A 40716-nucleotide genomic window follows, 5' to 3' on the forward strand; every position below is an offset into this window, starting at 1 on the left:
GGTTGCGATACGAGGACGCTAGGAAGGTCGCCTCCAGCCTCGCTCAACGCGCGATCAAGGGCACCCACGCGCGACTCGACGGGCAGACCCGGGCTCGCCGGACACGCTCGGACCGCCGTCCTGGCCCGGGTCAGTCGTCGAAGACGGACCAGCAGATCGCGCTGCGCCGGGCCTGGTCGTCGAGCACCAGCGCCCGCACCGGCTCCGGGAGCCGCTCGCGCTGCCGGTCGCGCTCGCGCCGGCCGGCCAGGGGATCGGACGGGCACGCCGCCCGAGCCGCCTTGACGGCATAGGCAGCAGCACCGAGGTCGTGCTCCGCCACGTGCGGGACGCACGCCGCCTGACCGGCGGCGTACGCGGCGAACCGGGCGGCGCCCCGCAGCAGGCGGGCCGCGCCCATCGCGTGCCCGCCGAGCGCACGGGACCGCATCATCTGCAGGTCGCCGGTGGCCCAGGCGCGTGCCGCCTCGACGGCGTCGCGCGGCCGGGTGTCCGACGGCTGATCCGTCTCGAACAGGTGCAGCACGTGCTCGGCACAGTCGGCGGCCCAGAGCGCGAGAAGCCGGTGGTTCGCGTCGGTGAGCTCTCCGCCGCGCCGGATCGTCACCAGCCTCGGGTCACGCACCGGGGGAGGATCACCCCGTCAGCCTGCCACCGCCCGGGAGCGCTCCGGTCGTGCTGTCCTCATGCAATCTGACATAATGTCGATTATCGGCGTTTGCTGACGTGCAGGCCCAGGGTCGACGCGCGCCGCTCAGCCGGTGACGACCGGTGCGCACTCCAGCGTGCGGTCGCTGAGCCGCATGCGGAGGCCGCGGGGTGCCAGCGACGCCTTGGCTGCCGGGCGCACCGAGCGCTCGTCGGCGACGGTGAGCCGCCAGCGGGACGCGATGTCGACGACGGTGAGCACGGCGAGCGACATGGCGAACCGCTCGCCGACGCACTTGCGGGCGCCCTCGCCGAACGGCACGAACGAACCGCGCGGCGGCTTGGTGTCCTCCCAGCGGTCGGGGTCGAACACGTCGGGCCGGTCGAACACGGACGGGTCGCGGTGCAGCAGGTACGGGCTGAAGGCGATGGTGGTGCCGGCCGGCAGGTGCTGGCCGCCGAGCTCGGCGTCCTCGGTGACCTCGCGGGTCAGCAGCCAGACCGGCGGGTACAGCCGCAGCGCCTCGGTGACGACGGCGTCGGCGAGGCCCAGGGCGTCGAGGTGCTCGTAGGTCACCTGCTCGCCGTCGAGCACCCGGTCGATCTCCTCGTGCAGGCGGGCCTCGATCTCGGGGTGCTGCGCGATGAGCAGCATGGTCCACGCGACGGCGCTGGCGACGGTCTCGGTGCCGGCCAGGAAGAAGCTGAAGACGTCGTCGACCATCTCGGCGTCGGTCGACGTGCGCGGGCCGGACGGGCCGTCGGTCGCCTCGAGCGCCGACAGCAGGTCGCCGAAGTCCGTGGTCGAGTCGTGTCGCGCGGCGATGATCTCCGTCACCGTGCGGCGGGCGCGGACACCGGCCGCGTCGTAGCGCCGCTGCAGCGGCAGGCGGGACAGCGCCGCCGGCATGAGCATCCGGCGGAACATCCCGGGCACCAGGACGTCGAAGTCCTCGACCACGTGCTCGGCCGCCTCGGGTGCGATCTCGCCACCGAGCACCGAGCGCACGGTGACCGCGTTGCTCATGGTCATCAGCTCGGCGGTGACGTCGAGCTCCTGCCCGTGCTGCCACCGGCTGGTCCCCCGCGCCAGCACCTCGGCGACGCCGCGGGAGTAGACGGCGACCCGCTCGGCGGTGAAGGCGGGCTGCACGGCCCGGCGCCGCTTGCGGTGGCCCTCGTGCGGGCAGGTCACCAGCCCGTTGCCCATCGACTCGCGAGCCCGGTCGTAGAGCGGACCGCCCTTGTCGAACACGCGGTCGTTCACCAGCATCGCGTGCACCAGCTCGTGGTCGCACACCAGCACGGCCTCGCGCGGCCCGATGCGGATGCGCGCCAGCGGTCCGGAGCGTGCGGCGCGGACGACGAACCCGAGCGGGTCGCGCAGCAGCTGCACCGCGTGGCCGAGCACGGGGGCGGAGCCCCGCACGAGGGGGATGCTGGACAGACCGGTCACGGGGGCTCCTCCCCCGGCCGCGCGGGCCGGGTGCGGTGGATGGCGCCGCGTCACGAGCGCGGCAGCAGGTCGGGGGTGAACGAGGGGGCGACGCCGTCCGGGAAGGCGTTCATGTGCTCGAGCCGGCTGCCGACCGCGAGGTAGAACCGCGGGACGTTGAGGGAGAACCCCCACCACCCGCGGCAGGCGCGCTCGACCGCGTCGGCGGACGCCGGACCGGTGAGCTGGGCCGCGACGGCCCGCGCCTCTGCCAGCAACCCCGGCAGCTCGCCCACGAGCGCCGCGACGTCGGCGGTCGCCTGCACCACGGCCTCGTCGCGGTCGAGCCCGCGGGCCCGCTGGATCACGGTGACGTAGTTGTTGGGGTCGCCGTTGTCGGTGTCGCGGTCGACGCCGAAGACGTCGTTCGTCATGGTGGTGAAGTCGCTGAGCGCGTCGGCCAGCCGCCGGCACGCGAAGGAGTAGCGGAACGCGTTGGGCACCTCGGCGTCCTCGCACGCCTCGACCAGGTCGTAGCAGACGTCGGTCGTGCTGGCCTCGCGACGCACCACCTTGAACTCCGCGAGCGACGAGGGCGCGGCCTCGCGGCGTCGCAGGTTCTCGACGCGCTGCGCGGAGAACGTGTGCTCGAGGTGGGTGACGAAGCGGTCCCACCAGGCGGGTGAGACCAGGGGGCGGGTGCGGGCGGCCAGCTCGGCGACCGCGGGCAGCAGCCCGGATCCCCCGGTGGTCGGCTGGGGACCGCCACGCAGCAGCGCGACGAGGTCGTCCTGCACCCGCAGGAACTGCTCGTCGCGCTGCTCGAACACCGCGGTGTCCTGGGCGTCGTCGAGCACGAACAGCAGCGTGAACCAGCGCGAGAACAGCGCCAGCCGGTCGAGCGGGGCGCTCACGCAGCCGCGGGCGAACAGCTCGGTGTAGCCGACCTCGTCGTAGGCGCGCAGCTGGTCGTCGCCCTCGATCAGCCCGGACGAGCGCGCCCACTCGCGGGTCAGCTCGTGCGCCAGCTCGGCGTCGGGGTTGATGTCGTCGGGCACGAGGTGCTCGGGCACGCCGAAGGCCCGCAGGCCGTCGACCCGCAGGTCCGCGAGGTGGGCCGCTCGCCGACTCTGCCGGCTGCTCGCGTCGTCGATCGTCGTGGTGGGCACAGACGTATGCCTCTCCGTGAGAGTTGTCTGCGCAAGACCCTATCGGGTGGTCAACTGTCGCACCAGGCGGTGGGTCGTGACCGTTCAGCGACCGTCGCGCGGCCCGAACACGGCCAGCGCCTCGACGTCGGACGACGGGTGCACGACGTAGGCGTCGAGCCACGCCTCGACGTCCGGCATCGTCGAGGTGGCCGCCGTCGTGCGGGCCAGCTCGGCGAGGTCGAGCCGGGTGCGGTGCAGGCTCACCGCGCCGTCGTGCAGCAGCGCCCAGTGCGCGCCCGGGCGACCGTAGGGCAGGCCGACGCTGCCGGGGTTGACGACGGTGCGCCCGGCGGCGAGACGCACGAACGGCATGTGGGTGTGGCCGCAGACGACCGTCTCGACCTCCGGCGGCAGCCCGTCGAGCACCTCCTGCCAGCGCTCGATCCGGCTGTCGACCAGCGCCACCTCCTGGTCGTCGCGGGGCGTGGCGTGGCACAGGTGCACCCGGCCGAACCCCTCGACGCCCAGCTCGACGTGCTCGGGCATCGCGTCGAGCAGGCGCTGGTGCTCGGGCCTCAGCTGCTGCGCGCCCCACACCGACACCGGGTCGTCGGCGAGCCCGACGTCCTCGCCGCGCGACATCTGCAGCACCTCGCGGTCGGCGTTGCCGCGCAGCAGCAGCAGGCGGTCGCCCTCGGCGGTCAGCCGCTGCAGCACCTCTGTCGGCTGCGGCCCCCACAGGTGGTCGCCGGTGACGACGACGAGCTCGGCGGCGCGCACCGCCGGCTCGGCGAGCACCCGCTCGAGCGGGTCCAGCACGGCGTGCACGTCGGACAGCACGGCGACGCTGCGCAGGGTCTGCTCGGGCACCCGGTCACCCTGCCGCGCCGCCCGTGCGGCAGGCAAGCGAGGCGCCCCGTCTCCGGCGGCGCCGTCGGACCCGTGCGCCATGATGTCGCGCGTGGACCCGCTGGCGGCGCTGCGGCGCATCTCGTTCCTGCTCGAGCGCACCCTCGAGTCGACCTACCGCGTGCAGGCGTTCCGCAACGCGGCCGCGGTGGTGGCCGGGACCCCGCCGGACGCGCTGGCCGCCCGGCACGCCGAGGGCACGCTGACCGACCTCAAGGGCATCGGCGACCGCACCGCCGGGGTGATCGCGGAGGCGATGGACGGCGCGGTGCCGGGCTACCTCGTCGAGCTCGAGGCGAAGGCCGGCCCGCTGGTCGAGCTCGACGACGCGGGCGAGGCGTTCGCGGGGCGGCTGCTGGGCGACCTGCACAGCCACTCCGACTGGAGCGACGGCGGCTCGCCGATCGAGGAGATGGCGATGACTGCCGTCGAGCTCGGGGAGTCCTACCTCGCGCTCACCGACCACTCCCCCCGCCTCAAGGTCGCCAACGGCCTCACCCCGTCGCGGCTGCGGCGGCAGCTCGAGGTGGTCGACGGCCTGGCCGGGCGGCTCGGCGACTTCCGGTTGCTGCGCGGCATCGAGTGCGACGTGAACGAGGACGGCTCGCTCGACCAGGAGCCCGAGCTGCTCGCCGAGCTCGACGTCGTGGTCGCCTCGGTGCACTCCAAGCTGCGCATGGACCGCGCGCCGATGACCCGCCGCATGCTGCGCGCGGTCGCCGACCCGCACACCGACGTGCTCGGCCACTGCACCGGCCGCTACGTGCAGGGCAACCGCCGCACCGGCAAGGAGCGCCCGCAGTCGCAGTTCGACGCCGAGGCGGTGTTCGCCGCCTGCGCCGAGCACCAGGTCGCCGTCGAGATCAACTGCCGGCCCGAGCGGCAGGACCCGCCGGACGACCTGCTGACGCTCGCCGTCGAGGCGGGGTGCCTGTTCAGCATCGACACCGACGCGCACGCGCCCGGCCAGCTCGACTGGCGCGAGTACGGCGTGGAGCGGGCGGTGCGCTGCGGCGTCGACCCCGACCGGGTGGTCACCACGTGGGACGTCGACCGGTTGCTGGCGTGGACGAGCCGCAACGCGTGAGCAGCGGCAGACTGGCCCGGTGATCGACCTCGAGCTGGCCCGTTGGCTGCGGCTGGCCGGCGTGCCGTGGACGCCGACCCGCGGGGACCGGTTCGTCGTGCCCGACCGCGGCATGGACGCCGACGTGTTCGTCGTCAGCGACATGACGATCGAGGTGCACAGCGGCCCCGGCGGCACGTTCATGGGCTTCAACGGCACCACGGAGTGGGCGCTCGACAGCGTCGACACCGACGACGTGGTGTGGCTCCCGCGCGAGGACCAGCTGCGCAGGCTGCTCGGTGCGGCGTTCGTCCGGCTGGCGATGGACGGCGCCGGCGCGGTGGTCACGGCCGACGTCGCGGGCGAGCGGCGCGACTTCGCCGACCCCGACGTCGAGTCGGCCTACGCCCGGGCGCTGCTGGCGCTGCTGGCGCTGCGTCAGGCGGCCCGTCCCGCCTGACGCCGTGGCCGCGGGCTGAACGCCTCCGGCGCCGCCGGCGTGCTCCCTGGAGCGGGGCCACCACGGCCGCCGCCCGTCCCGCGGAGGCAGCATGACCTCGCCCGACCTGCTCGGCCCCGACACCGCTCCCCCGGGCCGCGACCCGGAGCCGGTGCCCCCGGGGTCCGGTCTGCACCCGCTGCTCCGCCGCCTGGCGACGGCGGCGTGCGGTGTGGGCGCCGTCTGCGGGGCGCTGACCGCCGCGGTGGTGGCCGCGATCACCGCGAACCCGCTGACCTCGTCGGCCCGCACGACGTTGGTCGTGGCGCCGCTCGTGCTGGTGGCGATCATCGGCTGGCAGCTGGTCCACGTCACCGGCCGACTCCGGTGGCGTCCCGACCGGGGGATGCTGATCGGCAGCGCCGTGGGCCCGGTCACCGCCGTCGTGCTCGCACAGACCTGGGACGACCTGCCCAGCTCGGGCGACGACCTCCCACACACCGTCGGGACGGCGCTGCTCGTGCTGGTGCCGGGCGCCCTGTCGGGGCTGCTCCTGGCCGGGGTGCTGCTGCTGGTGGCGGTGCCCGCCGTCCGGCTGCTGCGCGCGAGCGACCGCAGCAGCTCGTCGGCCGAGCAGCTGCTGCTGATCGGCCTGACGCTGGTCGTCGCCGGCGTGGCCACCGTGCTGGCCACCGGAGCGTGGGACGCGGTGCGGGCTGCACCGATCGCCACGGCGATGGCGGTGTCCGGCGCCGCGGCGACCGCCCGGTGGGCGCTGGCCGCGCCCCGCGCCTGAAGGGGGTCGCTACGCCGGCAGCGCGCGCACGATCGACTGCAGGTCGTCGACGACGTCGGCCAGCGGCCGGGTGGTGTCGAGCTCGTGCGTGGCGACGCGCCGCAGCAGCGGCTCGACCGTCACGAGGTCGGAGGCGATCCGGGACCGGTCGTCCGCCGAGCGGCCGAAGTCGTTCGTCGTGCGGGTGGTGACCCGGGCGAGCAGGACGTCGAGCGGTGCGCTGAGCAGCACGACCGCCTGGAAGCGGTCGAGGAACACCCCCAGGTTCGACGGCGCCCCCGACACCAGCAGCGGCTCGGCGCCGGCACCGTCGAGCAGCGCGGCCACCCGGTCCTCGCGCCACACCCGCTCGGGGCCGTAGGCGGGATCGAGCAGGCGCAGCTCGCCCCAGCCGGGCTCGTCGGTGTCGACCGTCCGCAGCCCGCGCGCGGCGAGGACCGCGAGCACGCTCGACTTTCCGGTGCCGGACATGCCGGTCAGCAGCACCCGTCGCGCCACGACGCTCATCCGGGAAGCGGTGCGCCGTCGCGCACCAGCGCCTCGCCGCGCTCGTACTCGTCGTCGGCGGCGTGCGTCACCACGCCGACGGTGCGACCTGCCCGGCCGTACCAGGCGGCGAAGGCGTCACCGCCGTGTCCCACGAAGCGGATCTCGTCGTGTCCGTCGCCCCAGGCGTGCTGCTGCAGCACGCGCTCGCCGATCTCGGACCAGAACCCGGGCACTGCGTCCCAGGTCGACGTGCCGCCCGCCGCCGTGCTGCCGGCGACCTCGCCCATGCCCTCGGCGTCGCCCCAGTGCTCGACCGACAGGTGCCGCCCGGCAGCGGTGTTCAGCGCGTGCGCGACGTCCCCCGCGGCCAGCAGGTGCGGCAGGGAGGTGCGCATCGACGCGTCGGTGACCACCCGGTGGCCGTGCATCGCGGCACCGGCCATCGCGGCCAGCTCGCCGCGCTGCGCCACCCCGGTCGCCGCCAGCACGACGTCGCCCTCGACCGCGGTGCCGTCGTCGAGCTGCACCCGGCTGCCGGCGTCGCCGTGCTCGATCGCCGAGACGCCGGCGCCGCCGCGGACGTCGACGCCCGCCTCGCGCAGCCACCCGAGCAGGCGGCCGCCCACCTCGTCGCCCAGGCGCGCGGCCTGGGGCACGTCCTCGCGCCCGACCACGGTGACCCGCAGCCCGCGCAGGGCCAGCGAGACGGCTGCCTCGCACCCGATGAGGCCCGAGCCGATCACCGCGGCGGAGCCGGCGCCGGCGACGGCGTCGCGCAGCGCTCGCCCGTCGTGCGCCGACCGCAGGTACCGGGTGCGGACCCGGTCGCCACCGGGCACCGGCAGCCGCACCGGCTCCGAACCCGTCGCCAGCAGCGCCGTGCCGTAGCGGACGGTGGCGTCGGCCGTGCGGGCGAGGCGCTGCGCCGCGTCGAGCGCGTCGACCCGGGTGCGCAGCCGCAGGTCCAGGTGCAGGTCGGTCGCGTACGCCGTCGCGGGGGCCGTCAGCAGATCGCCCTCGTCGGTCTCGCCGCGCAGGAAGTCCTTCGACAGCGGCGGACGGTCGTAGGGCGGCCGGTCGTCGTCGGTGACCAGCGCGACGACGCCGTCAGGACGGGCCGCGCGGAAGGCCCCCAGCGCGGCCACCGCGGCCGGACCGCTGCCGATGACGAGCAGGTCGACGTCGAGGTCCGCCATGCCGCAGACGCTATGCCGCGCGCGGGAGGATGGCCCGGTGACCGACGCGAACGAGCACCTGGCTCCCCCGCCCGCGAGCGTCCTGGTGGTGCGGCCGGCGACCCGCGCCGACCTGCCCGAGGTGCTGCGGCTGCTGCGCGACGACGTGCTGCGCCGCGAGCCGGACGGCGACGTCGGGCCGCAGCACCTGGCCGCGTTCGACGCGATCGAGGCCGACCCCGACGACCTGCTGGTGGTGGGCGAGCTCGACGGGCGGGTGGTCGCGACGGCGCAGCTGACCCTGCTGCACGGCCTGTCGCGGGGCGCCCGGCCGCGGCTGCAGGTCGAGGCGGTGCGGGTCGACTCGACGCTGCGCGGTGCCGGCCTCGGCGCTCGGCTCATGGCGTGGGTCGAGCAGCACGCCCGCGACCGCGGCGCCGGCCTGGTGCAGCTGACGAGCGATCGGAGCCGCACCGGCGCGCACCGCTTCTACGAGCGGCTGGGGTACGCGCCGAGCCACCTGGGGTTCAAGCTGCTGCTCGACTGACCCGTTCGGGGGAACAACGGCTGGACGCGGCGGGTTCTCGGCTGCGATAGTTGAAATCCTAATCACCTCGGAGGTCGTCGTGCCCGCCATCACCGTCCCGGACCTGACCGTGCTGCCCCGCGTGCCGCTGCCCGACCCCGAGCGCAGCACCGAGCGCCCCGTGCGCGGCGTCACCAGCGCGCCCAGCGGCTACGAGGGCGAGGGGTTCCCGGTGCGCCGGGCGTTCGCCGGCGTCGACCTCGCCGACCTCGACCCCTTCATCCACATGGACCAGATGGGCGAGGTCGAGTACGCACCGGGTGAGCCCAAGGGCACGCCGTGGCACCCGCACCGCGGCTTCGAGACGGTGACCTACCTGCTCGACGGGATCTTCGACCACCACGACTCGCACGGCGGCGGCGGCACGATCAGCGACGGCGACACGCAGTGGATGACGGCCGGGTCGGGCCTGCTGCACATCGAGGCGCCGCCGGAGAGCCTCGTGGTGAGCGGCGGCCTGTTCCACGGCGTCCAGCTCTGGGTGAACCTGCCGAGGGCCAGCAAGTGGGCGACGCCGCGCTACCAGGACCTGCGCGGCAGCCAGGTCGCGCTGCTCACCAGCGACGACGGCGCCTCGCTGGTGCGGGTCATCGCCGGCGAGGTCGCGGGGCACGCCGGGCCGGGCAGCACGCACACCCCCATCACGATGGTGCACGCCAGCGTCGCGCCGGGTGCACGGCTCGAGCTGCCCTGGCGGCCCGACTTCAACGCGCTGGTGTACGTGCTCGCCGGCAACGGCTCGGTCGGCAGCGACCGGCGTCCGGTGCGCAAGGGGCAGCTCGCGGTGCTCGGCGCCGGCGGCCACCTCCGGGTCGACGCCGCGACGTCGCAGCCGCAGGCCGAGCCCGAGCTCGAGGTGCTCGTGCTGGGCGGTCTGCCCATCCGCGAGCCCGTCGCCTGGGCCGGCCCGTTCGTCATGAACACCCGCGCCGAGGTGATGCAGGCGTTCGAGGACTTCCAGGCCGGCAGGCTGGGCACCATCCCGTCGGTGCACGGCGCGCCGACGACCCTCACCGAGGGGTGAACGGCCCCGCGGGTGACCGCGGGTGACGGATCGACGACGGCCCGACGTCGGTCATCTGGCGGTTGCCCGTGAGTCCGGCTCGAGCGCTGCGAGCAGGGCGGATCCGGGGTTACGGTGCAGGTCGAACGTGCCGATGGGTCCTGTGATGCCCTCGCACCGACCTGCCGCGACGACCGACCAGATGAGACCCGTGACCCTGCCGCTCCACCGCCACCGCCTCGCCGCGGTGGGTGCCGCCCTCGCGGGATCGCTCGCGCTCGGCCTGCTGTCGGCCGGCCCCGCGGCGGCGAGCACCACGGCCGGGCCGACGTCGCAGGCGACGGCGGGGCCGACCGCGACGGGCACGGCGACGCCGAGCGCCACGCCGTCCGCCACCGGCTCCCCGACGTCGACCGCCCCGACCGCGACCGCGACGGCGCCGACGGCGTCGCCCACGGCTTCGCCGACCTCGAGCCCGGCCACGACGACCTGCGGGCCGTCGCCGACGGCCACCCCCGCTCCCCCGCCGGTCGACGAGGACGGGCCGCTGAGCCGCGAGGAGGTCGCGGCGCAGCTGGCGCAGGCCGCCGCCCTGCAGGCGCAGCTGGCCGCCACCGACGCCAGCCTGGCTGCGGCCACGCAGCAGCTCGGCGAGCTCGGGCGCGAGGTGGCCGCAGCGATGCAGGCCGAGACCGAGGCCGAGCAGGAGGAGCAGACGGCGCGCACGGAGCGGGCCCAGCAGCTGGCCCTGCTGGCGAACCTGCGCGGCCGGCTGTCGAACCAGCGCGACGAGCTCGGCGCGTGGGCCCGTGACGCCTACGCGACGGGCGGCCCGATGGCGACGTACGAGCGGTGGCTCGACACCGTCGAGCACTCCGGCAGCACGACGCAGATGGGGCACGACCTGGCGCTGCTGCAGCAGGTCGGGGTCATCGACGCGCGGCGGGTGCAGGAGCTGACCGCCCTGGCCACGCTGCAGCAGGTGACGGCCTCGCGGGCCGAGTCGGCCGCCACGCGGGCGGTCGCTGCACGCACCCGGGCCGCCGCGGCCGCGAAGCAGGCCAAGAAGCTGCTGGCGCAGCAGAAGCTGGCGATCGCCGAGCTCGAGGTGCAGCAGGCCAGCGTGCTCGGCGGCGACCTGAGCGCGCAGCAGCAGGAGCGCCTGAAGGCCGCCGTCGCGCTGGTGCAGGCCTCCGGTGGCACGACCGGTGCGTGCGCCGGGCTGGACGTGTCGCGGTTCCCGAACGGCTCCATCCCGACCGCGGCCCTGTGCCCGCTGTGGGGTGCGCCGGGCCACCGGCTGCGGGCCGACGCGGCGGCGGCGTTCGAGCGGCTGTCGAAGGCCTACGCGAAGCAGTTCGGCACGCCGGTCTGCGTCACCGACTCGTACCGCACGCTCGCCGAGCAGGTGCGGCTGGCGGCGGTCAAGCCCCGGCTGGCGGCCCGGCCCGGCACCAGCAACCACGGCTGGGGCACCGCGACCGACCTGTGCGGTGGCATCCAGTCGTTCGGCACGGCGCAGCACGCCTGGATGCTCGGTCACGCGCCGCTCTACGGCTTCTTCCTGCCGAGCTGGGCCGGCCCGACCGGGTCGAAGCCCGAGCCGTGGCACTGGGAGTTCGCGGGCTGACCGCCGCGTCGTGCTCCCGCCCGGTGGATAGGGTCCGCGCGTGCACCCCTACCTCGACGTCGGCGGCCCGATCGGCATGGCCCACCGCGGGTTCTCGCGCGACGGGCTCGAGAACACGATGACCGCGTTCGCGGCAGCCGTCGCCCTCGGCCTGACGCACGTCGAGACCGACGTGCACGCCACCCGCGACGGGCGGCTGGTCGCCTTCCACGACCACCGACTCGACCGGGTCACGGACCGCACCGGTGCCATCGCCGACCTCGACTGGGCGCAGGTGCGGGCGGCTCGCGTCGGTGCCGACGAGCGGGTGCCGCTGCTGGAGGACGTGCTGGGCACCTGGCCGCACCTGCGGGTGAACGTCGACGTCAAGGACGACCCGGCGGTGCAGCCCGTCGCCGACGTCGTGCGGCGCACCGGTGCGCTGCGCCGGGTCTGCATCACCTCGTTCGACGACCGACGCACGGCGGCCGTGCGCTCGCTGCTCGGCCCGGGGCTCGCGACGTCCGCCGGACGCGCCGGGGTGGTGCGCTGGCGGCTCGGGTCGGCGCTGCCCGGCCCGCTCGGGGTGGCTGCCGCCCGGCCCGCCGACCGGTCCGCGGTCGCCGTCCAGGTGCCGCTGCGGTCGGGTGCCCTGCGGGTCGTCACGTCGCGCAGCGTCGAGGTGGCGCACCGCCTCGGTCTGCAGGTGCACGTGTGGACGGTGGACGACGCACCGACCATGCGCCGGCTGCTCGACCTCGGCGTCGACGGCCTGATCAGCGACCGCGCCGACACGCTGGTGCAGGTGCTGCGCGAGCGCGCGGACGGGCGGGCATGATCAGCCCGGCACGACCGGGCCGCCGCGCGCACCACCGCGACGCGCCGACCCGGCACGAGCGGAGGACGGCGTGAGCGAGGCACCCGCGACGACGGCGGAGGGGGCCGAGCCGGCCGCCCGGCGGCGCGAGCAGCGCGCCTGGTACTTCTACGACTGGGCCAACAGCGCGTACGTGACGACGGTGGCCACGGTGCTGCTGGGCCCGTACCTCACCTCCGTCGCGAACCGCGCGGCCTGCCCCGGCGTCGACGCGGACGACTGCACCCGCGACCTGCACGTGCTGGGCCTGCCGATCAGCCCCGGCTCGCTGTTCTTCTACACGACGACGTTCGCCACGATCCTGTCGGCGCTGGTGCTGCCCGTGGTGGGTGCGGCGGCCGACCGGTCGGGCCGCAAGCGGGTGCTGCTGGGCGCCTTCGCCTGGGCGGGTGCCGCGGCGACCTGCCTGCTGTGGTTCCTCGACGGCACCGCGTGGGGCCTCGGCGTCGCCGTCGTGGTGGTGGCGGCGCTGTGCCTGGGCAGCTCGCTCGTGGTCTACGACGCGCTGCTCATCGAGATCGCGACGCCCGAGGAGCGCGACCGGGTCTCCAGCCGCGGCTGGGCGCTCGGGTACCTCGGCGGGTTCCTGCTGCTGGCGGTGAACCTGGCGGTGGTGACGCTGCACGACTCCCTGGGCCTGACCCAGTCGCAGGCGGTGCGGCTCAGCCTGCTGAGCGCCGGCGTCTGGTGGGGCGCCTTCACCCTGGTGCCGGTGCTCGGGCTGCGCGACCGGCCACCGGTGAACCTCGTCGCGACGTCGGGCCCGGCCGTGCGCGAGGCGTTCGTGCAGCTGCGGGTCACCCTGCGCGAGCTTCGCGGCTACCCGCAGGCGTTCCGGTTCCTGCTCGCCTACCTGTTCTTCAACGACGGCATCCAGACCGTCATCACGTCGTCCAGCGTCTACGGCAGCGAGCAGCTCGACCTCGGCACCACCCAGCTCATCGTCACGATCCTGCTGGTGCAGGCCGTGGCGTTCGGCGGTGCGCTGGTGTTCGGCCGGCTGGCCGCGCGGTACGGCGCCCGCGACGTCGTGCTGGGCGGGCTCGCGCTGTGGCTGGTGGTCATCGTCATCGGGTTCTTCCTGCCGGCCCGGCAGTTCGCCCTGTGGCTCGCGCTGGCGGTGCTCATCGGCGTCGTGCTCGGGGGCACCCAGGCGCTGTCGCGGTCGATGTTCAGCCACCTCGTGCCCCGGGGCCGCGAGGCGGAGTTCTTCTCGCTGTACCAGGCCTGCGAGCGCGGCACGAGCTGGTTCGGCACGCTGGTGTTCGGGCTCGTGCACCAGCTCACCGACAGCTACCGACCGGCCATCCTGGCGCTGGTGGTGTTCTTCGTGGTCGGCGGGCTGCTGCTGCGCACGGTCGACGTGCGCGCCGGCACCGAGCAGGCCGGCAACCGGGCACCCGAGCTGCTGTAGCCGCCCCCCCGGCCCGACGTGAGGTGCCTCACCCTGCACACCTTCTGCACACCCGGGCGGAACAGGAGGCATCCACCCACGCGTTGGATCCGAAGACGGACGTGCTAGGGCCGTCGAAAGGGAGTGGACACCATGGCTGACAAGAGCCTGCGCGGCACCCGACTGGGTGGACAGAGCCTCGAGAACGAGGAAGGCGTCGAGCCCGCGGCGCGCACGATCGCGGAGTACCACTGCCCGCGGGGTCACGTGACGCGGATCCCGTTCTCGGTCGAGGCCGAGGTGCCGGCGCTGTGGGAGTGCAAGTGCGGCGAGGAGGCCCTCCTCGTCGACGGCGAGCGTCCCGAGGTGAAGCCGTCGAAGCCGGCGCGCACGCACTGGGACATGCTGCTCGAGCGGCGTTCCATCGCCGACCTCGAGGTGCTGCTCGACGAGCGGCTGGCCCTGCTGCGGGCCAAGACCCCCACCGGTCACCGGCGCAGCGCCTGACCCCCCTCGGGCCACGCCGGTCGGTCTCCGGGCGACCTCCCCCCTCCAGCCCGGGACCGGCGAGCCGGTCGCACCTCGCGGTGCGACCGGCTCTCGCCGTCTCCGGGGGGTGTGCGCGGTCGGCCGGGGTCAGCCCTGGCGGCTGGGCGCGCCGTCGGCCGCCCGACCGCGCAGCGAGCGCAGCTGCTCGACGCGGTGCTGCACGCCCCACGCGGTGACCCGGGTCAGCGCCTCGCGCACGATCCCGCCGCCCATCTTGCTCTGCCCGCGCTCGCGCTCGACGAACGTGATGGGCACCTCCACCAGCAGCAGGCCGCGCTGCACGGCCCGCCAGGCGAGGTCGATCTGGAAGCAGTACCCCTGCGAGGCGACGTCGGCCAGGTCGAGCGCACGCAGCGCCGACGCCCGGAACGCGCGGTACCCACCCGTCATGTCGTGGACGCCGACGCCCAGCGCGAGCCGCGCGTACGTCGTGCCGCCGCGCGAGATCAGCTTGCGGTGCGCCGGCCAGTTCTCGACCCGGCCGCCCGGCACCCAGCGCGAGCCCAGGACGACGTCGGCGCCGGCCGCCAGGGCCTGCAGGAGCCGGGGCAGCTGCTCCGGCTGGTGCGAGCCGTCGGCGTCCATCTCGACCAGCACGTCGTAGCCGCGCTCGAGGCCCCACGCGAACCCGGCCAGGTAGGCAGCGCCGAGCCCCTGCTTGCCGGGGCGGTGCAGCACCTGCACGTGCGGGTCGGCCGCCGCGAGCCGGTCGGCGATCTCACCGGTGCCGTCGGGCGAGGCGTCGTCGGCGACCAGCACGTCGACGTCGGGGTTCGCGGCGCGCAACCGGCCGATCACCAGCTCGAGGTTCTCGCGCTCGTCGTAGGTGGGCACCACGACCAGGACGCGGCCGGCCTCGGTCACTGCGCCTCCGTCAACACCGGGGCCGCGGGCTGCTCCGCGACCGTGCCCGAGGACCCTACCGGGGCCTGCCGAGCCCCCCGCCGGCCCACCAGCGCGATGGCCAGCGCACCCAGCAGGCCGAGGGCCGCGAGCGCCGCCTCGCCCCACGCGCCCACCCGGTCGGCGAGCGTGGTGCTGGTGCGCAGCGGCAGCGTGGCCTCGAGCACCGCCTGCGTGAACAGCCCGGCCCGCTCGAGCACCCGACCGTCCGGGGCGATCATCGCGCTGACGCCCACCGTCGACACGTGCGCCACGGCGCGGCCGTGCTCGACCGCGCGCAGCCGCGACATCGCCAGCTGCTGCACCGACTCGTCGGTGAACCCGAACGTCGCGTTGTTGGTCTGCACGACGAGCAGGTCGGCGCCGGCGTCGACGGTGTCGCGCATCAGCCCGTCGTAGGCGACCTCGAAGCAGATGCCGATGCCGACCCGCGCCGGGCCGAGCTGCTGGGTGCCGACCGCGTGGCCGGCGACGTAGTCCTGGGTGACCAGGTCGACCTGCTTGCTGAACGTGCGGAAGAACGAGCGGTAGGGGATGTACTCGCCGAACGGCACCGGGTGCCGCTTGCTGTAGAGCGCGCCCGGGCCGGTGCCCGGCGTCCAGACGATGGAGGCGTTCGTCAGCCGGCCGACCGGACGGCGCAGCGCGGCCCCCACGAGGGTGGGGACGCCGATCGCGTCGACGGCCGAGTCGATGACCTGCCGTGCGTCGGCCTGCTGGTAGGGGTCGATGTCGCTGGAGTTCTCCGGCCAGATCACGACGTCGGGCTGCTCGGCGGTGCCGGCGGCGACCCGCTGTGCGAGGTCGAGGGTGCCGCGGGCGTGGTTGTCGAGCACCGCGCGCCGCTCGGCGTTGAACTCGAGCCCGGCCTCCGGCACGTCGCCCTGCACGCCGGCCACCCGGATGCTGCGCCCGCCGGCGTCCGCACGGGTTGGCAGCGGCACGAGCAGACCGGCGGCGACCACCGCGTCGGCCGCCAGCACCGAGCCCGCGAGCGCCGCGCCCCGGGTGCCGAGCCGCAGCCGGGGCGAGCCGGAGGGCAGGCCCCTGCCGAGCACGCGGAGCAGGCCGACGGCGAGCGCTCCCCCGGCGGTGGCGACGGCGAAGGTGATCAGCGGGGCGCCGCCGAGGGCGGCCAGCCGCAGCAGCGGCGAGTCCTCCTGCGAGAACGCCAGCCGGCCCCACGGGAAGCCGCCGAACGGCGTCCGGTCGCGCAGCGCCTCCTGCGCCACCCACAGGCCGCCGACCACCGGGGGCAGCGCGACGGCGCGCCAGCCGGCCGTGCCGCGACGGGTGGCGACGGCGAGCACCGCGCCGAGCAGGGCGACGTAGAGCGCCTCGAGCACCGACAGCGCCGCCCAGGGCAGCGCGCCGACGTAGACGCCGGCCCAGTGCAGCATGGGCAGGAACGAGGTGAGGCCGAGCACCAGCCCGAGCAGGGCGCCGGCCCGCCACCCGCGGCCGACGACCGCGACGGTGCCGAGGGCGACGCCGACGGGTGCGAGCGGCCACCAGCCGGTGCCCGGGAAGGCCAGCTGCAGCAGCAACCCGCCGACGGCGGCGAGCACCAGGGCGAGGGGCAGCGGGAGGGGTCGCACCGCGCGCGGCGGGCGGGGTGTCTGCACCGGCGAACGATACCCGAGGCGGCTGCGCGCCCTGCTCGCTCGTGCGGTGCGTCGGCCGTCTCCCGGGGAGGGTGGTAGGGGCGGATCCTGCCGCGGTTGGGACCACCTGCGTCGCGCTGGCTGCGCGATGCGCCGGGTGTTGTCTACTGAGCGGCTGGATCCGTCCCCGTCCACCCCGGACGGTGACGAGGGTCCCGAGCGACCTGGCTGCGGGCGGGCCGGTGGCCCGTCCTGACGCCGGGACCCCCCTCACGTGCGGCCCGTCGGCCGCGTGTGCTGCGAGATGACGACCCGCGAAAACTACTCCGGCTGCGTGCGGTGTCAACCGGCCCCTGACCTGCGCAGACGGGCCGACGCCGCAGGTCAGGACGGGTGCCGGTCAGCCGCGGTTCATCCGGGGTTCTCGTGCGCGGACGGCGTGTCGGGCGCGACACGCCGTCCGCTGCCACCGGTCGGTGTCAGGACCCGAAGGGCTGCGTCGACGTGCCGTCGTCGCCGCCCTGGCCCGGCCCGCCGCCGAGGTCGTCGCGGTGCGCGTCCGGCGGCTCTGGCGGGCTCACCAGCATCCACACGATGAACAGCACGCCGAGCACCAGCATCGCCAGGCCGGTCCACAGCGACAGCCGCAGGCCGTCGGCCTTCGCCAGCTCCGCCGCGCTCGCGCCGAGCCCCTCGATCGTCACCACGACGCCGAAGATGACGAACAGCGACCCGATGAAGGTGCGCAGGTCGAACAGCTTGGCCAGCAGGGCCTCCCGCCCCTCGAAGGCTGTGTGCTCGTCGGCCGTGCTGCCCGCGCTCTGGTGCTGGCTCATCGCCGTCCCCTCCGGTCGTACCCGGTCCTGCCCCTGGTCCCGCTGGTGACGATGCCGGCCCGCACCGGCTCGAGGCCGCTCACAGCGCCGCCACCACGAAGTACATGGAGAGGCTGATCACGACGATGCCGATGCCCAGCGGCACCGGGCGCTTCCACACCGCGACGCCGTCGGTCGAGGTGTCCATCTCTCGGATGGCCATGCCCCACACCAGGCCCTTGAGCTGCTCGTCGGTCTTGCGCTGGCCGCGCACCGACACGATCACCATCGCCAGGGCGCCGGCCACGAACGCGGCGATCGAGCCCCAGTAGCTCTCCTGCAGGTCGCTGCGGAAGCTGAGGTGGTCGGTCTTGTAGAGGGCGTAGGTGCCGACCGACACGATCGTGCCGACGAGGATCCCCCAGAAGCCGGCCGAGCGGCTGGCCCGCTTCCAGAACATGCCGATGATGAACGCGGTGAACAGCGGCACGTTGAAGAACGAGAACAGCACCTGGATGTAGTTGCTGATGTTGGAGAACTGGGTGGCGATGAACGCGGTGCCGATGCCGATCACCACGCCTGCCACGGTCACCACCCGGCCGATGCGCAGGTAGTGCAGGTCGGGCTCGTCCTTCTTGATGTAGTCCTGGTAGATGTCGTAGGTGAACACCGCGTTGAACGAGCTGACGTTCGCCGCCATGCCGGCCATGAACGCCGCGACCAGGCCGGTGACCGCGACGCCGAGCACGCCGGGCGGCAGGAACTTCGCCATCAGCGCCGGGATCGCGTTGGTGTAGGTGGGGTCCTCACCGATCTTCGGGAAGATCACCGCGGCCGCCATGCCGGGCAGCACCACGACCAGCGGGATGAACGCCTTGGGGATGGCCGCGATGATCGGGGTGAGCCGGGCGGCCGCCTCGTTGCGGGCCGACATCGCCCGCTGCACCTCGGCGAAGTTCGTCGTCCAGTAGCCGAAGCCGAGGCAGAAGCCGAGGCCGGCCACGATGCCGAACCAGTCACCCAGCGGGCTGTCGCCGCCGATGCCGGTGCCCTGCCAGGCCGAGACGAAGGCGCCCCCCTCGGTGTCGCGCAGCCGGTCGAACAGCTCGCCGACGCCTCCGATGCTGTGCACCGAGACGAACACCAGCGGGATGAGCGCGGCGAGGATCACGAAGAACTGCATGACCTCGTTGTAGATCGCGCTGCGCAGGCCGCCGAGCAGGATGTAGCTCAGCACGAACGCGGCCGACAGCACGATCGCCACCCACAGCGGGATGCCCAGCAGCGCCTCGACGACGGTCGCCAGGGCGAACAGGTTGACACCGGCGATCAGCACGCTCGACAGCACGAAGGTGATCGCGTTGATCAGGTGCGCCTTGGCGTCGTAGCGCAGCCGCAGGTACTCGGGGACGCTGCGCACCTTGGAGCCGTAGTAGAACGGCATCATCACGATGCCGAGGAACACCATCGCCGGGATCGCGCCGATCCAGTAGTAGTGCACCGTCGCGGCGCCGTACTGGGCGCCGGACGCCGCCTGCCCGAGGATCTCGATGGCGCCGAGGTTCGCCGAGACGAAGGCCAGGCCGGTGATCCACGGGGGCAGCGACCGCCCGCTGAGGAAGAAGTCCGTCGACGAGCGCACCGCGCGCTTCAGCGCGAACCCGATGCCGATCACGAACACGAAGTAGATGACCAGCAGGACGGTGTCGAGCGGCGCCAGCTTCAGCGCGATGTCGACCGTCTCGCCGGGGAGCGCGGCCAGGGGCATCGAGGCGCACGACCTTCCTCGTCGAAGGGGCGGCCGGACAGGCGCGTTCGGCCGTCGCGACCCTGGCACACGGCCGGGCGCCCCGCACGCCGAGCGCGACGAGGCGCTACGCCTGGTGCACCGTGCGGCCGCGCACCACGGTCTGCAGGCAGCGCGGCAGCGGGACGCCGGGCGTGAGGTCGGGCAGGCCCTGCGTGCCGGAGCGGGGGTCGGTGCTCCACGCCTGGATGCGGTCGTCGGGTGCCTGCACCACGAGGTCGCCGCCCTGCCAGACGGCGAACGTCGCGTCGCTGCCGGGCACCAGCACGCCGCGCTCGTCGTCGCGGGCGGCCCTCCACCCGCCGCGGGTGTGCGCGGTGAACCCGGCCCGCGCGCTGGTGCGGCTGGTCGCGGTGCGGTGGAAGGCGCACGCGCGCACCGCCGCCCACGGGTCGAACGGCGTCACCGGGCTGTCGGAGCCGAGTGCCAGCGGCACGCCCGCGGCCGCCAGCGCGGCGAACGGGTTCATGCCCTCGGCCCGCTCGGCGCCCAGCCGCTCGGCGTAGAGGCCCTCGGGCCCGCCCCACCAGGCGTCGAACACCGGCTGCACGCTGGCGTGCACGCCGAGCCGGGCGAGCGCCGCGACGGCCTCCGCGTCGACCATCTCGACGTGCTCGAGCCGGTGCCGCGCGCGCCGCACCGCGCCCTCCCCCAGCCGGTCGGCGGCCGCCTGCAGGCCGGCCACCACGGCGTCGACGCCGGCGTCGCCGATGACGTGGAACCCCGCCTGCAGCCCGGCCTCGGTGCAGGCGACGACGTGGTCGCGCACCTGCTCGGCGGTCAGGTAGGCGTGGCCGCGGTGCTCCGGCGCGTCGGCGTACGGCGCGCGCAGCGCCGCGGTGCGCGACCCGATCGACCCGTCGGCGCACAGGTCGCCGGCCAGGCCGCGCAGCCGGACGCCGCCGGGCAGCACCAGCCGCTCGACGACGGCCCGCGCCTCGTCGGCCGTGGTCACCAGCTCGCCCCGGTAGGGCAGGACGTCGGGCAGGGCGGGGTCGGCGGCGAGGGCGACCAGGCCCCGCAGGTCGTCGTCCGAGGCGATGTGCGGCGCCGACATCTCGTGCAGCGACCCGATGCCCGCGGCGGCGGCCGCCTGCAGGGCCGTGCGCTGCAGCGACTCGCGCTGCCCGTCGGTGAGGGCGGCGCGGGTCGCATCGCGCGCCGCGTGGTGCGCGTCGCGCTCGACCCGGCCGTCGCCGAGCCAGCCGTCGAGGCGGTGCAGCCCCGCGGCGTGCGCCAGCGCGCTCGACACCACCGCGGAGTGCACGTCGACCCGGGCCAGGTACACCGCTCCCCCGTACGACGCGCGGTCGAGCTCGGCGGCCGTGGGCGCCCGCCGCTCCGGCCAGCGGGTCTCGTCCCAGCCGGTGCCGAGCACGGGCCGCCCGGCGCTGCGGCGTCCGGCCTGCTCGACCCGGCGCAGCACGTCGTCGAGCGAGGTGGCGTCGTGCAGGTCGAGCCCGGTGAGGGCCAGGCCGGTCTCGGTCAGGTGGGCGTGTGCGTCGACGAAGGCGGGGGCGACCAGCGCGCCGTCCAGCTCGACGACCTCGTCGGCCTCGGCGACGCGGGCGGCGGCCGCGTCGTCCGACCCGACCCAGGCGATCGTGCCGCCGTCGACGAGCACCGCCGTCGCGAACGGGTCGGCCGGGGTGTGGACGTCGCCGCCGCGGTAGAGGGTGCGCATCAGACCGCCGGGGGGCGGTTCTCGTAGGGCGTCGACAGCACGACGGTGGTGCGGGTGCGCACGTTCGCGACGGCGCGCACCCGGGCCAGCAGGTCCTCCAGCGCGCCGGGCGCCGCGACCCGCACCTTCAGGATGTACGACTCCTCGCCGGCCACCGAGTGGCAGGCCTCGATCTCGGGCAGCTCGGCGAGCCGGGTCGCGGCGTCGTCCGGGGCGGCCGGGTCGAGCGGGGTGACGGAGATGAACGCGGTGAGCGGCAGCCCGACCTGCTCGGCGGAGACCACGGCGGCGTACCCGGCGATGACCCCCCGCTGCTCGAGCCGGCGCACCCGCTGGTGCACGGCGGACGTCGACAGGCCGGTGGCGCGCGCCAGGTCGGTGTAGCTCATCCTGCCGTCGGCGGCCAGCAGCCGGACGATCTCCCGATCGGTCTCCTCCACGCGGCGCAGGCTACTTCAGCGCGGGGCGGCCTGCGGCCCGCGGGCGAGCGACCGGCCGACCACCAGCCGCTGCACCTGGTTGGTGCCCTCGACGATCTGCAGCACCTTGGCCTCGCGGAACCAGCGCTCGACCGGGAAGTCCTCGACGTACCCGGCCCCGCCCAGTACCTGCACGGCGTCGGTGGTCACCTTCATGCACGCGTCGGTGGCGAACAGCTTGGCCATCGCGGCCTGCGTGCCGAACTTCTGCCCCGCGTCGCGGCGGCGGGCGGCCGCCAGCATCAGCTCGCGGGCCGCGGCCACCTGCGTGGCCATGTCGGCCAGCATGAACTGCAGGCCCTGGTGGTCGATGATCCGCTGGCCGAACTGCCGCCGCTCGCGGGCGTACTCGACCGCCGCGTCGAGCGCGGCCTGGGCGATGCCGACGGCGCACGCCGCGATGCCGAGCCGCCCCGAGTCGAGGGCGCTGAGCGCGATGTTGAAGCCGGTGCCCTCGGCCCCGATCAGCCGGTCGGCGTCGAGCCGCACGCCGTCGAGCAGCACCTGCGCGGTCTGCGAGGAGCGGAAGCCCATCTTGCGCTCGGGGGCGGCGACGGACAGGCCGGGCGCGCCGGCGTCGGCCAGCAGGCAGGAGATGCCGCGCGGACCGTCGTCGCCGGTGCGCACCATGAGCTCGTAGAAGTCTGCGACGCCGCCGTGGGTGATCCACGCCTTGCTGCCGGTGACGACGTACTCGTCGCCGTCACGGACCGCCCGGGTGCGCAGCGCGGCCGCATCGGACCCCGACCCGGTCTCGCTGAGGCAGTAGGCGCCGAGCTGGTCGCCGCCGAGCATGCCGGGCAGCCAGCGCTCGCGCTGGGCGTCGGTGCCGAACTCGGCGACGGGGTAGCAGGCCAGGGTGTGCACGCTGACGCCGAGGCCGATGGTGCCCCAGGCCGCGGCGAGCTCCTCGAGCACCTGCAGGTACACGGTGTACGGCTGCCCACCACCGCCGTGCTGCTCGGGGTAGGGCAGGCCGAGGAGCCCGGCAGCACCCAGCTCCGCGAACACCTCGCGCGGGAAGACGGCCTTCTGCTCGTGGTCGTCGACGAGGGGCCGCAGCCGCTCGTCGGCCAGCTGGCGCACCAGGTCGAGGAGGTCGTGCGCCTCGTCGGTCGGCAGCTCGCGCTCGACGGCGGTCACCGGTGGCCTCCTGCAGCTCGGGGACCGCCGTCAGCCCGACGGTCTCCGCACGATGATAGTCGGACGTCCGAGCAGTTTCGCGCCGACGGCCGCCGACCGCGTCACCCCCTACGATCCGGTGCGTGCCCGAGGCCACCGAGCGGCTGATGCTGCTGGACTCCGCGTCGCTGTACTTCCGCGCCTTCCACGGGGTGCCCGACTCGGTGCGCTCGCCGCGCGACGAGCCGGTCAACGCGGTGCGCGGGTTCCTCGACAACATCGCCTACCTGGTCGGCGAGTTCCGGCCGACCCGGCTGGTCTGCTGCTGGGACGACGACTGGCGGCCGGCGTTCCGGGTCGCCGCGCTGCCGTCGTACAAGGCGCACCGCGCCGCCCCGGGTCGCGACGGCCGGGTCGAGGAGGTGCCGGCCGCACTCACCCCGCAGGTGCCCGTGATCGTCGACGTGCTGGCCGCCCTCGGCATCGCCCGGCAGGGCGCCGCGGGGTACGAGGCCGACGACGTGATGGCCACCCTCGCCCAGCGCGCCGACTGCCCGGTCGACGTCGTGACCGGCGACCGCGACCTGTTCCAGGTGGTCGACGACGCGCGGGCGGTGCGGGTGCTCTACGTGGGGCGCGGCGTCCGTCGGCTGCAGGTCTTCGACCAGTCGGTGCTCGCCGAGAAGTACGGCGTGCCCGACGGCCCGTCGTACGCCGGCATGGCGGCGCTGCGCGGCGACCCCAGCGACGGGCTGCCCGGGGTGCCCGGCATCGGCGAGAAGACCGCGGCGACGCTGCTGCGCCGGGCCGGCACCCTCGCCGGCCTGCTGCGTGCGCTCGACGACGGCGACGACGCGGTGCTCGGCGCCCAGCGCGGCAAGCTGGCGGCGGCGCGCGAGTACCTCGAGGCGGCCCCGCGGGTGGTCGACGTGGTGCGCGACATCGAGCCGGCGCTGCTGCCCGAGGTCGACGCGACGCTGCCGCTGCAGCCGGCCGACCCCGAGGCGCTGCTGGCGCTCGACGAGCGATGGGGACTGCGCTCCAGCCTGAACCGCGTGCTGCACGCCCTCGCCGCGCGGGGGTAGCGGACGTCAGGCGAGCCGGCTCAGCTCGCCGTACCAGGCCAGGGCCGACAGGTGCGCGAGCTGCACGCTGAGGTCGGACGCCGGGCGCTCCCCGCCCACGTGCGCGACGACGTCCGCCACGAGCTGGCCGAGCGGGCCGCTGCGCTCGTGCACGGCGGCCCGGATCTGCGCCGTCGCGCCGATGCCGTCGAGCAGCTCGTCGGCGCCCACGCCGCCCAGGTCGACCAGGCCGGCCGCGAGCCCGGCGAGGAACGCGCTGCCGGCCATCGCGGGCTCGCGCGACCCGGCGACGATCTCGCACGCGCGTGCCTGCACGAGCACCTCGGCGGCGGTGAGCGGGTTCTCGCCCGGCTGGTGCGCCACGACCATCAGCGCCACCCAGCCGGCCAGCGTGCGCGGGCCGACCAGCACGATCGCCTGCCGCACCGAGCCGATCTGCCGGCTGGTGCCGGCCGCGGCGCTGTTCGCCATCCGCAGGGTGCGCACCACCAGCGCGGTGTCGGAGGTGACCAGCTGCTCGACGGCGCGCAGGTCGGGGTCGTCGGCGGCGAGCAGCGCGAGCAGCCGCAGGCAGAGCACGCGCTGCGGCGACATCGCCATCACCGGCTGCTCGGCCGGGTGGGCGAACCAGAAGCCCTGGAACAGGTCGAAGCCGGCCGCGACGCACCGGTCGAGCACCTCGCGCGTCTCGACCCGCTCGGCGATCGCCAGCACGCCGCGCTCGTGCAGCTGCGCCACCAGCGAGGGCAGCTCGTCGAGGGGCAGCGCCGTCACGTCGAGCTTCACGAACCCGGCCAGCGGGATCAGCCGGTCGGCGCCCGAGCCGGGCTCGAAGTCGTCGAGCGCCAGGTCGTACCCCTGCCCGCGCAGCACCTGCAGCCGCTCGACCAGCCGGTCGTCGACGTCGACGCCCTCCAGCACCTCCAGCACGGTGCAGGCCGGCGGGGCCAGCTCGAGGGCGGCGTCGTAGATCATGCCGGCGCCGACGTTCAGGAAGAGCGGTCGCCCGCCGCCGAGCGCGCGCCAGCCGATGTCGCAGGCCGCACCCACCAGCACGCGGGCGGTCGCGCGGTCGCCGGCCGCGGTGTGGTCGGCCACGCCCTCGCCGCGGAACAGCAGCTCGTAGCCGTAGGGCGCGCCGTCGCGGTCGACGATGGGCTGCCGGGCCAGGGCGGTCGCCGACGGCAGGCCGGCGGTCGCACGCACACCCGCTGGCCCGGTCACCCGCTCTGCATCGGCCCGCCGGGCGGCTCGCTTGAGCGTTGCCGCTCGTCAACCGGTCCGCGGGTCAGGTCGCGGCGAGCGCCTGGTCGAGGTCGTCGACCAGGTCGTCGACGTCCTCGAGCCCGACCGACAGCCGCACGACGCCGTCGGTGATGCCGACCGCCGCGCGGCCCTCCGGTCCGAGCCGGCGGTGCGTCGTGGTGGCCGGGTGGGTGACCATCGACTTGCTGTCGCCGAGGTTGTTCGAGATGTCGACGCAGCGCAGGGCGTCGAGCAGCGCGAACGCCTCGCGCTTGCCGCCGTCGAGCTCCATGGTCACGACCGTGCCGCCGCCGTGCATCTGCCGGCGGGCCAGCTCGGCCTGCGGGTGCGAGTCGAGGAACGGGTAGCGCACCGACCGCACCCGGGGGTGCTGCTCGAGCCACCCGGCGATCCGCAGCGCCGCGGCGGTCTGCCGCTCGACGCGCATCGACAGCGTCTCGAGGCCCTTCGTGAGCACCCAGGCGTTGAACGGGCTGAGCGAGGGACCGGTGTGCCGCATCAGCGTCTGCACGGGGCCGTCGACGAACTCCGCCGAGCCGAGCACCGCGCCACCGAGCGTGCGGCCCTGGCCGTCGATGTGCTTCGTCGCCGAGTAGACGACGACGTCGGCGCCCAGCTCCATCGGCCGCTGCAGCACCGGCGTCGCGAACACGTTGTCGACGACCACCTGCGCACCCGCCGCGTGCGCCAGGTCGCAGACGGCGCGCACGTCCACCAGCTCCTGCATGGGGTTCGACGGCGACTCGAAGAAGACCGCGGTCGCGGGCGTGGAGAGCGCGCGCTCCCACTGGGCCAGGTCGTGGCCGTCCACGAACTCGGTGGTGACGCCGAAGCGAGGCAGCAGCTCGTCGAGGATCACGAAGCACGAGCCGAACAGCGAGCGGGCCGCGACCACCCGGTCACCGGCCTGCACCAGGGCTGCCAGCGCCACCCACACGGCAGCCATGCCGCTCGCCGTCGCGAAGCACGCCGGCGCACCCTCGACCAGCCGCAGCCGCTGCTCGAACGTGGTGACGGTCGGGTTGCCGTAGCGGGAGTAGATGTAGCGGTCGACCTCGCCGGCGAAGGCGGCCTCCGCGGCGGCGGCGCTGTCGTACACGAAGCCCGAGGTGAGGAACAGCGCCTCGGCGGTCTCGTCGAACTCGCTGCGGGCCAGGCCACCGCGCACGGCCAGCGTGTCGGGCCGCCAGGTCGCCGGGACCTGCGAGCGCTCGTAGCGCGCGGCCCCACTCACCGGGCGTCCGGCAGCACCACGGCCTGACCGCACACCACGCGCGCGCCGTCGAAGGTCATCGTGGGCGAACCGTGCAGCACGTAGCCGTCGGCCAGCGCGGCCGAGACCTTCTCGCAGAACGAGCGGTCGTCCGGACCGGTGAGCATGCGATACGTGAGGCGGTCGCCGGCGGGGGGCTGGACGGGCGAGAGGCTCATGGTGCTCAGCGTAGGGCGATGCCGGCCGCGTGCAGGTGACCGGTCTCGTTCCACGTGCCCACGCTGGCGCCGCCGTCGGCCCACCACGACGTCTCGGTGAGCCCGGTCGGCTCGGACCCCAGACGCCACAGCGGGGCGCCGTCGCGGACGCCGAGCGCGTCGCGCACCGTCGAGCGCAGCGGGCCGGCGTGCGTCACGACCAGCACCCGGCGTCCGGCGAAGCGCGCGAGCACGCGGGCCCGCGCGGTGCGGATGCGGGTGTCGAGGTCGTCGAGGCTCTCGCCGCCCGGCGGCGCGATCGACGCGTCGCCGAACCAGGCGGCGAACCCGTCGGGGTCCTTCGCCCGCAGCTCGGCCGCCGTCAGCCCCTCCCAGCGGCCGAACGACATCTCGACCCACGCGTCGTCGACCCGCACGCCCATCCCGAGCGCGCCGGCCACCACCTCGGCGGTCTCGCGGGTGCGGCGCATCGGCGAGCTGAGCACCACGTCGACGCCGCCCCGGTCGCGTACGGCCGCACCCGCGGCCAGCGCCTGCCGGCGGCCCAGCTCGCTCAGTGCCAGGTCGGCGCCGCCGGAGCCGGCGAACCGCTGCTGGCTGGTGTGCTCGGTCGCCCCGTGGCGCAGCATCAGCAGCACGGTCGGGGTGCCCAGGTCGGGCCGGAACGCGCCGTCGGCGGCGGGTCCGGGCCGCGAACCCGGACGCGGCGGGGCGTCGAGGTCGAGCTCCGCCTGCTCGTGCCCGACGGTTTCGGTGGCCGCGGCCACCGGCTCGGTCGCCAGCCGCTGCGGCGCCTCGGCCAGCCCCCGCCACGGTCGGCCCTTCGCGTCGTCGTCGAGGGCCTCGTTGGCCAGCCGGTCGGCGTCCTTGTTCCGCTCGCGCGGCACCCACGTGTAGCGCACCCGCGCCGGGTCGGTGACGCGCCGCGCCTCGTCGGCGAGCCGGCGCATGTCGGCGTGCTTGATCTGCCACCGGCCGGACATCTGCTCGCAGACGAGCTTGCTGTCCATGCGGACCTCGATGTCGGCCTCGGGGTCGAGCGCCACCGCCAGCCGCAGCCCGGCGATCAGGCCGCTGTACTCGGCGACGTTGTTGCTGGCCGTGCCGATCGCCCGGCCCTCGCGGGCCAGCACCTGCAGCGTGTCGGCGTCGCGCACCAGGGCGCCGTACGCCGCGTGCCCCGGGTTGCCCCGCGACCCGCCGTCCGCCTCGACGACGAAGGCGCGGCTCACAGCCCGGACTCGGCCGTGCGCACGAGGATGCGCCCGCAGTCCTCGTGCCGCACCACCTCGTCGGCCGCCGTCCCCCGGATCTGCCCCAGCTCCTGCGGGTTCAGCTCGAGGCGGCAGCCCTCGCAGCGGCGCCCGCGCAGCAGCGCCGCCCCGGTGCCGGAGTCGGCGCGGATCTTCTCGTAGAGCGCCAGCAGCGCGGCGTCGAGGCCGGTCACCAGGGGGTCGCGCGAGGCCTCCAGCTGCACCCGCTCGGCGGCGAGCTGCGCGTCGGCGGCGTCGCGGCGGGCGGTGACGACGTCGACCTCGCGCAGCAGCTCGGACTGCTCGGCGGTGACCCGCTCGGCCTCGGCCTGCGCCGCCTCGAGCCGCTCCATGGCCTCGAGCTCGACGTCCTCCAGCGCGCTCTGCCGCCGCTCGAGCGTGGCGACCTCGTGCTGCAGCGACTCGAGCTCCTTGTGCCCGCCCTGACCCGACTCGAGCCGGGTGCGGTCGCGGGTGAGCCGCGTGCGCACGAGCTCGACGTCGGTCTCGGCCTTCGCCACCTCGCGCCGGACGTCGCCGCTGTGGGTCTGCGCGGCCACGACCTGGTCGCGCAGCTGCGTCGAGCGCGTCTCGAGCGCTGCCAGCTCGGCGTGCTCGGGCATGGTGCGCCGGCGGTGCGCGATCTGGTCGAGCCGGGTGTCGACGGCCTGCACCTCGAGCAGCCTCGCCTGGTCTGCGGCTGGAGCGATCAGGAGGGGCCCCCTCGGCTCGGGACGTGCGACGTCCACGGATCGGTGCGCGCGGTGCTCACGCGCGTCTCCACCGTAGTGGCAGCGGCGCCGCGCCGAGCCAGCCCGGTCGCCAGCCGGCTCTCGCAGCCGGCCAGCCACGGCCACTCGCTCGCCCAGTGCGCGACGTCGACGAGGAACGGCCGGCCACCGCCGTCGTGCGCCGCCCGCTCGCGCGCCTCGGACGCCGGGTGGTGGCGCAGGTCGGCCGTCACGTAGACGTCGGCGCCGCTCGCGCGCACCGCGTCGAAGGCGTCGTCGCCCGCGCCGCCGAGCACCGCGACCGTCTCGACCACCGCGTCGGCGTCGACGGCCACCCGCACGCCCTGCGCCGTGGCCGGCAGCACCTCGGCGACCCGGCGGGCGAACGCCTCCAGCGTCACCGGCTGGTCGAGGCGGCCCACCCGGCCCAGGCCGGCCCGCCCTCCCGGGTCGGCGGTCTCCAGCAGGTCGAAGGCCGGCTCCTCGTAGGGGTGCGCGGCCCGCAGCGCCTGCAGCACCGCCTGCCGCCGGGCGCGGGGCAGCACCATCTCGACGCGGGTCTCGGGCACCACCTCGACCTGGCCGACCCGGCCGATCGCGGGGCGGGCGCCCGGCTCGGGCCGGAACGTGCCCGTGCCGGTCGTCGTCCAGGCGGCGCGGCTGTAGTCGCCCAGCGTGCCCGCGCCGGCGGCCGCGAGGGCGTCGACCAGCCGGTCGGCGTCGGCGTGCGGCACGAACACGACGACCTTGTCGAGCGGCTGCAGCGACTGCGGCACCAGCGGTCGCAGGTCGTGCAGCCCGAGCACGCGGGCCAGCGCGTCGCTGACGCCGGGCAGCGCCACGTCGGCGTTGGTGTGCGCGACGTACAGCGCGCAGCCGCCTCGAACCAGCCGGTGCACGACGCGGCCCTTGGGCGTGGTGGCGGGCACGCCGTGCACCCCGCGCAGCAGCAGCGGGTGGTGCGTGACCAGCAGGTCGGCGCCCCACTCGAGGGCCTCGTCGACGACGGCGGACGTCGGGTCGACGGCGAGCAGCACCCGGCGCACCGGCGCCTGCGGGTCACCGCAGACCAGCCCCACGGCGTCCCACGACTGCGCCGTGGAGGGCGGGTACAGGCTGTCGAGCACACCGACCGCGGCCGCGACGTCGACCCCGTCCACCTCGCCGACCTGGCCGACCTGGCCGACGTCACCGATGCCGGGCTGCTGGCTCGTCACGGCCCGCACGCTAGCCGCTCAAGCGGGCGGGCCGGGCTGCCGACACCCCTCGGGGAGCAACCCCGACCGACCGCCGAGGCCCAGGAGCAGCATGTCGACGCCGAGCGCGCCCCTCGCGCCCGAGGTCCCCGCCCCGCAGGGCCTCTCCGGGGCCCTCGTCCCGGTGACGGGGACGACGGCGCTCGCGCCGCGGGCCAGCATCGGCCGCCGGTCGATCCGCGGCACCGACGGCGAGCTGCTCGGCTACGAGCTGGTCTTCGAGCCCGGTCCCGGCCTGGAGTCCGCCCCCGCGCACGAGCGCGACCGGGCGACGTCCGCCGTGGTCGCGACGGCGTTCGGCGACTTCGGGCTGCACCGCATCGGGCACCGGCGCAACCTCTTCGTGAACCTCACCCGCGAGCTCGCCACCGGCGCGGCCCCCATGCCGTTCGGGCCGCACAACGTGGTGCTCGAGGTGCTCGGCGACCTGGAGGTCGACCACGAGCTGGTGGCGGGCATCGCCGACCTGCGCAGCCGCGGCTACCGGGTCGCCGTCGACGCCAACGTGTCGGGCCCGGCGCACGAGCTGCTGCTGCCGCTCGTCGACGTCGTGAAGCTCGACGTGCAGGCGCTGGCCGGCCCGGACGACGGCTGGGGCGAGACCTCTGCGCCGGCCGTCGAGGAGCTCGAGGCGATCGTCGCGCACGTGCGGTCGATCGTGCCCCAGGCGCTGCTGCTGGCCGACCGGGTGGCCGACCGTGCGGCGCTCGAGCGCGTCGCCGCCGCCGGGTTCGACCTGGTGCAGGGCTACGAGCCGCGCCCCCGGCACCGGACGCAGGGCGTGCACCCCTCGCAGACCGTGGCGCTGCGGCTGCTCGCGGTGCTCAGCGACGAGGACAGCACGGCCGGGCAGATCGAGCAGATCGTCGCGGTCGACCCCGGGCTCAGCGTGCGGGTGCTCACCACGGTGAACTCCGCCGCCGGCGCGGGGCGCCAGATCGCCTCGCTGCGCCAGGCCCTCGGCCTGCTCGGCCGCCGGCAGCTCAGCGCCTGGGTGCTGCTCGCCGCGCTGGGCGGCCACGCCGGCAGCGACCGCGGCCAGATGATCGACGTCCTGGCCCGTGCCCGCTGCTGCGAGCTGCTGCACGCCCACGTGCCCGGCCTCGACCCCGCCGACGCCTACACGGTCGGCATGCTGCACGGCGTCGTGGAGCAGCTCGGCGTCGACGCCGCGCAGCTCGCCCGCGAGGCCAGGCTCGCCGAGCCGCTGGCCGCCGCGCTGCTGCACGGCGAGGGGCCGCTGGGCGAGGTGCTCGAGGCCATCGTGTCGCTCGAGCGGGACGGCACGGTCAGCGGCAGCGTCCCGGCGTCCGACGTCTCGCGGGCCCAGCTGCACGCCCTCGGCAGCGCCGTCGAGACCGTCGACGCCATCCTCGGCACCCCCGCCTGACCCCTCCTTCGCCGAGATGCGAGGAGTGGTTGGTCCAGGACGTCCCGGGCCAACCACTCCTCGCATCTCGGCGTGACGTCAGCCCTCGATCAACCGCCGATCGGGGTGGGGTCCGTCGGGTTCGGCGGCACCGGCAGCGAGCCGCGGATCCGGTTCTGCGCCTGGCACCGGCTCGTGCAGCTCGTCGCACCGGCCGACAGCTCGATGGCGTCCTCGCCGAGCACGCCGCCCATGCGGCCGCCCGAGGTCACCAGCCAGCGCGTGGACGTGCCGTCCTGGTAGGTCTTCGTCGCGACCTGCGGGCTGTCCTTGCCGAGCAGCATGTCGTGCCAGCCGGTGGCCGACGCGGTGCGGCTGACGGCGTCGGTGCCGTCGCCGAAGTTGACCTTGCCGGTGAACGAGTTCACGAAGTAGAAGAGCCCGGCGCCGAGGGTGTGCGTCATGGTGACCGAGCCGCCGAAGCCCTCCGGCTCGACCTGGAAGATGCCGCCCTGCGGGGCGTCCTTCGCCTGCACCTTCACCGAGCCGGCGGCGGTGGCCAGCACCAGCACCAGGTCGGCGTCGCGCACCCGCAGCTCCTGCACGACCGGCCGCGCGGTCTGCGCCGCCGTCAGCTGCGGCACCTTGCTGGCGAAGATCGTCGTGGGGGTGGTGACCATGCGGCCGGTGACCGGCGCGCCGGTGAGCGCGTAGTCGTAGACGCCGAGCGTGGCCGGGTCGACGGTGAAGCCCACGTTGGCGCCGCGCACGGTGATCCGGCCGGACGGCGTGACGCCCTTCAGCCGCACCTCGCCGGCGGCGGCGTCGTACGTGCGGCCGTTCAGGGTGACGGCGAAGTGGGCGTTCGAGGCGGTCTCCTTGGCCTGCGCCGCACCGGGTGCGGCCAGCAGGGCGAGGCCGGCGACGGTCGCGCCGGTGACGGCGGCGAGCACGCGGCGGGCGCGGGAGCGTCGAGCGAGCATGGGTGGGGTCTCCTCCCCTGGGCCGGCCGCGCGCAGGGCGGCGACCGACGTCCGGGCCCCGTTCTCGGGGTCAGGACAGTTCTCGTCCACCAGGGGTCGAGGTCTCCATACGACCTCCGTCGTACGACCTGCGACTCGGAGCGCGCCGGTCGCACCGGTGGTGGGCCCGGCCGGGTTCGAACCGACGACAGCCGCGGTGTAAACGCGGTGCTCTACCAGCTGAGCTACAGGCCCGTCGCCCAGACCCGCGCCTAGAGCGCGGCGAGGGCCTCACGGTACGCGCTGGTGTCGCGCGGCTGGCCCGGCCCGTTGACGACGCTCCAGCGCAGCACGCCGTCACGGTCGACCAGGAACGTGCCGCGCAGCGACATGCCGGCCTCGGCGAAGAACGCGCCGTACGAGCTCGACACCGCGCCGTGCGGCCAGAAGTCCGACAGCAGCGGGAACTCGTACCCCTGCGCCTCGCTCCACGCCCGCAGCGCGGTCACCGGGTCGCACGAGATCGCCAGCACCTGCACGTCGTCGTTCTGGTACGTCGACAGGTCGTCGCGGAACGCGCACAGCTCGGTGGTGCAGATGCCGGAGAACGCGAACGGGAAGAACACCAGCAGCACGGCGCGCTCGCCGCGGAAGCTGCTCAGCGACACCTCGCTGCCGTGCTGGTCCTTCAGGGTGAAGTCGGGGACGACCTCGCCGACCGCGAGGGTCGGCTGGGTGACTGCCTGGCTCATCCGCTCCTACTTCCGGCCGCCGCGCGGCGCGACGAGGATCGTCGCGCCCCAGTCCTTGCTCGCGCTCACGCTGCTGGTCACGTGCAGGCCCGCCGCAGGTGCGGCCTCGGCGATCTCGCTCGGCTCGGTGTGCCCGTCGCGGCCCGCCTTCGGCGTCAGCAGCACGACCGTGCCCCGCTCCCCGAGGTTCGTGAGCGCGTCGACCAGCGCGTCGACGAGGTCGCCGTCGTCGTCGCGCCACCACAGCAGCACGACGTCGGCCACCTCCTGGCCGTCCTCGTCGAGCAGCTCGCCGTCGACGGCGTCCTCGAAGCCGACGCGCAGGTCGTCGTCGACGTCGTCGTCCCAGCCCAGCTCCTGCACGACCTGCCCGGCCCGCAGGCCCAACCGGTCCGGCAGCTTCTTCTCGGCCGCGGGATCCGCGGTGGCGCTCACGAGTCGTGCCCTCCTGCCCGTGCTGACGGTACGCACCACGACCCCCGCGGTACGGGTGTAGTCCACAGGAGGTGGCCCGTGAGCGCAACCACCTGCACCGGCCCCTGTGGACGCCGGGCCGGCCCGTCAGCCGGTGAAGAGCTTCGCGGCCTTCACGATCGTCTGCTCCAGCCCGTAGCCGAGCGGCACGGCGACGACCAGCCACGCGAGCGCGATGACCACGGGGCTCGGGTGCGACGCGTGGCCCCCGGTGCCTGCGGTGCCGGTCGAGCCGTCCGGTGCAGCGGTGCTCATGCCCGCACTCCCTTCGTCCGGGCCGCGGGACGCTCCCCCGGCTCGCGCAGGTCGGCGCCGACGAAGTGCCGGCGGTCGACGGGCTTGATCAGCAGGTTGGCCGCGAAGCCGACGCACAGCAGCACGACCATCACGATCAGCGCCGGGTGGTAGGCGCTTGACGTGAGCGTGCCCGGCGTGCCCGAGCGGTCGATGATGCCGTTCACGATGAGCGGCCCGGCGACGCCGGCGGCCGACCACGCGGTCAGCAGCCGGCCGTGGATGGCGCCGACCTCGTGGGTCCCGAACAGGTCCTTCAGGTAGGCCGGCACCGTGGCGAAGCCGCCGCCGTAGAAGCTGAGGATGCCGGCGGTGAGCACCACGAACACGACCGTGGAGGAGTCGCCCACGAGCAGCAGCAGCAGGTACAGCACCGCGCCGAGGCCCAGGTACAGCATGTAGATGCGCTTGCGGCCCACGGCGTCCGACGTGGTCGACCAGACGAAGCGGCCGGCCATGTTCGCGATCGACAGCAGCCCGACGAACCCGCCGGCGGCCGCGGCCGTCACCGCCGAGCTGCGGCCGTCGCGGAAGAAGTCCTGGATCATCGGCGACGCCTGCTCGAGGATGCCGATGCCGGCGGTGACGTTGCAGAACAGCACGATCCACAGCAGCGCGAACTGCGGGGTGCGGATGGCGGTGGACGCCGCGACCTGCGCGCCGCCCCAGCCCTCGCGGGCCTTCGAGCCCCCGTGCCCGTCGTCCGCCCCGCCGGCACCCTTGTCGTCCGGCACGCGGATGATCGCGGCGCCGAACAGCATGAGCACCAGGTAGGCGAGGCCGAGCGTCAGGAAGGTGAACGCCAGGGCGTGCCCGTCGGCGGTCGCGCCCTTCGCGGTCGGGTCGTAGCCGCCGTCGTAGCGCGACAGCAGCGCGTTCGACAGCGGCGAGGCGACCAGCGCGCCGCCGCCGAACCCCATGATCGCCAGGCCGGTCGCCAGCCCCGGGCGGTCGGGGAACCACTTGATGAGGGTCGAGACCGGCGAGATGTAGCCGATGCCCAGCCCGATGCCGCCGATGACGCCGTAGCCGAGGTACAGCAGCCACAGCTGGCCGGTGGCGATGCCGATCGAGCCGACGATCAGACCGGTGCTGAAGCAGGCGGCCGAGAGCACCATCGCCTTGCGCGGACCGTTGCGCTCCATCCAGGTGCCGCCGAACGCCGCCGACAGGCCGAGCATCACGATCGCGATCGAGAAGATCCAGGCGATGGCGGTGCCGCTGACGTCGAAGTGCGCGACGAGCGAGGTCTTGAAGACGCTGAACGCGTAGACCTCGCCGATCGACAGGTGGATGGCCAGGGCCGCCGGCGGGATGACCCACCGGTTGAAGCCCGGTCCGGCCACGGTCCGCTCGCGGTCGAGCACCGACATGCCGCCTCCTCGTGAGGGCAGGGGTCCGCGGGGGCTCCGTCGTCCCGTGCGGCTCGGCACATCGCACCGCACGACTGTTCGACCCGCAACTGCTGGGCGGGCGAGGTGCCGCGGCGCCGACGGGGTGCGACCCTGGCGCCATGGGACGGGTGACGGTTCGGACGCCGGTGACCAGGCTCGAGCTCGGGGCGGACGGCGTGCTGCAGCAGACCCGCCGCCCCGACACGCTCACCGCCGAGGAGCCGCTCGAGGTGCGGGTGGCCGGGCGCGCCCTCACCGTCACGATGCGGACGCCGGGCGTCGACTTCGACCTGACGATCGGCTTCCTGCTCGGCGAGGGGCTGCTCCACGGCGCCGACGACGTGGCGACCCTGATGCACTGCCAGGACGCCGGCGACGACGGCCGCCCGACGTACAACGTGGTCGACGTCGTGCTGGCCGAGGGGGTGCCGGCGCCCGACGTCTCGCTGGAGCGGCACTTCTTCGCCTCGTCCTCCTGCGGGGTGTGCGGCAAGGCCAGCCTCGACGCCGTCCGGCTGCGCTCGCACCACGACGTCTCGGCCGACGCCACCACCTGGCCCGCCGAGCTGCTGCTCGGCCTGCCCGACGCGCTGCGCGAGCAGCAGCAGGTGTTCGGGCGCACCGGCGGGCTGCACGCGGCCGGCCTCGTCTCCCCCGACGGCGAGCTGCTCGTGGTGCGCGAGGACGTCGGGCGGCAAGACGCGGTCGACAAGGTCGTGGGGTGGGCGGCCCGCGAGGTGGGGCTGCCGCTCACCGGGCACGTGCTGGTGGTGAGCGGCCGGGCGTCGTTCGAGCTGACGCAGAAGGCCGTGATGGCCGGCATCCCCTGTCTGGCAGCGGTGTCGGCGCCGTCCAGCCTCGCCGTCGAGCTGGCCCGCGAGGCCGGCATGACGCTCGTCGGGTTCCTGCGCCCGCCGCGGATGACCGTCTACGCCGGCGAGCAGCGGCTCACCGCTCCGGTGCGCCAGCCCGTCCAGCCCGTCTGACGGCCCGGGCGCTGCTACCCCGCCACGAACGACAGCCGCACCGTCCGCCGGGGGTTGTCGACGTTGGTGTCGACCAGCACCACGCTCTGCCAGGTGCCGAGCGCCATCGCGCCGTCGAGCACCGGAACCACCACGGACGGCGCGACGAGCCCGGGCAGCACGTGGTCGCGGCCGTGCCCGGGCGTGCCGTGCCGGTGCTGCCAGCCGCGGCCGGCCGGTCCCTCGCACGGCACCAGCACCCCGAGCAGGTCGAGCAGGTCGTCGTCGCTGCCGGCGCCGGTCTCGAGCACCGCGACGCCCGCGGTGGCGTGCGGCACGAACACGTTGAGCAGGCCGTCGCGCGCGCCGCCCTCGCGCAGGAAGCGCTCGATGTCGCGGGTCAGGTCGAGCACCCGCTCGCGGTCGCCGGTGGTCACGTCGAGGGTCGTCGTCAGCACCCGTCGAACCTACGAGCCGCCCGCGGCGGCGGCCACCCGCGAGCCAGGTGTGACGCGTGTCGCGCGAGAGGGCAGGATGGTCCCCGCACCGGTCACCACCGTGGACCGGCGCAGCGACCGGGGCGCCCACCGAGCCCCTGGTCGCCACCGGCGCAGAGAGGACCACCGTGAGCAGTCGCGACGACGCGGGCCCGATCCTGAACGGGATCCCGAGCCAGCTGCCCGACACCGACCCCGACGAGACCCGCGAGTGGCTCGAGTCGCTCGACGGCGTGCTCGACGAGAAGGGCCGCACCCGCACCCGGTACCTCATGCTCAAGCTGCTCGAGCGGGCGCGCGAGAAGCAGGTCGGCGTGCCGAGCCTCACCGCCACCGACTACACCAACACGATCTCGCCCGAGGCCGAGCCGTGGTTCCCCGGCGACGAGGAGGTCGAGCGCCGCTACCGCGCGTGGCTGCGCTGGAACGCCGCCGTCGTCGTGCACCGCGCGCAGCGTCCGGGCGTCTCGGTCGGCGGCCACATCGCCAGCTACGCCTCCAGCGCGACGCTGTACGAGGTGGGCTTCAACCACTTCTTCCGCGGCAAGGACCACCCGGGCGGCGGCGACCAGATCTACGTGCAGGGGCACGCCTCCCCCGGCGTCTACGCCCGCGCGTTCCTCGAGGGCCGGCTGAGCGCCGACCAGCTCGACGGCTTCCGCCAGGAGCTCAGCCACCCGGGCGGCGGCATGCCGTCGTACCCGCACCCGCGGCTCATGCCGGACTTCTGGGAGTTCCCGACGGTGTCGATGGGCCTCGGCCCGATGAACGCCATCTACCAGGCCCAGTTCAACAAGTACCTGCACCACCGCGGCATCAAGGACACCAGCCAGCAGCGGGTGTGGGCGTTCCTCGGCGACGGCGAGACCGACGAGCCGGAGAGCCGCGGCCTGCTGCACGTCGCCGCGAACGAGGAGCTCGACAACCTCACGTTCGTCGTCAACTGCAACCTGCAGCGGCTCGACGGCCCGGTGCGCGGCAACGGCAAGATCATCCAGGAGCTCGAGGCGAGCTTCCGCGGCGCCGGCTGGAACGTCGTGAAGGTCGTGTGGGGCCGCGAGTGGGACCCGTTGCTCGCCGCCGACCGCGACGGCGCCCTGGTGCACCTGATGAACGCCACCCCGGACGGCGACTACCAGACGTACCGCGCCAACGACGGCGCCTACATCCGCGAGCACTTCTTCGGCCGCGACCCGCGCACCCGCCGGATGGTCGAGAACCTCTCGGACGACGACATCTGGAAGCTCAAGCGGGGCGGGCACGACTACCGGAAGATGTACGCCGCGTACCAGGCGGCCACGCAGCACACCGGGCAGCCGACGGTGGTGCTCGCGCAGACCATCAAGGGCTACGGCCTCGGCCCGCACTTCGCCGGCCGCAACGCCACCCACCAGATGAAGAAGCTGACGCTCGACGACCTGAAGCTGCTGCGCGACAGCCTGCGCATCCCGATCAGCGACGAGCAGCTCGAGGCCGACCCGTACCTGCCGCCGTACTACCACCCGGGCGAGCAGGACGAGACGATCCAGTACCTGCGCGAGCGGCGCACGAAGCTCGGCGGCTCGCTGCCGGCCCGCCGAACGACCGGCCACCAGGTGCCGCTGCCCGCCGACTCGACGTACGACGTCGTGAAGCGCGGCTCGGGCAAGCAGCAGGTCGCCACCACGATGGCGTTCGTGCGGCTGCTCAAGGACCTGATGCGCGACAAGGAGCTCGGGCCGCGCGTGGTGCCGATCATCCCCGACGAGGCGCGCACGTTCGGCATGGACTCGTTCTTCTCGACGGCGAAGATCTACAACCCGCACGGGCAGAACTACGTGTCGGTCGACGCCGACCTGATGCTGTCGTACAAGGAGGCCGTCGACGGGCAGATCCTGCACGTCGGCATCAACGAGGCCGGGTCGGTGGCGGCGTTCACCGCGGCCGGCACGTCGTACGCGACGCACGGGCAGCCGATGCTGCCGGTCTACGTCTTCTACTCGATGTTCGGGTTCCAGCGCACCGCCGACAGCCTCTGGGCGGCCGCCGACCAGATGACCCGCGGGTTCCTCGTGGGCGCGACGGCCGGTCGCACGACGCTCACCGGCGAGGGGCTGCAGCACGCCGACGGCCACTCGCCGCTGCTCGCCTCGACCAACCCCGCCGTCGTGTCCTACGACCCGGCGTACGGGTACGAGATCGGGCACATCGTCAAGGACGGCATCCGGCGGATGCTCGGCGAGCAGCCCGAGGACGTCTTCTACTACCTGACGGTCTACAACGAGCCGATCGTGCAGCCGGTCGAGCCGGAGGGGCTCGACGTCGCCTCGCTGCTGCGTGGCATGTACCTGCTGGCTCCGGCCGAGACGACGGAGGGCCGGCCGCGGGTGCAGCTGCTCGCGTCCGGCGTCGCCGTGCCGTGGGCGCTGGAGGCGCAGCAGCTGCTCGCGCAGGACTTCGGCGTCGCCGCCGACGTGTGGTCGGTGACGTCGTGGAACGAGCTGCGCCGCGACGGGCTGGCTGCCGACGAGCGGGCGTTCCTCGAGCCCGACGCGGAGCAGCTGGTGCCGTTCGTGACCCAGCAGCTGCAGGACCGTCCGGGTCCGGTGGTCGCGGTGTCCGACTACATGCGTGCGGTGCCGGACCAGATCCGCCAGTGGGTGCCGGGCGACTACGCGACGCTGGGCGCCGACGGCTTCGGTCTGTCCGACACCCGGCCCGCCGCCCGCCGGCACTTCCACATCGACGGCCCGTCGGTGGCCGTCCGCGCGCTGCAGCAGCTGGCGGCGCGCGGTGAGGTCGACGCCTCGGTGCCGCGCGACGCCGCCACGAAGTACCGGCTGCTCGACGTGACTGCCGGCACCAGCGGCAACGCGGGCGGCGACGCCTGACGCCGGTCCCACCCGGGACGCACGACGGCCCGCCCCCGATCTGCTGGGGGCGGGCCGTCGTGCGTGCTGGGCGCTACGGACGCCGGGGCGCGACCTCGTCGAGGTGCTGGGTGAGGTCGGTGACCTCCTGCTCGTCGTGGAACTCCAGCAGCACGTCGAGCTGGCGGCGGGCGTCGCCGAACCGGCCGGCGGCCACCGCGGCCTGCACGACCTCGCGGCCGGCCTCGGCGAGGTGCTCGCGCGGGCGCCAGTGCCCGACGCCGAGCGAGAGGGCGAGATCGGCCTTGCCCTCGCCGCGCAGCATCGAGATGCCCTCGGCGAGCGCGCGACCCGTCGGCTCGCGCTCGGCGGCGGTCGCGAGCCGGCGCAGCGCGGCGTCCGGGTCGTCGTCGAGCGACAGCTTGGCCAGCCGGATCAGCGGGTACCAGGCCTGGCTGCTGTGCGCGAGCTCCTCGGCGAGCGCCCACTCGGCGTCGGCGGCGGCACGCGGCCGGGCCTCGTCCTCGTGGCCCTCTGCGGCGCGGCGTCGCACGATCTCGGCGAGCTGCGCGAAGGCCTCGGCGTCGTTGGGGTCCTCCTCGACGCGGTGGCGCAGGTTGCCTTCGGAGGATCCCTCGACGGAGTCGCGGGAGATGTTGATCGGGCCGGTGTGCAGCTCCTGGTGGCGCGTGCGCCCCGGTGCCCCGATGGTCTTCGCTGCGATCTTCTTGGCGGCGCTGCGCACGCCGGTGGTGGTCTCGTCGGGTCGCCGTCGTCCGAGCAGGTCTCGAAGCCCCATGGCGGCCCCCTCTCCGTGGTCGTCGGCCCCGGACGCCTCTCGGCCCGGGCTCCGACCATAGCCCAGCGTCCCCTCGGGGGCTCGTCCGTCACGGGCGTCCGGAGGGCCGCTCGTTGTGCGGAGCGGACAAAGCCCGGGGGTACCCTGCGGCGTGCCCAGGAGCCGCCCGGCGCAGCCCAGCGCCGCTGCCCGACGTCGCGTCGAGCAGCACATGCCCGAGCTCGCGCGCGCCGCGGCGGCCCGCATGGAGGAGCACCTGCCCTGGTACCGGGCGCTGTCGGCCGAGGACCGCTCGTGGGTCGGGCTCGTCGCGCAGGCCGGGATCGGGGCGTTCGTCGCCTGGTTCCAGAGCCCCGACCGGGAGCCCCAGGTGACGGCCGACGTGTTCGGCACGGCGCCGCGCGAGCTGACCCGCTCGGTGACGCTGCGGCACACCCTCGACCTGGTGCGCACGGTCGTCGAGGTGGTCGAGGAGCAGGTCGAGCAGGTGTCGCCGCCCGGTGAGGAGGCGATGCTGCGCGAGGCCGTGTTGCGCTACTCGCGCGAGATCGCGTTCGCCGCGGCGCAGGTCTACGCCCAGGCGGCCGAGGCGCGCGGTGCGTGGGACGCCCGGCTGGAGTCGCTGGTGGTCGACGCCGTGCTGCGCGGCGAGGCCGACGACGCGCTGCAGTCGCGGGCCGCGGCGCTGGGCTGGGACGCGCAGACGGGGGTGGTCGTCGTGGCGGGCTGGACGCCGGCCGGGCCGCCCGCCGAGGTGGTGGAGGCGCTGCGCCGCACCGCCCGCCGGGCCGGCGTCGACG

The 40716-nt window shown here is 74.8% G+C and carries 39 protein-coding genes, 1 tRNA gene and 1 pseudogene; 14 read left to right on the plus strand and 27 right to left on the minus strand.

Annotated elements, in window-relative coordinates:
- Positions 1–130: 130 nt before the first annotated feature.
- From ACYVI6_RS08310 to ACYVI6_RS08325, 4 genes are all read right to left on the minus strand, one after another.
- A complete protein-coding gene (locus tag ACYVI6_RS08310) occupies positions 131–625 on the minus strand; it encodes a putative immunity protein (protein WP_460445921.1) in 495 nt (164 codons plus the stop codon).
- Positions 626–754: 129 nt separating this feature from the next.
- On the minus strand, positions 755–2104 hold the full coding sequence (locus ACYVI6_RS08315) for a cytochrome P450 (protein ID WP_460445922.1): 1350 nt from the start codon (positions 2102–2104) through the stop codon (positions 755–757).
- Positions 2105–2154: 50 nt separating this feature from the next.
- Positions 2155–3252, minus strand: a complete 1098-nt coding sequence (locus ACYVI6_RS08320; RefSeq protein ID WP_460445923.1) for a terpene synthase family protein — start codon at positions 3250–3252, stop codon at positions 2155–2157.
- An 84-nt stretch (positions 3253–3336) separates the two neighbouring features.
- Complete coding sequence (locus ACYVI6_RS08325) at positions 3337–4104, minus strand: metallophosphoesterase family protein (protein WP_460445924.1); 768 nt, start codon at positions 4102–4104, stop codon at positions 3337–3339.
- Positions 4105–4195: 91 nt separating this feature from the next.
- On the opposite strand from ACYVI6_RS08325, the gene ACYVI6_RS08330 reads away from it, so the two are divergent.
- The 3 genes from ACYVI6_RS08330 (at position 4196) to ACYVI6_RS08340 (ending at position 6444) form a co-directional block, all read left to right on the plus strand.
- Positions 4196–5230, plus strand: coding sequence for a PHP domain-containing protein (locus tag ACYVI6_RS08330; RefSeq protein WP_460445925.1), 1035 nt, complete (start codon positions 4196–4198; stop codon positions 5228–5230).
- A gap of 19 nt (positions 5231–5249) precedes the next feature.
- Positions 5250–5669, plus strand: coding sequence for a pilus assembly protein CpaE (locus tag ACYVI6_RS08335; protein ID WP_460445926.1), 420 nt, complete (start codon positions 5250–5252; stop codon positions 5667–5669).
- Positions 5670–5760: 91 nt separating this feature from the next.
- A complete protein-coding gene (locus tag ACYVI6_RS08340; protein WP_460445927.1) occupies positions 5761–6444 on the plus strand; it encodes a hypothetical protein in 684 nt (227 codons plus the stop codon).
- 9 nt (positions 6445–6453) lie between these two features.
- Here the strand turns inward: ACYVI6_RS08340 and ACYVI6_RS08345 are convergent, their stop codons facing one another.
- Positions 6454–6951 (minus strand): AAA family ATPase, encoded by a 498-nt coding sequence (locus ACYVI6_RS08345; RefSeq protein WP_460445928.1) that lies wholly within the window; start codon positions 6949–6951, stop codon positions 6454–6456.
- On the minus strand, positions 6948–8129 hold the full coding sequence (locus ACYVI6_RS08350; protein WP_460445929.1) for an NAD(P)/FAD-dependent oxidoreductase: 1182 nt from the start codon (positions 8127–8129) through the stop codon (positions 6948–6950). Before ACYVI6_RS08350 ends, ACYVI6_RS08345 begins: the two co-directional genes overlap by 4 nt.
- A 37-nt stretch (positions 8130–8166) precedes the next feature.
- Here ACYVI6_RS08350 and ACYVI6_RS08355 point away from each other — a divergent pair, with 37 nt between their 5' ends.
- From ACYVI6_RS08355 to ACYVI6_RS08380, 6 genes are all read left to right on the plus strand, one after another.
- Complete coding sequence (locus ACYVI6_RS08355) at positions 8167–8655, plus strand: GNAT family N-acetyltransferase (RefSeq protein ID WP_460445930.1); 489 nt, start codon at positions 8167–8169, stop codon at positions 8653–8655.
- 79 nt (positions 8656–8734) lie between these two features.
- The gene (locus ACYVI6_RS08360; protein ID WP_460445931.1) at positions 8735–9718 is read left to right on the plus strand and encodes a pirin family protein; all 984 of its coding nucleotides are present in this window, start codon (positions 8735–8737) and stop codon (positions 9716–9718) included.
- Positions 9719–9908: 190 nt separating this feature from the next.
- On the plus strand, positions 9909–11327 hold the full coding sequence (locus tag ACYVI6_RS08365) for a D-alanyl-D-alanine carboxypeptidase family protein (RefSeq protein ID WP_460445932.1): 1419 nt from the start codon (positions 9909–9911) through the stop codon (positions 11325–11327).
- Between the two features lie 76 nt (positions 11328–11403).
- Complete coding sequence (locus tag ACYVI6_RS08370; RefSeq protein WP_460445954.1) at positions 11404–12144, plus strand: glycerophosphodiester phosphodiesterase; 741 nt, start codon at positions 11404–11406, stop codon at positions 12142–12144.
- Positions 12145–12214: 70 nt separating this feature from the next.
- Positions 12215–13597, plus strand: a complete 1383-nt coding sequence (locus ACYVI6_RS08375; RefSeq protein ID WP_460445933.1) for an MFS transporter — start codon at positions 12215–12217, stop codon at positions 13595–13597.
- A gap of 132 nt (positions 13598–13729) precedes the next feature.
- Complete coding sequence (locus ACYVI6_RS08380; protein ID WP_284290817.1) at positions 13730–14083, plus strand: RNA polymerase-binding protein RbpA; 354 nt, start codon at positions 13730–13732, stop codon at positions 14081–14083.
- Positions 14084–14212: 129 nt separating this feature from the next.
- Here ACYVI6_RS08380 and ACYVI6_RS08385 read toward each other — a convergent pair whose 3' ends face one another.
- The 7 genes from ACYVI6_RS08385 to ACYVI6_RS08415 form a co-directional block, all read right to left on the minus strand.
- The gene (locus ACYVI6_RS08385) at positions 14213–14989 is read right to left on the minus strand and encodes a polyprenol monophosphomannose synthase (protein WP_460445934.1); all 777 of its coding nucleotides are present in this window, start codon (positions 14987–14989) and stop codon (positions 14213–14215) included.
- The gene (gene lnt / locus ACYVI6_RS08390) at positions 14986–16653 is read right to left on the minus strand and encodes an apolipoprotein N-acyltransferase (protein ID WP_460445935.1); all 1668 of its coding nucleotides are present in this window, start codon (positions 16651–16653) and stop codon (positions 14986–14988) included. Before lnt ends, ACYVI6_RS08385 begins: the two co-directional genes overlap by 4 nt.
- A gap of 458 nt (positions 16654–17111) precedes the next feature.
- Positions 17112–17468, minus strand: coding sequence for a hypothetical protein (locus ACYVI6_RS08395; RefSeq protein WP_460445936.1), 357 nt, complete (start codon positions 17466–17468; stop codon positions 17112–17114).
- 79 nt (positions 17469–17547) lie between these two features.
- The gene (locus tag ACYVI6_RS08400) at positions 17548–19215 is read right to left on the minus strand and encodes a sodium:solute symporter family protein (protein ID WP_460445937.1); all 1668 of its coding nucleotides are present in this window, start codon (positions 19213–19215) and stop codon (positions 17548–17550) included.
- A 106-nt stretch (positions 19216–19321) separates the two neighbouring features.
- On the minus strand, positions 19322–20938 hold the full coding sequence (locus ACYVI6_RS08405; RefSeq protein ID WP_460445938.1) for an amidohydrolase: 1617 nt from the start codon (positions 20936–20938) through the stop codon (positions 19322–19324).
- The gene (locus ACYVI6_RS08410; RefSeq protein WP_460445939.1) at positions 20938–21378 is read right to left on the minus strand and encodes an Lrp/AsnC family transcriptional regulator; all 441 of its coding nucleotides are present in this window, start codon (positions 21376–21378) and stop codon (positions 20938–20940) included. The genes ACYVI6_RS08405 and ACYVI6_RS08410 overlap by 1 nt, the downstream gene beginning before the upstream one ends.
- A 15-nt stretch (positions 21379–21393) precedes the next feature.
- On the minus strand, positions 21394–22560 hold the full coding sequence (locus ACYVI6_RS08415) for an acyl-CoA dehydrogenase family protein (protein WP_460445940.1): 1167 nt from the start codon (positions 22558–22560) through the stop codon (positions 21394–21396).
- A 146-nt stretch (positions 22561–22706) separates the two neighbouring features.
- Here ACYVI6_RS08415 and ACYVI6_RS08420 point away from each other — a divergent pair, with 146 nt between their 5' ends.
- The gene (locus ACYVI6_RS08420) at positions 22707–23624 is read left to right on the plus strand and encodes a 5'-3' exonuclease (RefSeq protein WP_460445955.1); all 918 of its coding nucleotides are present in this window, start codon (positions 22707–22709) and stop codon (positions 23622–23624) included.
- A 6-nt stretch (positions 23625–23630) separates the two neighbouring features.
- Here ACYVI6_RS08420 and ACYVI6_RS08425 read toward each other — a convergent pair whose 3' ends face one another.
- The 6 genes from ACYVI6_RS08425 to ACYVI6_RS08450 form a co-directional block, all read right to left on the minus strand.
- Complete coding sequence (locus ACYVI6_RS08425; RefSeq protein WP_460445941.1) at positions 23631–24848, minus strand: EAL and HDOD domain-containing protein; 1218 nt, start codon at positions 24846–24848, stop codon at positions 23631–23633.
- A 64-nt stretch (positions 24849–24912) separates the two neighbouring features.
- Positions 24913–26124, minus strand: a complete 1212-nt coding sequence (locus ACYVI6_RS08430; RefSeq protein ID WP_460445942.1) for an O-succinylhomoserine sulfhydrylase — start codon at positions 26122–26124, stop codon at positions 24913–24915.
- Positions 26121–26321, minus strand: a complete 201-nt coding sequence (locus tag ACYVI6_RS08435) for a DUF1737 domain-containing protein (RefSeq protein WP_460445943.1) — start codon at positions 26319–26321, stop codon at positions 26121–26123. The genes ACYVI6_RS08430 and ACYVI6_RS08435 overlap by 4 nt, the downstream gene beginning before the upstream one ends.
- Before the next feature lie 5 nt (positions 26322–26326).
- Entirely contained in the window at positions 26327–27553 is a 1227-nt protein-coding gene (locus ACYVI6_RS08440) for a bifunctional RNase H/acid phosphatase (protein ID WP_460445944.1), read from the minus strand.
- The gene (locus ACYVI6_RS08445; RefSeq protein WP_460445945.1) at positions 27550–28248 is read right to left on the minus strand and encodes a zinc ribbon domain-containing protein; all 699 of its coding nucleotides are present in this window, start codon (positions 28246–28248) and stop codon (positions 27550–27552) included. Before ACYVI6_RS08445 ends, ACYVI6_RS08440 begins: the two co-directional genes overlap by 4 nt.
- A gap of 35 nt (positions 28249–28283) precedes the next feature.
- The gene (locus ACYVI6_RS08450) at positions 28284–29465 is read right to left on the minus strand and encodes a Nif3-like dinuclear metal center hexameric protein (RefSeq protein WP_460445956.1); all 1182 of its coding nucleotides are present in this window, start codon (positions 29463–29465) and stop codon (positions 28284–28286) included.
- Between the two features lie 148 nt (positions 29466–29613).
- Between ACYVI6_RS08450 and ACYVI6_RS08455 the strand changes: the two genes are divergently transcribed.
- Entirely contained in the window at positions 29614–30951 is a 1338-nt protein-coding gene (locus ACYVI6_RS08455) for an EAL and HDOD domain-containing protein (RefSeq protein WP_460445946.1), read from the plus strand.
- Between the two features lie 89 nt (positions 30952–31040).
- Here the strand turns inward: ACYVI6_RS08455 and ACYVI6_RS08460 are convergent, their stop codons facing one another.
- The 6 genes from ACYVI6_RS08460 to ACYVI6_RS08485 form a co-directional block, all read right to left on the minus strand.
- Complete coding sequence (locus ACYVI6_RS08460) at positions 31041–31913, minus strand: hypothetical protein (protein ID WP_460445947.1); 873 nt, start codon at positions 31911–31913, stop codon at positions 31041–31043.
- Positions 31914–32071: 158 nt separating this feature from the next.
- A tRNA-Val gene (locus ACYVI6_RS08465) sits at positions 32072–32147 on the minus strand.
- 17 nt (positions 32148–32164) lie between these two features.
- Positions 32165–32644, minus strand: a complete 480-nt coding sequence (locus ACYVI6_RS08470; protein WP_460445948.1) for a peroxiredoxin — start codon at positions 32642–32644, stop codon at positions 32165–32167.
- Positions 32645–32650: 6 nt separating this feature from the next.
- Positions 32651–33043, minus strand: a complete 393-nt coding sequence (locus ACYVI6_RS08475) for a DUF3052 domain-containing protein (protein WP_460445957.1) — start codon at positions 33041–33043, stop codon at positions 32651–32653.
- Between the two features lie 162 nt (positions 33044–33205).
- Positions 33206–33373, minus strand: a complete 168-nt coding sequence (locus ACYVI6_RS08480; RefSeq protein ID WP_460445949.1) for an MFS transporter small subunit — start codon at positions 33371–33373, stop codon at positions 33206–33208.
- Positions 33370–34785, minus strand: a complete 1416-nt coding sequence (locus ACYVI6_RS08485; RefSeq protein ID WP_460445950.1) for an OFA family MFS transporter — start codon at positions 34783–34785, stop codon at positions 33370–33372. The genes ACYVI6_RS08480 and ACYVI6_RS08485 overlap by 4 nt, the downstream gene beginning before the upstream one ends.
- A 140-nt stretch (positions 34786–34925) precedes the next feature.
- Between ACYVI6_RS08485 and fdhD the strand changes: the two genes are divergently transcribed.
- The gene (gene fdhD / locus ACYVI6_RS08490; protein ID WP_460445951.1) at positions 34926–35792 is read left to right on the plus strand and encodes a formate dehydrogenase accessory sulfurtransferase FdhD; all 867 of its coding nucleotides are present in this window, start codon (positions 34926–34928) and stop codon (positions 35790–35792) included.
- A 14-nt stretch (positions 35793–35806) separates the two neighbouring features.
- Here the strand turns inward: fdhD and ACYVI6_RS08495 are convergent, their stop codons facing one another.
- Positions 35807–36229 (minus strand): secondary thiamine-phosphate synthase enzyme YjbQ, encoded by a 423-nt coding sequence (locus ACYVI6_RS08495; RefSeq protein ID WP_284286837.1) that lies wholly within the window; start codon positions 36227–36229, stop codon positions 35807–35809.
- A 167-nt stretch (positions 36230–36396) separates the two neighbouring features.
- On the opposite strand from ACYVI6_RS08495, the gene aceE reads away from it, so the two are divergent.
- Positions 36397–39138 carry a pyruvate dehydrogenase (acetyl-transferring), homodimeric type gene (gene aceE, locus ACYVI6_RS08500; protein WP_460445952.1) on the plus strand — a complete coding sequence of 914 codons (2742 nt, stop codon included), beginning with the start codon at positions 36397–36399 and terminating at the stop codon, positions 39136–39138.
- Between the two features lie 73 nt (positions 39139–39211).
- On the opposite strand, the gene ACYVI6_RS08505 is transcribed toward aceE, so the two are convergent.
- The gene (locus tag ACYVI6_RS08505) at positions 39212–39916 is read right to left on the minus strand and encodes a hypothetical protein (RefSeq protein ID WP_460445953.1); all 705 of its coding nucleotides are present in this window, start codon (positions 39914–39916) and stop codon (positions 39212–39214) included.
- Between the two features lie 211 nt (positions 39917–40127).
- On the opposite strand from ACYVI6_RS08505, the pseudogene ACYVI6_RS08510 reads away from it, so the two are divergent.
- A pseudogene (locus ACYVI6_RS08510) lies at positions 40128–40716 on the plus strand (PucR family transcriptional regulator); the annotation flags it as partial.

It is taken from the genome of Angustibacter aerolatus (assembly GCF_054776675.1).

Coding starts and splice junctions, on each gene's coding strand:
- ACYVI6_RS08340 (WP_460445927.1), top strand. CDS start 5,761: ATGACCTCGCCCGACCTGCTCGGCCCCGACACCGCTCCCCCGGGCCGC.
- ACYVI6_RS08345 (WP_460445928.1), bottom strand. CDS start 6,951: ATGAGCGTCGTGGCGCGACGGGTGCTGCTGACCGGCATGTCCGGCACC.
- ACYVI6_RS08350 (WP_460445929.1), bottom strand. CDS start 8,129: ATGGCGGACCTCGACGTCGACCTGCTCGTCATCGGCAGCGGTCCGGCC.
- ACYVI6_RS08370 (WP_460445954.1), top strand. CDS start 11,404: ATGGCCCACCGCGGGTTCTCGCGCGACGGGCTCGAGAACACGATGACC.
- ACYVI6_RS08380 (WP_284290817.1), top strand. CDS start 13,730: ATGGCTGACAAGAGCCTGCGCGGCACCCGACTGGGTGGACAGAGCCTC.
- ACYVI6_RS08395 (WP_460445936.1), bottom strand. CDS start 17,468: ATGAGCCAGCACCAGAGCGCGGGCAGCACGGCCGACGAGCACACAGCC.
- ACYVI6_RS08400 (WP_460445937.1), bottom strand. CDS start 19,215: ATGCCCCTGGCCGCGCTCCCCGGCGAGACGGTCGACATCGCGCTGAAG.
- ACYVI6_RS08405 (WP_460445938.1), bottom strand. CDS start 20,938: ATGCGCACCCTCTACCGCGGCGGCGACGTCCACACCCCGGCCGACCCG.
- ACYVI6_RS08420 (WP_460445955.1), top strand. CDS start 22,707: ATGCTGCTGGACTCCGCGTCGCTGTACTTCCGCGCCTTCCACGGGGTG.
- ACYVI6_RS08435 (WP_460445943.1), bottom strand. CDS start 26,321: ATGAGCCTCTCGCCCGTCCAGCCCCCCGCCGGCGACCGCCTCACGTAT.
- ACYVI6_RS08455 (WP_460445946.1), top strand. CDS start 29,614: ATGTCGACGCCGAGCGCGCCCCTCGCGCCCGAGGTCCCCGCCCCGCAG.
- ACYVI6_RS08460 (WP_460445947.1), bottom strand. CDS start 31,913: ATGCTCGCTCGACGCTCCCGCGCCCGCCGCGTGCTCGCCGCCGTCACC.
- ACYVI6_RS08470 (WP_460445948.1), bottom strand. CDS start 32,644: ATGAGCCAGGCAGTCACCCAGCCGACCCTCGCGGTCGGCGAGGTCGTC.
- ACYVI6_RS08480 (WP_460445949.1), bottom strand. CDS start 33,373: ATGAGCACCGCTGCACCGGACGGCTCGACCGGCACCGCAGGCACCGGG.
- ACYVI6_RS08485 (WP_460445950.1), bottom strand. CDS start 34,785: ATGTCGGTGCTCGACCGCGAGCGGACCGTGGCCGGACCGGGCTTCAAC.
- fdhD (WP_460445951.1), top strand. CDS start 34,926: ATGGGACGGGTGACGGTTCGGACGCCGGTGACCAGGCTCGAGCTCGGG.
- ACYVI6_RS08505 (WP_460445953.1), bottom strand. CDS start 39,916: ATGGGGCTTCGAGACCTGCTCGGACGACGGCGACCCGACGAGACCACC.